The following is a 43,726-nucleotide window of genomic DNA, read 5'->3' as shown; positions in this document are numbered from 1 at the left end:
AAGCGACTATTGAGACGCTTCTGCGTCCTGATACCGGTGCCAGTGATGCCTATGTCGCTCTTGGCATTGGTCAGAAGAGCGAACTCATCGGTCGCACGACCAATGAGGCTCCGTATCACTTCGGTGACGCGGCAGGCTCCGGGCCGGACACTGTGTATGCCCGCTATCTGGCGGTTTACAAAGTGGCCGATGACGGAACGGCCTTGGACAAGGCGATCTTCATCGGTGTGCTTGCCATGCACGACGATGGCCTCGCCAATGGCAGCGATCACGTTGCTGAGTTCTTCGAGGCGAACCGACTTTAATCTAACTGGCATCGCCTGACGATGCTTTGGCGGCACCCTGCCTGAAGGCGGGGCGCCGCCATCCAACCTGAACCATCTCACTATAGGAAAAAACTGGCGAGGCCGGAGGTGACAGAACCCGGAGCCCTTTAAAAACACAATCACACACATACGACAATGAAGATATCCAACATCCTCGCGACACGCCATGCGCGTCGTCTCAATCAGAAAGGCCTCACGCTCATCGAGCTGCTGGTCGTTCTCGTCATCCTCATCGCCCTCGCCGGCATTCTCATCCCGCAGTTGCCGAACATGCTCGTGCGAGCTCATACAACGCAGTCGGCGACCAACATCCCCGAAGCCAACAAGCGCATCCAGGAGTTCGAGCAGATCTACTTCAAACAGCCAGCCAACTTTGACAATCTCGTCAATGGCACGGCGCTGGTTAACTACCTGCCCGGCACGACTGGCCTCACCGCCACAGCGCTGACGGCGGACACTCGTGCTGCTCTGTTCAATGCGGGCATCACCTCGTTGGCGGGTCTCTATGATACTTCAGCCAACCTCACGGCGGCGGACGGCACCCCCACCTTCAATCCGTATGATGCCACGGCTGACCTCAACCTCTCTGCGGGCACTCCCTCCGTTGCTTTCGCGGCGGAAGCGACTATTGAGACGCTTCTGCGTCCTGATACCGGTGCCAGTGATGCCTATGTCGCTCTTGGCATTGGTCAGAAGAGCGAACTCATCGGTCGCACGACCAATGAGGCTCCGTATCACTTCGGTGATGTCCCAAGCCTGGGGCCAGACGTTGTTTACACTCGCTTTGTAGCCATCTACAAAGTGGCCGATGACGGCACGGCCCTGGACAAGGCGATCTTCCTCGGCGTGCTTGCCTTGCACGAAGACGGCCTCGAGAACGCAAGCGGTCATGTTGGCGAGTTCTTCGAGACGAACCGACTCTAATCTGACACGCATCGTCTGACGATGCATTCGCGGCACCTCGCTGGAAGGCGGGGTGCCGCCATCTTCACCGCCCGGAAACGGGCGGAACTTTGTTTGAGAACCTTGATTCCATGTTTGTCACCTCCCTCCATTCCTGTCGTCGTGCATGCCTGAGACGCGGGCTCACGTTGATCGAACTGCTCGTCGTGCTGATGGTGCTCGTCGCCGTGGCGGGCATCGTGATCCCGAATGTGACGGACCTGCGCTTCGGCTTCGACGGGGACCGCAAGACGGCCTCGGAAATCGCCACGGAGAAGACCCTGATGGAGGTGCGCTCCGCCATCCTGGGTGCCGATGGCAAAAAAGGCCTGTGGCGCGACCTCGGCGAGCGGGACACACTTTTCCCGCGGACGATTGCCGAACTGTTTGTTTTACCAACGGACTTACCCGGCCCTCCGCTGAGTCCGCAGAGAATGATCTTACCAGATAGTTTGAAGATCTTTGACCCGAACACAGGCCTCGGCTGGCGCGGACCGTATGTCATGGATAGCGGCGCACGCCACGGCGTGACCAACATCTATGGCAACGTCAACGATCCGGCCATTCTCGACGGCTGGGGCCGCCCCATCGTCATCCAGGTGCCTGATGCGGAACGCATCCGTCTCGTCTCCGCCGGAGCGGACGGCATTCTCAGCACCCCGCCCGCCACCGCCATGCCCACGCTCGCCGCATGCGGGGATGACATCGTGCTTTTCCTCCGCACCGCCGACACGCGCCCATGAAAACGACTCTTCATCGCCCGGTCATCCACGCCAGCGGCCTCACGCTGCTGGAGCTGCTCGTCGTGCTCTCGATCCTCGCCGTGCTGTCCACGGTGGCGCTGACGTCCAGCAGCGGCATCGCTGATCAGGCCCGCTACGAGGCCACGCAGCGCACGCTGGAAAACATCCGCGAAGCCGTCCTCGGCCCCTCCAACCTCCGCGACACCGACGGCACGCTGCTTTACACCGGCTTTGTGGCGGACATGGGGCGGTTGCCAAGGGTGGAAGCAGATTTAACACTTGAGGAACTTTGGATTAATGATGGGCCTGCTGATGATGGGCTCGCCACGCTGGCACCTCACGCTGTTCGACAAGCCATCGCTGCCAATGTTGACGTTGCTGCTGAGTTGGACCCAGATGTCTATCTGGCGACAGGCTGGCGCGGCCCCTACTTGCGCCTTTCGCCTGGCAACACCAATGTCCGCGATGGCTGGGGGGCTCAGTTTATCTTGAGGACACAAGTGCCAGCCGCTGTCGCGGCGGCAGGCGATCCCATCGGCCAAGTTCATTCGTTTGGAGCGAATGGAGCCGAGGATGCCTTGGATGATGGCTATGACTTGGATGTCTCCAGCGTGTTTACGACCGCTGAAACGGCGGCGAGCACAACCATCACGGTTGAACTCCAAAAAGCGGATGGTTCACCGCCTGACATGCCGGTTCCAGCCGATGAAATCATCGTGAGGCTATTCGCTCCCGATCCTGACACGGGTTTGATTGCAGTGACCCGCCTGGATGATCCCTTCAGTGCAAACTCGCTCATGTTTGATTTCACTACGACTCCAGGGGCGCGTGTTGTGCGTGCCTACTACGACACGTCCAACGACGGCTCCATCCAAAGCAGTTCAGCCGTCACGCATCTAAATCTCCGCCACGGCGGCAACACGCGGACCATCATTCTAACTGTCCCATGACCCGCACCCTGCTGCTCATCACTCCGGGTTTCGTGGCACGCGGCGATTTTGACGCGCGGGGGCGCTTGGTGGCGTTCGGGCGGGCGGCGGCTCCTCCGGGGGCGGCGGATGCGGGGTCTTTGACGCTGGCGGCGTTGGGATTGGTGAAATCGAAGGCGCGGAAGGTTTGGGTGCTGTCCACGGCGGCGGTCACAGCCATGGTCGAGGTCTCGGCGAACCGCCTGCAAGGCCTCAGCGAGCAGGAGCGCTTCACCGCGCTGGCCTTTGAGGCCGAGGCGCTGACGGGCGTGCCTGCGGGCAGCAGTTTGACGGTGGCCCGCCGACTGGGTGGCGACGGCGTGGCGGAGACCTGGTGGGTCACGCAGGTGAGTGAAAGGCTGCGCCAGGAGGTGGATGCGGAGTTGCTGCGCCACGGGGCGCAACTTGCGGGCCTGGCGCATCCTGGTGGGATGGTTTTGACGGGGGAAAACGCGGCGGGTAGGGATGTGCTGGAGGTTTGGGAGGATCTGCTGTTCCTGCGGCAGCGCCATCGCGGGGCGGCCATGCTGGACATCCTGCCGGCGGAGCTTTCCGGCGGCCTGGACACGCTGCTGGCGCGTTTTCCATCGCCAGAAGCCGAGGCTGGCAAACTTCCGCGCGAGGTGTGGACGACACGCGGCGGTTTAAACGCCAGCGCGGCCACGGTGCGCAGCCTGCAAGACGCGGAAACGCTGCAAGGCTGGTTCAGCGGTTGGTTGAGCGCCTTGGATCAGTCCCCGGAGCCGCTGCCGGTGCTGCATCCACCGGCACGGCCGATGAGCACCGCCCGCCGCGTGCTGCTGTGTGCTTTCGCGACTGGTCTGGCGCTGCTTTTGTGCGCCGGGAACTGGTGGTGGACGGAACTCCAGCTCAACGCCGCGCAAAGCGACGCGAAGAAACTCTCCGAAGCCGGAAACCTCAGAAGCGAGGTGCAAAAAGTGTCCCAAGAGCTGCAAAAAGCCCGCACGGACCACGAGGCGGACATGACGAGGCACAGCCAGACCTTGCGCGGCTTCGGCGCGATGCTGGAGGCGCTGGCGCTGGAAAAGCCGGGTGGCGTGCTCGTGCGGGCGATGAGCGCTCCGGCCAATGTCACCCAGCCCGCGCCGGGCAAGCCGCCGGTGATGGAGACGACGCTCACCGGCTGGTGCGCGGAGGAAAATCTCGCTGCGCAGTTCTCCCAAAAAGTCGGCGCACGTCTGCAACCGCTCGGCTGGACCGTGCAGCCCGCCCGCACCCAGGCGCAGCTCGCCGGGAGCACGCCGGTGTGGAGCTTTGAAATCCACCTGCGCATGGAAGCCACGCCCCCCGCCGCCAAACCATGAAGCCGCCCAAACGCCCTCCTCTCAGCGCCCGTGATCGTCTGCTACTGCTGGTTCTCCCCGGTGCGCTGGTGCTCATGATTTACGCCGTGTTCATCAATCCCGGCCACAACTCCGCCTTGTCCAAGGCGAGAACACAGCTCGAGCAGGCGCGGAAACAAGCCGGCAGCGGTGTGGCCAGCACGGCGGCGCTTTCTGCCGATCTCACCCGACTGAAACAGGATCTGGAAAAGGTGAAGCGCGAGTCCGAAGCGCTGAAGCAGGGCGGAGATACTCTGCAACGCGCCAAATCCGTCACTCAGGTGGGTGATCTGCTGCGCAAACACGGCCTCGTCGTGGTGGAGGAGGGGCCGGCCGGGGCGGCAGGTGCCATTGCGCCCGCCAATCGTCGCGGAGCCGCGCCCAATGCCACCAGTAGCCCGGTGTGGGCCATTCGTTTTCTTGGCACTTGGCCGGGCGTGCAGGCCACCCTGCAAGCCATGCCTGAGGTGGCAGATCTCACCTGCTTTCCGCTTGGCCTGACCATGCAGGAGTCCGCGCAGGGAAACTCGGTTCACGAATGGACGCTCCACCTCCGCCTTTGAATCCGATGAACCCTGCGCCCGCCCAGATCCTGCCCTTGGAGACACTGCTTTCGCGTTGTCTCGATCTCGGTGCGTCGGATCTGCACATCGCCAGCGGGGAGCCGCCGTATTTTCGCGTGCAGGGGGTGCTGGCGGCGGATGCGGAGTTTCTGCCCATCACGCATGAGCAGGTGACGGCCTGGGTGCGCGAGATCACAGGCGTGGCGGCGGACGCGCCGCTCGTGCGCGCCTGCGGCTCCTACGACGGTGCCCTGACCAGCGCCCGTGGCGTGCGCTTCCGTTTGAACGTGTATCAGCGCCAGGGGCTGCTGAACATCGCGCTGCGACGGCTGGATGATCAATTCCGCCCGCTGAAGGAACTCGGCCTGCCGGAATCCCTGCACCAACTCTGCCGCCAGCAGCATGGGCTGGTGGTCATCGCCGGGCCCACCGGTTCCGGCAAGACGACGACGCTGGCCACGCTGCTGGATCAAATCAATCGCCACCGCCGCTGCCACATCATCACCATCGAAGATCCGGTGGAGTATGTGCATGTGTCCAAGCTGGCGCTCGTGAACCAGCGGCAGCTCGGCATCGACACGCCGAGCTTCAATGACGCGCTGGTTTCCGCCATGCGGCAGGACCCGGATGTGATCCTCGTGGGAGAAATCCGTGATCTGAACACCATCCGCACCGCCATCACCGCCGCCGAGACGGGGCACCTCGTCTTCACCACCGTGCATGCGGGCGATTGTGTGGGTGCGGTCGAGCGCATGGTGGCCGTGTTTCCCGCCGGTGAGCAGGATGGCATCCGGCGGCAGCTCGCGCTCGTGCTCCGAGCCGTGGTGGCGCAGCACCTCCTCGTGGCGGACGGCCCGGCGGCACGCCAGCAGGCGGACGGCATCAACACACGCGGACGACGCGTGCTGGCGGCGGAGGTGCTGACGGTCACAGGTGCGGTGGCGAATCTCGTCGCCAGCGGGAAGAGCAATCTCATTTACTCCGCCATGGAATCCGGCGGCCAGCAGGGCATGCAGACGATGGAGCAGAGCCTCGCGGAGCTGTTTGTGCGCGGAGAAATCAGCGAGCAGAGCGTGAACGCCCTCTCACGCCATCCCGGCCAGGTCTTTGAACGTGCCGCACGTTTCCGCCAGCGTGCCGCCAACCCGGTGAAATCATGATCGCCGCGCCCGCCAGACCTGCCGCTGCTCCAGCCGCCACGCTGCTGGATCTCGATGCCGTGCGCATTGATGCCGTGCAGGCGCTGCGGCTGCCGTCGTCCATCGCGCTGCGGCGTCGGCTGCTGCCCTTCGCGGTGCATGAGGGCTGCGTGTGGCTGGCCTGCCAGATCGCGGAGGATGAGGCTTCGCTGCGCACCTTGCAGCGCTACTTTGATCATCCGATTCGGGCGGTGCAGGCCGAGCCAGCCTCGCTGGGGCGTGCGCTGGACCGCCAGTATCGTGAATCTTCGCAGGGCGGTGCCGGAGCGCTGGCCCGCTACACAGAACGCGGTCAAACCATCGCCGCGACCAGCGGTGACGAGGTGGAGGCCGATGCACGCCAGCTCGCCAATGACATCCTTCGTGCCGCGATGCTGCGCCAGGCCTCGGACATTCATTTTGATCCAAGTGAAAAGGAGCTGCGCGTGCGCCTGCGCGTAGATGGCGCTTTGGAAGATGCCTTCCGCCTTCCGATGAGCCTCCATGCAGCGCTGCTGAACCGCTTCAAGATCATCGCGGGCCTCAACATCGCCGAAAAGCGCTCGCCGCAGGATGGCTCCTTCCGTCACAGCGACGGCGGCGCACGCGGCCAGGTGGTGGACGTGCGCGTGGCCACGCTGCCTGCCCGTCATGGCGAGCGCATGACGCTGCGCCTCATGGCTGTGGACAGCAGCCGCTTCTCTCTCGGAGCGCTCGGCATGAGCGAGGCGCATCATGCCATGTTCAGCTCCGCCATCAGCAAGCCGCACGGCCTCATCCTGCTCACCGGCCCGACCGGTTCCGGCAAAACGACCACGCTTTACGCCGCCATTCGCGAGCTGATCGCCGCCGAGGCGCTCAATGTCATCACCGTCGAAGATCCGGTGGAAAATGAGATTCCAGGCATCGTGCAAGTCGAAGTTGACAGCGCGGACAAGGTCAGCTTTTCCAGCGCTCTGCGTAGCTTGTTGCGGCATGACCCCGATGTCGTGATGATCGGCGAAATCCGCGACCGCGAGACGGCGGACATCGCTATCAAAGCCGCTTTGACGGGGCATCTGGTCTTTTCCACGCTGCACACCAATTCCGCCGCCGGTGCCGTCGTGCGTCTGGCTGAAATGGGCGTGGAGCGCTTCCTCATCGCCTCCACGTTGCGGCTTGCCGTGGCGCAGCGGTTGGTGCGGAAATGTTGTTCCCGCTGCATCACGCCGGAGCCGTTGCGGCCTGAGGACATCGCCTTTCTCGCGGCACCACAGCTCGCTGGAACCTCGCATTTTAGGCCCCAAGGCTGCCTGTACTGTGCTGGACGTGGTTATGCGGGCCGCGTGGGTTTGTTTGAGATGCTGCCGATTGATGAGGAGTGGTCCCAGCTCATCACCGAAGGCGCTGGTGAGGCGCAAATGACCGAGCGCATGCGTCTGCGCGGCCTGCCGCTGCTGGTGCAGGACGCGGCGGAGAAGCTCAGCGCAGGAGTGGTCACACTGGAGGACGTGCGTGGCGCGGTGACGGTCTGGTAACTCGCTTTTTCTGAATCATGCCCGCCTTCACCTACACCGTCCGCGATGCCTCCGGCGCCCGCCTTCAGGGCGAGCTGGAGTCCTCGTCCAGCTCCGCCGCCGCGGCGGAACTGCGCACGCGCGGCTGGCTGGTGCTCGGTATTGAGGAAAACACCAGCCGGAGCGGCAGCACGGCCTTCTCGCTGAGTCCCTCGTCATGGTTGTGGATTCGCTCGCTCGACATTGAGGTGAGCCTTTACCAGCTCTCCACGCTGCTGCGCAGTGGTTTGACGCTGCTGAGCGCCCTGCGCCTGATCGCCGAGCAGGCCGAGCGCGGCCGCCTGCGCCGCGTGTGGGAGCAGGTCATCATCGATATCGAAAACGGCGCTTCGCTGGCCGATGCCATCGCACGTCATGCCTGCTTCAGCCGCATCGTCGTGCAACTCGTGAGCGTGGGCGAGCAGACCGGCCACCTCGCACCCGTGCTGGAGCGTGCCGCAGCAGCATTGGAGAAAAAGCGCACGCTGCGTTCTGGGCTGATCACGACGCTGATGTATCCCGCCATCGTGTTCCTCGTGGCCATGGGGCTGGCGGTTTTCATGATCATCAGCGTGCTGCCGAAGATGCAGGTCTTTCTGCGTGCGCTGGGCAAAAAACTGCCGCCGATGACGCAGCGGCTCGTCGATCTCGGCGAGTGGACGCAGATGCACGGCCTCACGGCGGTGATTGGCGTCGTCACTCTGCTGTTTGCGCTGGTCCTGGTGTTTTTCTGGCCGCCGGGGCGTGCGCTGATCGACCGCGCCGCGCTGCGCCTGCCGCTGCTGGGCAAAGCGCTGCGCACGGGAGGCACAGCCTTGTTTGCTAGCAGCTTTTCCGTGCTGCTGACCAGCGGCGTCACCATCCTCGAAGGGCTGCGCGTGTGTGAAAACCTCATCGGCAACCGCCGGCTCTCCGCCATCATCGGCGCGGCGCGTGAGCGCGTCCTGCAAGGCGAGCCGCTGGGCCGCCATCTGGAGCAGGCTCACGGCTTCATGCCCATGCTGCCACGCATGATCACCGTGGGCGAGTCCTCCGGCACGCTGGACAATGTGCTCGACGAGGTGGCGCGTTTTCATGAGGCGCAGCTTGAGCGCATCATCCGCCGTCTCACCGCGCTGATCGAGCCTGCGGTCATCATCATCGTCGGCAGCGTTGTCGGGTATGTGTACCTCTCGTTTTTCATGGCCCTCTTCGCCGCCTCCGGCCCCGGCAACAACATCCGCTGAACCTTTCCCATGCCTATGAAACACCTCCTCACTCTCATGCTGCTGCTGGCGCTGAACGCCGCCGCGCAGTCACCGCCGGAGCCGCCCAAGCCGCCGGTCGATCCCACCGTGCCGGATGCGGCCTTGCAGCAGCTCCTCATGGCGGGCGCGGGCGGCCAGCAGAACAGCAAAGCCCTGCCCACCATCCTCATGCGCGGCAAGATCATCAATCAAACCGGCCAGGGACTCGTCATCATCGAGGTGAACAAGCAAATCCTCGCGCTCAAGCAGGGCGGTGCGCTCAGTCTTTCCGGCGAATTCAGCCACCTCAGCCTCCAACTCACCGAGTTGAACAAAGAAAGCGCCACCATCGAGGTGCTGCCGCTCAAACAAACCCTCCGCCTGCAATGAAACGCCTTCTTTTTCTCCTGCTCTCCCTCCTTGCCATCAACGTGCAGGCACAGACCGCACGCATGGAGGTCATCGACCTGCGCCAGGTGCCGCTTTCCGATGCCGCACGCATCCTTTCCGAGGCTGGCGGGCTGAACGTCGTCAGTTCGGTCGAGGCCGGGAAAACCATCGTGAGCCTCTATCTCACGCAAGTGCAGGCCCGCGATGCCGTGGAGGCGCTGTGCCGCTCCCACAACCTGTGGTTCCGCGAGGATGACAAAAGCGGCATCATCCGCATCCACACGCCTGAGGAGTTCAAACGTGATCTCGGCAGCTTCCAGGAAGAGTTGACGGAGGTCTTCGACCTGCGTTTCCCGAACGCGAACGATGTGGGCCGTGCCATCCAGGACCTCTATGGCTCTCGGGTGCGCATGAACCAGAGCAACTTCATGCAGGACTTCCAGGCCACCATGGAACTGCAGCAGCGCTTCCAGCGCTTCGACATCGTCGATGGCCGCAGTCAGAATCTGGGAGTCACGGGGCAGGGGAACAACGCCGCAGGCGGGCAAGGCGGCGGTTTTGGAGGGGGCTTTGGCGGCGGGCGTGGTGGACTCGGAATGGGTGGACTTGGAATGGGTGGACTTGGAATGGGTGGACTTGGAATGGGAGGCGGTTTGGGAGGTTTCCAAAACTTCGGCAACAACAATGCGAACAACAACCAGCCCATCCAACCGCAGCGCGTGGAAAACCTCACGGCGGAGGAGATTCAAACCCTCGAAGACCGTGCCGACACCGCCGAGAAGCTGCTCGACGACCGCGTGAACATATTCGTCACCGTCATTCAGCGGCTGAACAAGGTCATCGTCCGCACCGGCGACAGCCGCGCGATGGCGCAGATTAAAGAACTCATCACCAGCGTGGATGTGCCGACGCAGACCGTGCTGCTCGAAGTGAAAATCCTCCGTGTCCGCATGGATCAGGGCTACCGCAGCGCTGTCGATTACCTTTTCGACAACGGGCGCTTCCAAGCCGGTTTTGGTGCCAATCCAGCGCAGGCAGGCGATTTGAGCTTCCGCTTTGCCAGCAACAACTTTAGCGCCCGCATCCAGGTGCTGGAGCAGAAGGGGCAGGTGCGTGTCGTCTCCACCCCCACGCTCCTCATTGCCAACAACGAAGTCAGCCGTCTCTTCATCGGGGAAGAGCGCCCTCTGAACCGCAGCTTCAATGGCGGCGCGGTCATTCCAGGGGCCATCAACAACGTCGTCACCCAGGGCAGCACCGACATCGAGTTCCGTCCCGTCGGCACCACACTGCTCATCACGCCAAACATCAACTCGGACAAGACCGTCACCCTCCGTCTGCTCCAGGAAAACTCCAACATCACCACCAATGGCGCCACGGTGCTCGTCCCCAACAACAATGGCTTCCAGCGTCAGGCCGTGGACACCGTGCAATCACGCACCGTCAGTGGCACGGTGGTGGCCAGGCACCAGGTGCCAGTTGTCATCGGCGGCCTGATCGACACCAATTTCACCGACACCCGGTCCCAAGTGCCCCTCCTTGGCAACATCCCGCTCCTCGGAGCTCTTTTTCGCCGCGTGGACGACACCAAATCTCGCGAGGAACTCGTTCTCATGATCAATCCCCAACTCGTCGATCCCAGAGAAGGCGGCGCTGCGGCCTCGAAGCAACTGCTGGACGACAATGACGTGAAAGGCATCGAAACCCTGGCCACCGAGCAGCACATCCACGACCGGCTGCGCGATCATCTGCCCGCGCCACAAGCGCCCAAGGCGCTTCCGGTGGAAGGTGCCGCCCCGGCAAAGCCTGCCAAACGCAGCCTGATCGACTGGTTCCGCCGTAACAAGCCGGCTCCCTGATTGCTAAATCAAATGGTTTGAAGTTGTAAAGCGGTTGCATTAAGCCGGCAACCCGATGAAAAAACATGCCCGGTCTCCATTCGCACGACTTTGTCTCCTGACGGTCGCCTTTGGCTTTTCAGCCGTCTCTGCATCCGCACAGCAGCGCCATGATCCGGCGCACAATCACGAGCATGAGGTGATCACACTGGATGAGATCGTGATCTCCGCCCCGCTGGACCGCCCGCTGCATCAGCAGGCCCAGGCGGCTTCGATCATGACGGCGGAGCAGCTCAATCTGGCGCTCGAACCTTCGCTGGGACAGACATTGGCGCGCATGCCAGGGGTGAGCAGTTCGTTCTTCGGCCCGGCGGCGAGCCGTCCGGTGATCCGCGGCCTTGAGGGTGATCGCGTGCGCATTCTGCAAAACGGGCTGAACACCACGGACGTTTCTGCGGCGAGCTTTGACCACGCGTTGAGCTTTGATCCGTCGAATTTGAAGTCGGTGGAGGTGATTCGCGGCCCGGCGACGCTTCTCTACGGATCAGGAGCCATCGGCGGCATCGTGAATGCGATCGACGGCCGTATCGTGGACGAAAAACTCGATGGCACGATCCGAGGCTCGATGGGCGGGAGGTTTTCCAGTGTGGACCAGGGCTACCAGACGAACATGATGCTGGAAGGCGGCTGGAAGGGACTGGCCTTTCATGTGGAGGCGTTCACGCGGGCGGCGGAGGACTTCCGCATCCCCGGAAACACCCGCACGGTGGGCGAGCAGGAGCGCAATCCGCCCGCTTTCGATCAAAGCGGCATCGCACTGAACTCACGGCTGCGCAACGAGGGCTTCTCCGCCGGACTGAGCTATGTTTGGGACGAAGGCTTCGTGGGTTTTTCGTGGACGGAGTTTCACAACATCTACGGATCACCGGCGGAGGAGACGGTGTTCATCGACCTCTACCAGACGCGGCTGGATGTGCGCGGCGCTTTTTACAAGCCGCTGCCCTTGATCAAGGAAATCGACTGGCGTTTCGCATGGTCGGACTACGAGCACACGGAGTATGAAGACGGGGCGGACAACACAGCCTTCAAAAACGAGGGCTACGATTTCCGCCTGGAGGTGAAGCATGAAAAAATCGCCGGGATGGAGGGCGTGGTGGGATTCCAATCGGAGCGCAGCGACTTCTTCGTGGCCGGCGCGGAGGCCTACCTCCCGCCTTCGGTGACGGAATCGAACTCGCTGTTCTTTTTTGAGGACATCACGAAAGGCCGGCTGAGTTTTCAATTCGGCGGCCGCTACGATCACATCGAGACACGCTCGCGAAACAACGGCGTCTTCGGCCCGCCCCGCCAGCGCAGCTTTGACAACATGAGCGGCTCCGCGGGCGTGGTCTTCAATATGAACGAGGAATACTCCAGCGCCTTCACCATCACCTATTCCGAACGCGCCCCGACGGCGCAGGAGTTGTTCTCGAACGGAAATCATGCGGCGACCAACACGTTTGAAGTAGGGGATTTCGGCCTGGGCGTGGAAAAATCGGTGAGCTTCGATTTAAACCTGCGCAAGCGCACCGGCTGGGTCACCGGCAGCGTCGGCGGTTACTACAGCCGCTACGACGGCTTTATCGGCCTGTTTCCCGCCGGATTCATGGTAGATACGGATGCTGATCTGATCCCTGACACGCCGCAGTTCAATTACCGTTCCGTGGGAGCGGAGTTCATCGGCGGAGAACTCGAAACCACATTGCACCTGCTGCATCCAGTGAAAGGAGATAACGACAATCCCTCCACGAACCTCCATCTGGAGTTCAAGGCGGACGTCGTCCGTGCCCGCGATGCCAGCACAGGCCTGTCCCTGCCGCGCATCCCGCCTTTTCATCTGACGAGCGCTCTCATTCTGGAGCACGGGCGCTTCGGGGCGCGGCTTGAAGGCATTTATGCCGCGCCACAGCACCGGCTCGCCGCGAATGAGTTCGGCACACCGAGTTATTTCCTGGTGAACCTCTCCCTCACATACCGCCTGCTCCAGGGCGCAAACACCCTCGACCTGTATGTGAAAGGCATGAACCTCACAGACGAGGTGGCACGAGAGCACACCTCGTTCCTCAAAGAAAGACTGCCTCTCCCCGGACGCGGCCTCGTGGCCGGCCTCAAATGGAGCTTTTGAGGGCAGCAGTGGACAAAGCAGGTCATGTGGCGTCAGATTCCCGTCCTTTTCTCAAATTTGAGCCTCTGAAGCGATCTTTTGGCCAAATTTAAGATAATTGTCATAACAAAGTCTTGATCGGGTGAGATAATAACTGTAATTTCAGTCAATTATCCGAACCAATCAAAATGAGTGCTTCAAACGCCAACCTTCTCAACAACGGGCCTGTTTTCCAGCCTCTGGAAGCCAGGCGCGCTTGGCGGGAGAAAGAACAGGTTTCGCCTCACTTTTGGGTTTTGGTCAGCGTTTTGGGGGATCTGATCATGGCGGTGCTGGCCGCCTACACGGCCTACTGGCTGCGCTTTCACACAGCCTTGCGTGACATTGGGAATTTCGACGAGATGACGTTCCGCCAGTACAGCGGGCACATGGCGCTGGGCAGCCTCACGCTGGTGCTCGTCATGGGCTGGCAGGGCATTTATCATCAAAATGTGCTGCTGCGGAGCCGCTGGGTGTCCTCCAAGATCGCGAAGGGCATCCTGATCTGGACGGCTGGATTTCTTGCCATCACGCTGGCCTTAAAGCTGCAGCCCCCGATCTCCCGCGTGTATGTGCTGCTGAACGGCGCCACCGCCCTGCTGCTCGTCCTCGGATGGCGTTCCGTCTTTTTGAGCTGCCTGCGCGCCCCGGGCCGCATCGAGTCCTTGCAGCAGCGTGCCTTGTTTGTGGGCTGGAATACGGAGGCAAGGAGCCTCTGGAAGACTTTGAAGCGCGACCAGGCATGCGCCTATGACATCCTCGGCTGGGTGAACACCGGGGGAGATGAAGACAGTCATCCTCACGATGAAAATCTGCCCTGCCTGGGCGATCTGCATGAGGTCGAGCGCCTCGTCTCGACTCACGCGGTGGACATGGTCATGGTGGCCGATCTGCACGGTCCCCGCGAGCAGATGATCTCCCTCGCGAACCTCTGCGAGCGCGAGATGATCCAGTTCAAGGTCATCCCGTCCTGCTTCCGCATCTTCGTCTCCGGTCTGACGCTCGAGACCATCGCCGGCACGCCGGTGCTCGGCGTCACACGGCTGCCACTGGATGACACGCTCAATGTGCTTGCCAAGCGCGCCCTCGATCTCACCGGAGCCGTGGTCGGCCTCATCCTGAGCGCCCCGATCATCGCCCTCTTCAGCGCCATCGTGTGGCTGGAGTCGCGCGGACCGGTCTTTTACCGCCAGCGCCGCTGGGGCGTGAACGGCGTGCCCTTCGACATCATCAAAATCCGCTCCATGCGCCTCGACGCCGAAAAGGCCACCGGCGCGCAGTGGTGCGTGAAGGACGACCCGCGCCGCCTGCGCGTCGGCGCCTTCATGCGCAGGTGGAACATCGACGAGTTGCCCCAGTTCTGGAACGTGCTGAAGGGCGAGATGAGCCTCGTCGGCCCGCGCCCCGAGCGCCCCGAGCTCATCGCCGGCTTCAAGCACCAGATCCCGCACTACAACGCACGCCATCATGCGAAACCCGGCATGACCGGCTGGGCGCAGATCAACGGCCTGCGCGGCGACACCGACCTCGGGGAGCGCATCCAGTGCGACCTCTGGTATCTGGAGAACTGGAGCCTCTGGCTCGACCTCCAGATCATGCTGCTGACCTTCTTCAAGCGCGACAACGCCTACTGACACGGCTCCCCGCATGCCCCTCTTCACCGTCTATACCCCCACCTACAACCGCGCTCACACGCTGCACCGCGTGTTTGAGAGCCTGCAGGCGCAGACCTTTCGCGACTTCGAGTGGCTCGTCATCGACGACGGCTCCACCGACGGCACGGCGGAGCTGATGGCGCGTTATCAAGCCGAGGCAGGTTTCTCCGTGCGTTATTTGCAGGAGCCGCACCGCGGCGCGCACCATGCGCACAATCTTTCCCTGCGCGAATCACGCGGCACGTTCTGGATCAAGCTCGACTCCGACGACAGTTGCGTCCCGGAAACCCTGGAACGCTTCCATCATCACTGGCAAAGCATCCCGGAGGAGCGGCGCGAGCACTTCTCCGGCGTCACCGGACTCTGCCAGGATCAAAACGGCACGCTCGTCGGATCGCGCTTCCCCGCCGATCCGCTCGACTGCACCGCCGCCGAGCTGGAATACCGCCACAAGGTTTATGGCGAGCACTGGGGCTTTCTGCGCCTCGACGTCCTGCGCCAGTTCCCCTACCCCGTGGACGTTCCCGGTCACTTCATACCCGAGTCCTTCATCTGGTGCCAGGTCTCGCAGCGCTACCAGACCCGCCACATCAACGAGGTGCTGCGTGTTTACTGGACGGACGCCCCGTCCCTCGTCCATGGCCGCTCCGACCCGCGCACGAACGCCGCCGGCCACCGCCTCATGTTCAAAATGGTGCTCGACCTCGAAAGCGGATGGTTTTTCACCGCGCCGCTGCGCCTGTTCCGCGCCGCCGTCCAGTACAGCCGTTTCGCCTGGCTCAGCGGCACCGGCGCGATGAAGCAGTTCAAAGAATTGCACTCCGCGGGCGGACGCCTGCTCTGGCTGCTCGCCCTTCCCGGCGGCTGGAGCCTCTGGCTGCGCGACTGCGCCCAGTTTCCCCTGCCCTGAGCCCGGAGGGCAAACTTGCCTGGCTTCGCCATCCCTTCGGGCAGCCTGCGGCTGGCTATCTTCGCTTCGCTCCGGTTCCGCGTTTGCCCACGTGGGCAGGACCGAAGGGAGCGCGGACGCCCTCGTCCGCTTCTGGGGATGCCAAACCTCCGCGTTTGCCGACCAGCCCCTCAGGAGTGGCGACGATTCATCGCCCCCATCCAAAGCAAAGCCGACGACTCGTCGGCTCTCCTCTTCTCCAAGTCTCCCTTTCTGATTGTCTCATCGTCTTCCCGCTCACCTCCGCAGCGCGTTGAGCAGCTCATCCAGCTTGCTGGCGATCGCCTGTAACCTTCCGCTCCGGATGCGGAAGAATGCCCTTGGACCCGCTTTGCGTGGTCTGATTCCCACCCGCCATGAAGACGTTCCCCCTCCTGCCTTGTTTTCCGCACATGCCTGCCACGTCTGCGTTGCTGCGAGGTGCTGCGGCAGTGTCTGGCGTTGATTGCCGGCCTCAGCCTGTCCCAGTGCGCTCACTCCGAAAGGAAGCCCGTCGCCGAAAAGGCGGCGCCACGGGACGAATGGTACATCGCCTCCAAAGACCCGCTTACCTACTGCCCCAAGGGCCGCGTGCTGCCTGCCGACAAATCCTCGGAATTGTCCACCTTTGTGTATCTCGCTGACCGTCGCACACGCTTCTACATCCCACCGCAGTCCGGTGCGCATCTGCGCCAAGCATTGCAATTGCGGCAGGAATCTCTGTCGGCGTCGCAGCGGGTTTTCGCCAGTTCCGAAAATACCGTGGAGTGGGTGGGCAGGCGCATCCTGCAGGTTTCCACCACCGCCGTGTTGGGGGCCTTTTGCGGAGCTGGGCAAGGCACCGGGGGTGGCCTCAATGAGCTCTTTGATGACATGTGGTCTTATTGAAACGCCGCCGCCATGAACACGCCCTTCCTCTCGTTGCTCGTCACGGCTTTGTTGCGCCTGTTCGCGGCCGTTCTTGCCTGCCTCAGCCTCTCCCATTGCGCCCATTCCGACCAGAAGCCCGTGACGGACAAAGCAGCACTCCGCACCGAATGATACCTCGCCTCCAAAGAGCCGCTCACCTACTGCCCCAAGGGCCGCGCACTGCCTGCCGGCCCTCAACTCCTGCGGGCCCGGAGATCCCGGCGGCCACGGCGCGGGGAGCGGGCTCGCTGCGGAGCCTAAGGCTGAATATTCCCCCCACACCCTCCCGGCAGGCGTATCCATGGCACGGCATTGTTTCCTGCCTGCCGCCCGCGCGCCCCCGTCTTGAAAACCGCCCTCACCCTGGTCTCCGCCCTCTCCTTCATCGGGTATGGAACGGCGTGCCTGGTATCCAGCCTTATGAGGCAGGAGTTTGTGCGCTATGGGCTGGGAGCGCAACGGGTGGGGGTGGGCCTGCTGCAGTGGGCGGCGGGGATGGGGCTGCTGGCGGGATTGTGGGTGCCATGGATGGGGCGGGCGGCAGCCTGCGGCCTGGCCCTGATGATGCTGGCGGCCGTGGGGGTGCGCGTCAAAATCAGGGACAGCGCCTGGCAAACCACGCCGGCGCTTTTCTACCTGGTGCTGAACGCGTATCTTTTCCTCGCGGACCCCTGAGGCCCGCCGACGCCTACAGAAACGCGATGGCGAGGCAAAGGGCGAGCACCGCGAGGGAGGGCAGTGCCTTGCTGAAAGGATCACGCACATTCAGGTGCATGACGAAGGCCCCTAGCATGAGCGTTCCCATGCCCAGCGCCGCCAGCCGGGCGAGGCCTGAAACCCAGATGGAGGCGAGCAAGGCCAGGGCGAGGCCCGCTTTGAGAAAGCCGACAAGGCAGAACACCGGGAAAGGCAGGCCGTAAACGGCGAACTCCTCGCGCATCGTTTTGGCGCTCCCGCCGCGATACGACGTCGCCTTGCCGGAGCGCAGGAGCCACACATTCAGAATGCCAAGCGCCACGATGAGTTTCAGAGCAAGGAGGAGGTAGTCCATGGGGAAAGGCGGAGGAGGAAAGACGTGCGCGTCGAGATTGCTCCACATCCTTCGAGACTGCAACCGAATCCCCGGTCGGCACCGCCGCCTTCTGAGCACGGCCCTGTTTTCCGCAGGTGTATTCCTGGATCCTTGCCGCCTGCAACGGCCTGAGCAGACCCGCCCGCGCTGCGGCGCATGCCAAGGGCGGGCACAGCCTATGAGGTGGTCTTATGTGCTGCGATTGAACCTGTCGTCGAACACACCTGCCTGCGCCAATCCCCCCCCTGGCGAACATCATCCTGGGCGGATCTCTGCGGAAGCACGGGAAAGGCCTGGGTAAAAGTCATGCATAAGGGTTAACTCAATTCATTCGCTAAAAGAACAACGTCCCTGCCGTAAACCCGAGGCCCGGTCTTACCTCACCCGCATTTGATCACTTGGTTAACCTCCCGCCCTTGCAAGAATCCGCTTCCAACCATCCCCGCCCTAAGCGCCTGAACTCCGTGGTGCGCCAGTTGATCGAGAGCCTGCAACGCAGCACGGACCCTGAGGTGCGCACAGCGGCTGACGAGATGTTGGCCCGCGTCGATACGCCCGTCATCCCCGCCGCCCATGCGGAGCAAGAGGCTGCATCTGCAACTGATTGAGACCTCCGCACGCCTGCGGACGGCCCTGCGGCGCATGCCACGGGCGGACAAAACCTTTCAAGCGATCGCAATTGAGCCTGACCAAATACCCCACTTTGAGTTGCACGATGGAGATCCGCGACGAATCCACCCTTTCTGAGATCCTAGCGCAACTGGACCGGTCGAAAATCGACCGCCCGGAAGAGGTGATCACCCGCGTGGTCGAGGCCCCTGACTTTGAGCTCAAGGACCATCGGATCCGCCTTGAGGCGAAGCGGCGCGAGGGCGGCGGCCGGGGGAGGATTCTGGCGAAAATGCCTTGGGGCGCGGCGCACGTGTATCAACTGATCACCGAGGACAGAGAGCTGGGCATCCACTTTGAAAACGCGTTTGGCAGGGGCATTGCCAGCTGCGCCCACCACCTCTTCCGGCTGAAAGGCGAAGGACGGCAGACGGGAACGATCCACTATTTTCCCAACACCTCTTTCATCTTCACGAACAAGGAGCCGTGCACCGGGCTCTTCCTGATCGAGTTCGAGGGGGAGCTGCTCGTTTTTTACCGTGCGAGCACCCTTGGCTTTCTAAGGCCGAAACACTATGCCGTGGTCACCACCGCGTCGGGAGAGCTGGTGGCGGTGATCGTCGAGGTGAACGGCTGGATCTGGGCCAACCGCTATCTGAAGCTCCACCGGCCCTGCCACGATGTATTCGTGGCCTTGCTGATGGCGACCTTTCACGGACTGGTTTTCCGGACCAGCAGCAGCCCATGAAATCCGAGTGGCTCGCGGTGGAAGCCCGGCGGCACGCGGCCTCAACGCCTCACCAGCGCGGGCTCGGGATACTCGAAGGTTTTACCCTCGTAGTTGCGGATGAGCACACGCTGCTCGTCCCGCAGCAGGACGTAGTCCGGGTTCACCGGCACCTTCCCGCCGCCGCCGGGGGCGTCGATGACGAACTGCGGCACCGCGTAGCCGGTGGTGTGGCCGCGGAGCTGCTCGATGATCTCGATGCCATCCGCCACGCTGGTGCGCAGATGCGAGGAACCCTGGATGAGGTCGCACTGGTAAAGGTAATACGGCCGCACGCGGCACATGAGCAGCTTGTGGACGAGCGACTTCATCACCTCCGCGCTGTCATTCACGCCGCGCAGCAGCACGCTTTGATTGCCGAGCGGAACGCCGTGGTTCGCCAGTAGCGCAAGGCCCTCCCGCACCTCGGCGGTCAGCTCGCGGGGATGGTTCGTGTGGATGCTGAGCCAGAGCGGATGATGCTTCTGGAGCATGCGGCAGAGCTCCGGGGTGATGCGCTGCGGCAGGAAAATCGGCACGCGGCTGCCGATGCGCACAAACTCGATGTGCTTGATGGCGCGCAGGCGCGTGAGGATGCCGTCGAGCTTCGCGTCGGAGAAGAGCAGCGGGTCCCCGCCGGAGAGCAGCACGTCCCGGATCTCCGTGTGGCGCTCCAGGTAACGGTACGCGGCCTCAAACTCCGTGTGCAGCTCCTGCTCCCCGGCGCCGGACACCACGCGGCTGCGGGTGCAGTAGCGGCAGTAGCTGGCGCAGCGGTCCGTGACGAGAAAGAGCACGCGGTCCGGGTAGCGATGCACGAGGCCGGGCACGGGCATGTGGCTGTCCTCGCCGCAGGGATCGCTCATTTCATCCGGGTCTTCCCAGGTCTCCTCGATGCGCGGGATGACCTGGCGGCGGATCGGGCATTCCGCGTCCTCGGCGTCCATGAGGTTGAAATAATGCGGCGTCACGGCCATCGCCAGCTTGTTCCCGGAGAGCAGCACCCCGGCGCGCTCCTCCTCCGTGAGCGTCAGATGCTCCTCCAGTTGCCGCAGCGTGGTGATCCGGTTTTTGAGCTGCCAGGCGGCGCTCTTCCAGTCCTCGGGGGAGATGTTCTTGTCAGACCAATAGCCGGGAGCATGGGAGCGGAACTCCTTCTCAGGCAGCGGGAGGGTGTCTTGCATGTGCTGCGGGGTCAATGGGGCGGCGCGCAGGTTAGGCGCGGAGAGATTGGGATGTCAAACGTCCCCTGCGCCCGATTGGGCGCAAACTTCCGGCGTCTCAAAGCAAACCCGGGAAACGTCAGCGCCAGCAAGCGCGGGCGGGAGCGGCGGCCGCGCAGGTTTTCCAAAGCCTGCCCTTCAGAGAACGGCTTTTTTGCGCGGACTTCACGCCTTGAGGCGGGGCGGAGATTGCACGCGGCTGATGTCACGCTAGCCTGCCTTTCATGCTCAATTTGCTTCGAGAAGTGCTGCACTCGCCGGCGCTGGAGATCATCCAGCGCCTGAAGTGCTCCACCGGCATGCCGGTGCGGCAGCTCTGCACGGCGATGAAAATGAGCTACATGGGCGTGAAGCAGCACTGTGTGGAGCTGGAGAAGGCGGGCTTTCTGGACACCTGGCGGAAAGCGAAGGGCGCGGGACGCCCCGAGAAGTGGTACCGACTCACGCCGAAGGCGGACGGGCTCTTCGCCAGCCCTGACCTGGTCCTGACCTTGGACCTGCTGACGACCGCGGAGCGCGTTTATGGGGAAAGCGCGCCGCCCAAGCTGCTTTACTCTTATTTCCAGGCGAAAACCGAGCTGCTGGCGCCCAAGATCGCCAAGGCGGCCACGCTGGAGGAGCGGGCGCGGCTGCTGGCGAAATTCCGCACGGCGGACGGCTGCCTGAGCGCTTGCGAGACTGACGCGCAGGGACGGCTGGCGCTGGTGGAGCACCACCGCCCGCTGCGCGTGCTGGCGGCGCGGTATGACATCGTGGACGAGCTGGAGTGCGAGATGATCGAGCGCCTGATAGGCTGCGAGGTGCGGCGTTCGCTGGAAGAAGTGTCCGGGCTGGTGCGTGTTACTTTTCAAATCAAGACAACCGCGCACAAAGAATGACATCAGGGGACGCAGGCAGGCCCAATGGATGGGTGAGGACGGCAAGCATGGCGGCATGCGCGGGCATGCTGACGGCATGCGCGGCCAGTTTCGGCCCGCTCAAGCCGGCCTGGCAGCAGGATCCCAATCTTTACCATCACGGGGTGCCTGCGCGCCCGTCCCAGACCTCGCAAACGCCGCATCTGGTGGCCCGCGTGGTGTATGCCACTCCTGAGCACCTCGCCCGTCTCATTGAACGGCAGGGCGATGTGCCTGACACGCAGCGCGGATTCGCCCGCATGGGCGACGGCACCGTGGAGCTGGGCGTGCAGGACGCGGCGACGGGCCGCTGGGTCGAATCCCACCTCTGCGGCGGCATTTTGTTTGTGTCCGGCCTCCCGAACCAGGCCTACCGCCTCGTCTTGAAGAACCGCAGTCCGATGCCGCTGGAGCTTGGAGTAGGCGTTGACGGTCAAAACCTGCAAAACGGCGCGGTGGCGTCTTTGAAACGCGGCGGACTGCGCCTGGAGCCGCGCGGCACGCTCACGCTGGATCATGACGCGCATGGACCGCTGCTTTTCAAGGCAGTGCGCGGCGACGGGGCGTTGTTTGACACCAGCCCGCAAGGATGCACCGGGCTGATCCAGATCGCGGTCTTCCTGGCGGCGGACGCGCCGAGCACAGGACCGGAAAAGCTGCGCGGCAGCCAGGTGGCGCCGCTCGGACTCCTGCCCGTGGGCGCGCCGGAGCAGTATCGCTGACACGACGCGGCCCGGCAGGCTTGCCGCTTGTGAGATTCGCTGGCGCGGGCTATTTTTGCCGCGTTCATGCTCCGCTTTCTGCGACGTCTTCTGCTGTTCACCGTCACCAGTTCCATGCTGGCTGCGGGCATTTATGTGAACACAGAGACTTTTCGCGCGCAGTGGCACGGCTTTGTCACCGGGGAGCTTGCGCTGCACGGGGTGCAGTTGGATTTCGAGCACCTCACGATCAACCCTTTCGGCGGGCTGGTGGCGCGTGGCGTGAGGGTGTTCAACGACGCGGAAAAGAAGCACCTCATCGTCGCGGTGGACCGGCTGAACCTGGAGGTGGACTTTGGACAACTGATCGAGGGCCGCGTTGAGATCGAGGCTCTGGAGCTTCTGCACGCCAGCCTGGCCCTGCCGGTGGATCCCGAACGGCCCGATCTCACCGTGGTCGAGCTGAAGGATCTCAGCGCACGCGCTTTTCTCGAAGGACGTAAGCTCGACATCCGTCACGCCGAGGGCCTGCTTTCCGGCGGTCTGCACATCTCCATCAGCGGTGAGCTCGAGCTGCCGGAGCCCAGGCAGCAACAGCAGCCCAGTCCCAGCGCCCGCGAACGTCTCAGCATGATGCGCGAGCACCGCGCGCAAATTCAGCACGGCCTGGACTGGCTGGCGCGCTTCCAGGCACCGCGCACGCCCAGCCTGCGGGTGAAGGTCTCCGGCGCGCTGGACCGGCCGCAGGAGCTCAAGGCGGAGCTGGTCTTCCTGGCGGATGGCTTGAAGTTCGAGGACTATCACTGGAAGGAACTCGTCGCCGAGGCGGAGTACGACGGCGGTTTCATCGACCTGCGCCGCCTGCACCTGCGGGATCATCTCGGCACGCTCGACGCCACCGCTACCTGGCGCATGGGCGCGGACAAAATGCGCTTCCGGCTCACCTCCAGCGCGGATCTGCCCGCACTGGCGCGGGCGTTCTTCAGCAACGACCAGTTGCGTGAGGTCGTGTTCTACGAAGCTCCGCATCTCTCGCTCGAAGGCAGCCTTTACCTCGGCGCGAACAAAACCGAGGGACTCGTGCCCGCCGAGGTCACCGGCAGGCTCGACTGCGGACGCTTTGGCAGCCGTGGCGAGATTTTCAACGCGCTCAGCCTCAATCTCGGCGCCACGCCGGAGGGGCTCTTCGTGCGCGACATGCAGTTGCGGCACAAGACCGGATCGCTCGCCCTCAACGTCATGCATCATCGCGATCAGGGCTTCAAATACGACCTCCTGCTGCGCATGGACCCGAACGTGTTCCTGCCCTTCATCCCGCTGCCCAAGACACGCGAGGTCATCCAGCGCTTCGGCTTCGATGAAAACTCCCACATCGACGTGCGCATGTCCTGCGCCGGGGCGAAGCCCAACCTGCGCGAGTGCCCCAGCTCCGGCCACGGCATCCTGCGCAACTTCCGCTACAAAGGCGTGCACTTCGAGTCCGTGGAGATGGATCTCGCGCTGCTGGGAGACATCCAGAACTACTCCAACATCCAGGCGCGCCGCCCGGACGGCCCGCTCAGGGCGGACTTCGTCTTCGTCAATGACGCCGACGACGCCAAATGGCTGCGCCTCGTCAATGTCCAGGTGGAGGCCGACGCGGCAGGCGTCATGAGCGCCTTCGCGCCCAAGGCGGCGGACCAGATCGCCCGCTACCGTTTCTCCGCAGGCACCGAGGTCACGGTGAACGGCACCGTCGGCTACAAGGCCAATCCGCAGTTCAATGACTACAAGGTCGCCTTCACCAATCCCGTCGGCGGCGCGCATTACGTCTTGTGGGACGAGGACTATCCGATCAACGCGCCCTATGGCGAGGTTCACATCCTCAGCGACATTTTGAACTTCAACATCAAAGGCAGGCTCTTCGGCGACACCCTGAGCGTCAATGGCTCCGTGAACATCGCGCCCGACGTGAAAAATTACGACGTGGTCGTGCGCGCAGGCCGCTTCCCCTACGGCATCTTCGGCAAAAAGCTGCCCTTTGGGGATGTGAAGGCCGACGTTCGCAACCGGGACGGCGCCGTCCGCTTCGACATCGCCGCGGACGTCCTCGGCGGCTCCATGACCCTGAAGGGAAACTTGAATGAAAACCGCGAGCCCAATCCCTACGACGGAGAGCTCGACATGAAGGCCATCAGCTACAAGCGCTTCGCCCAGGTCTATTCGCCCGGCAACGAAAGCGAGGGCGACATCAGCGGCCATTTCAAATTCACCGGCCGCATGAACGACTGGCGCGCCCTCAAAGGCGGCGGAGCCCTGCTCATCGTCAACGGCAACCTGCTCGCCCTGCCCGTGCTCGGTCCGCTCACGCCCGTCATCGGCGCCCTGCTGCCCTCGCCGATCAAGGGCTACAACGTCGCCAAGAAAGCGGACTGCACCTTCGAAGTCTCGGATGGCTTCATCGTCTCCAAAAACATCGAGGTCGAGTCCAGCGCCTACCGCGTCTTCTGCCGCGGCAACATCGACTTCATCCGCGACGACATCGACTTCACCGCCGAGGCGCGCATGCGCGGCCTCGGCATCCTGCTCTTCCCCGTGACCCAGTTGCTCGCCTACAAAGGCTCCGGCACCGTCGGCGACGCGAAATGGTCCCCGCGCATCTTCGGCGGCGGCAACAAGGACGAGCGCAAGCCTCCCACCGAGATGGAATTGCGCGAGGCACAAAAAATCGGCGGCAACCCCGCCAGGGCCGCCGAGGAAAAACCCGCCGCGCCGAAGCGGAAGTCGCTGTTCGGCAATTAGGACATTACGCCCACATCTTCCGGTCCAGCGTGCGGTAGCCGACGGCCTCCAGCACATCATCGGCGGAGATTTTTTCGCGTCCGCCGAGATCGGCGAGTGTGCGGGCGACTTTGAGGATGCGGTCGTGAGCGCGGGCGCTGAAGTTCATCTCGCCCATCGCATGCTCGAGGCAGCCGGCGGCCTCGGAGTCGAGCTCGCAGTGCTTTTTGATGAGGCGCGGCGTCATGGCGCTGTTGGTGTGGACGCCGGCGTGGGCGGCGAAACGCTCCTGCTGGATGTGGCGGGCGGTTTCGACACGCTGTCTCACATTTTGCGAGGATTCGCCGCCGTCATGTGAGGCCAGCGCCTTGTAATCGACCAGCGGCACCTCGACATGCAGGTCGATGCGATCGAGAAGCGGACCGCTGATGCGCTGCCGATATCTCTGAATGACCGGCGGGCCGCAGCGGCACTCGCGTTTGAGATCACCGTAATAACCGCAGGGGCAGGGATTCATGGCGGCGACGAGCATGAACTGCGCGGGAAAGGTCACGCTGCCGGCGGCGCGGGAAATGGTGACTTTGCCGTCCTCCAGCGGCTGGCGCAGCACTTCGAGCGTGCTGCGGCGGAATTCGGGCAGTTCATCGAGAAAGAGAACGCCGTTGTGGGCCAGCGAGACTTCTCCCGGCCCTGGATTGGTGCCGCCGCCGAGCAGCCCGGCATCGCTGATGGTGTGATGCGGGGCGCGGAACGGCCGTGTGGCGACGAAGGCGCAGCTTTCCGAGAGCAGGCCGCCCGCGCTGTGAATTTTCGTCGTTTCGACCGCCTCCTCCTCGCTCATGCCGGGCATGATGGTGGCGATGCGCTTGGCGATCATCGACTTGCCCGTGCCCGGCGGCCCGATCATCAAAATGTTGTGATTTCCGGCCACGGCGACCTCGATGGCGCGTTTCGCATCCCCCTGCCCTTTCACATCGCAGAAGTCGATGTCGTAGTGCGAGGCGGAGGCGAAGAACTCAGTGGCCCTGCATGGTTCCGGGACGATTTCGAGGTCGCTTTTCAGGAAATCGACGGCCTCGCGCAGGTTGGCGACGCCGATGATGTCGATGCCGGCGACGACGCTGGCCTCCAGGGCGGCGCGTTTCGGCACGAGCAGGCGTTTGCGGCCCCTGGCGCGCGCTTCGAGAGCGACGGCGAGCAGTCCGCGCACCGGACGCAGTTCTCCATTGAGCGCGAGTTCGCCGATCATCGCCGTCTCAGCGAGCATCGGGATGGGAATGCGGGCGCGATGCGCGATCAGGGAGATGGCGATGGGCAGATCGAAACCGGGGCCTTCTTTCTTGAGGTCGGCAGGAGCGAGGTTCACCGTGGTGACGCCATCGTTCATGAGGAAGCCGCTGCTTTGGATGGCGGCGGTGACGCGCTCGCGGCTTTCCTTCACCGAGGCGTCCGGCAGACCGACGATGAGCATCTTCGGATTGCCGCCACCGTCGTGGGACTCGACCTCGATTTCGACGGCATTGACGCCGACGAGCGTGGCTGAGTAGGTGCGGGCGATCATGACGCGACCTTGTTTGGGGTGCCGGGCTTATCTGCGCTTCTTCTTCCTTCCGGTCATGATGCCGCGGGCTTTGTCCTCCTCGTCGAGGACGGTGGTGTACTTGTAGTTGAAGCCTTCGAGCTTCTTGCGCGGGATCTTCTGGCTGATGAGGCGCTCGATGGAGGCCACGTTCATGATTTCATCCGCGGCGAAGAGGGTGAAGGCGTCGCCCTCCTTCTGCGCACGGCCGGTGCGGCCGATGCGGTGGACGTAGTCCTCGCTGTGCTCCGGGACCATGTAATTGATGACGTGGGTGACGCCGCTGACATCCAGGCCGCGGGCAGCGAGGTCGGTGGCGACGATGATCTCAAACTCGCCGCTGCGGAAGCCTTGGAGAGCCTTTTCGCGATCCTTTTGACCGATGTCGCTGTGCATGACGGCAACTTTGTATTCACCCGTCTGCTGGATGGCGGCGAAGAGCTTGTCCGCCTGCACCTTGGTGCGGGTGAAGATCATCATGCTGTCAAAATGCGTCTGCTTGAGGATGGCGAGCAGCAACTCCTCACGCTGATCACTCGCCACGGGATACATGTAGTGGCTGACGGTCTCCGCAGCGGAGAAGCGGATGCCGACTTCCACGCTTTCGGGGTCTTTGAGGGCGAAATCGGCGAGGCTCTTGATCTGCGGCGGCATGGTGGCCGAGAAGAACAACGTCTGGCGCGATGACGGCGTTTTTTCGACGATGCGGCGCACATCGGGGAGGAATCCCATGTCGAGCATGCGGTCCACCTCGTCGAGGATGAGTACTTCGACATCGCGCAGGTCGGCGATGCCTTCCTGCATGAAATCAAGCAGACGCCCCGGTGTGGCGACGACGACGTCCACGCCCTGCTGCAATCCTTTGCGCTGCTTTTCATAGCCCACACCGCCGTGGACGAGCAGAACGCGCAGGCCGGTGTGCTTGCCGTATTTTTCAAACTGCTCGACGACCTGCGCCGCAAGCTCACGCACGGGCTCAAGGACGAGGACGCGGAATTTTCCGGGCGCGCCGAGACGGGTGATGGTGGGCAGGGCGAAGGCGGCGGTCTTGCCGGTGCCGGTTTGCGAGGCACCGACAACGTCTTTGCCGGTCAGGATGATGGGGATGGACTTCTGCTGGATCTCCGTGGGCTTTTCGTAGCCCGTCTCACGCACTGCGGCGAGCACAGCGGGGGAAAGGCCCAGCACCTCCCAGTTCGGCGGATACGGGCCTTCAGGAACAGGCGGCGGAGGCGGCGGGGGAACGGCGGCGTGATTTTCGCGGACAGGCTTCGGCTTGTCCTCGCGCGGTCCGCGGTCACGGCGGTCGCCGCGATCACGTCCGCCGCGCGGTGGGCGGTCTCCACGCTCCGGGCGTTCGCGCCGGGGGCGGTCATCGCGTTTTTCGGGGCGTTCGCCACGCGGCTTGTGGTCGGCACGCGGCTCATGAGGGCGTTTGTGAGCGTGAATCGTGGCCGGGTGCTCGTGAGCGTCCTTGGCGTGCGGCCTGGCCTCGCTTTTTTTGCCTTTGCCGAGGCGCAGGACCTTTTTCAGGCCGGACTTCAGGCGGCTGAGGATGGAAGGTTTTTTCGGGGCGTGGTCGGTGCGGCGGGGCGTGGTCACAAGCGTGTCGGGAAGAGTAAGGCCGGGTTTATCGGCCAGTTTGCCAGACAATGCAAACCCGCAGACGGAGGCGGGGGCCTCACAGTCTCATGGCGTAATGCACCTGGCGGCCGACCTCCTCGAAGCCGCAGCTCGGGTAAAGATGCTGGCCGATGGCGTTCGAGGCCATGGTCTCGATCTGCGCCAGCTTCAGCCCCTCATCCCGCATGAAATCCAGCGCGTGCTGGATGAGCCGGCGTCCGAGACCCAGCCCGCGGGCGCTTTCCACCACGGCCATGTTCGGGATGCGCCCGCGCAGGTTCGTGCGGTCGATGCGCATCGTGATGTAGCCAAGGATTTCATCGCCGCGCTCGGCCACGAAGCAGCCCTCCGGGCACGCGGCCACGTCGTCGTCGATGTGATCGGCCTTGCGCGCCTTCCAGTCACGCCCGCCCCAGATTCCGAATTTATGCTCCAGGATCTGCTCCAGGGCCACGCTGCCGAAGGATTCCACGGTGATGCGCCGGAGATGCGGGAGGTCTGTGTCCCGGTAGGCGCGGATGATGAGGGGGGATTCGTCCATGGAGAGATTGAAGGCAGGCGGCTTATGAATGGAGGGCGGGCAGCCGGGGCTGGCAAGACATCAAATCGTCAGGCTGGCACAGGTCTTGCGAAAAAGGCGTGAGTTGGCGGCGTTGAATGACCGTCATAATTCATCGTTGCGAATATCTTAGTTTGTATCACTCTTGTAACGCATGCTGCTAATTGACCGGACTCCCGAACTTTTCCGATCAACGGCGCGCCTCACCCGGGCGGCTGTTTGCCTGCTGTTGGCCGGATTTCTCAGCCAGTGCACCACAAAACTGCCCAAAGGCGACGTGGTGGTCAGCGTGAAGGATCAGAAGCTGGGCATCTACAGCCCGGATGGCAAGCTCGCGAAGCAGTTCGTCATCTCCACCTCGAAATTCGGCCTTGGCGACCAGCGCGGCAGCAACCGCACGCCCCTCGGCAAACACGAGATCGTGGCCAAGATCGGCAAAGGTCTTCCTCCCGGCGCTGTGCTGAAGAGCCGCCGCTGGAATGGTGAAGTCCTCAAGCCGAACGCGCCGGGCCGCGATCCCATCGTCTCGCGCATTCTCTGGCTGAAAGGCATGGAGCGCACCAACAAGAACGCCTTCAACCGCTTCATCTACATCCACGGCACGCCTGAGGAAAACCGGCTCGGCACGCCTGCCAGCTACGGCTGCGTGCGCATGGGCATGAAGGATGTCGTCGATCTCTTCAACAGTGTGGACATTGGCGCCAAGGTGGTGATCACCAAGGACCACCTGCCTTCAGGAGCATCGGAAAAACCGGCTGAATCCGCCGCGGATGACGGCTCGCCCTCCCTGGACGCCCCGGCCAGCGCCCAGCCCATAGAGATCGCGAAAATCGTGCCGACTGATGGTGAACGGAAACGTGCCGCGGAAAACGAGGCGAAGGCACGCTCGAAAGCCGGACCTGCGACGATTCTTTACAAGGCTCCGACGGCTGACACCAAGTCCGACTCCAAAGTCGTCGGACAGTCTCCGGTCAAAACAAAGTCCAAGGCCTGAGAATCCTGCGGATCTCTCACTCCCGCACGACCTCAAACGCCGGCAATGCTGCCAGCAACGAAGGATTGGTCTCCTGCTTCATGCGCCGCATGACTTCAAACGTGCGCGGATCAATCACCACCCGCTGCGTTTGCGTGCCACTGGAGATCACCTCCCCCTCCACCCAGCGCGGCTCGTCGCGAAATGCCGCCTGCGAGGGAAAATAAACCGCCGTGCGCCCTACATTCTCGTCGATCAGTCCTGACTCGGCCGTCCCCGTGAGATGACTCACACCGACGACCACGCCCAACTCCACCGCACGCGCCGAGGCACAGCGATCCACGCGCTCGACACCGAGCATCGTCTCTGTTGCGCTCGGCACCAGCACCACGTCCACGCCCGCGCCACGCAGCCGGGCGCTGATCTCCGGAATCTCGATGTCCAGACAGATCACCACCGCAAAACGCAGGCCGGCAAACTCCCACAGCCGCAGCTCGCTTCCCGGCGCGAAATCACTCTCCCAAGGCGTTAGATGCAGCTTGTCCTGATGCAGCACACGATCTCCGAGAAGGATCGGCGCGCGATTCAGCAGCACGCCGCGCTCCGCGTCCCAAAACGGCACTGTGCCCAGCACCACGGCTTTCCCCGGTCGATTGAGCAAGGATTTGAGCGTCAGGAACAACTCATTCCAGAACACCTCGGCCACCCGGCGCGGTGATCGCGGCTCCACCAGCGGCTCCAAGCCCATCCACGTGAACTCCGGCAGCAAAACGACATCCGCTCCCTCGTCCCACGACGCCTCCACGCACTCCGCCACCGCCGCCGCGTAGGCGAAAGGTGATTTGGCGGCGATGCCGGGGTCAAAGGTGCGCAGATCGATCGAGAGCATGACAACAAGCCATTCTCCGCCTCACTTCCCGCATCCGCAACCACCGCCGCAGCCGGGCTTCTTCCGGCGTTTCGCAGCACGTACGGTGAACAGCACGAGGGTGATCAAAACAACCGCGATGGCGGCGATGGACTGCCAGTTTTCGTTCATGAGGTTGAGAGGAAGGTTCTAAACCGCTGATATGACGCTAATGAAACGCTGATGGCTCATGATTAGCGTCGAATAAGCGTCTCATCAGCGGTTAAGTTCATTTCAATACCCCATCGCGGTGCCGATTTGGAAGACGAGCAGGCTCAGAATATACGCAGTGCCGGTCATGTAGCCGAGCTGGAGGAGCGCCCACTTCCAGGAGCCGGTCTCGCGTTTCACGATGGCGATGGTGCTGACGCACTGCATGGCGAAGACGTAGAAGATGAGCAGGCTGATGCAGACGAGCGGGGAATAGACGGGCTTTCCATCGGGGCGGCGCTCGGAGATGAGCTTGTCGCGCAACGGGTCGAGGTTTTCGTCGTCGTCGCTTTCGACGGCATAGACGACGCTCATGGTGGAATTGAAGACCTCGCGGGCGGCGAAGCTGCCGATAAGGCCGATGCCGATTTTCCAATCGTAGCCGAGCGGTTTGATGGCGGGCTCGATGAGATGTCCGGCCTGACCGGCGAAGCTATTGGCCAGCTGGAGGGATTTGTCCTCGGTGTCGGTCTTCGGGTAAGTCGAAGCGGCCCAGATGAGGATGGAGATGCCGAGGATGATGGTGCCGGCACGCACAAGGAAGGCCTTGGCCCGCTGGCCGACGAGCAGGAGGATGGATTTGAGCGCGGGCCGCTTATACGGAGGCATTTCGAGGATCATGGGGCTGGCCTCGCCCTTCATGACGGTCTTGCTGAAGATCCACGCGAACACAAACGCGCCGCCGGTGCCGAGCGCATAAAGCGAGAGCATGATGAGCGACTGCGTCCACGCGCCGACTTCCTTCGTGGGGAAGAGCACGGCGATGAGCAGTGAATAAACGGGCAATCGTGCCGAGCACGACGCGAGCGGGGCGATGAGGATGGTGACGAGGCGGTCCTTCGGGTTGTCGATGGTGCGGGCGGCCATGACGCCGGGCACGGCGCAGGCGTAGGAGCTCAGGAAGGGCAGGAACGATTTCCCATTGAGCCCCACCTTGCTCATCAACCAGTCCATGATGAAGGCGAGCCGCGACATGTAACCGGTGTCCTCGAGGATGCCGATGAAGAAGAAAAGGATCAAAATCTGCGGCAGGAAGATGACGACACCACTCACACCGGGCACGACGCCATTGACAATGAGATCGCGAAGGTCGCCAGGGCCCATGAGCGTCTCCACCCAGGTGCCGAGATCGCCAAAGATGCCCTCGATCCAGCCCATCGGCCCTTCGGCGACGCGGAAGATGAGGTAGAAGAGGATGCCGAGCACGAGCAGCAGGTTCGCAAAGCCGAGCACGGGATGCAGGAAGATGCGGTCGAGCTTGTCGGTGATCGTTTCCTTCTCCTGATCGGGGCGTTTCAGCACCTCGGCGCAGAGTTTTTCGATGCTGCGGTAGCGTTCGGCTACGAGGTCGTCCTCCCAGCCGGGGAAGGCGGCATCAATGCTCTGCCGCAGCTCATGAATGCGGGCCATCTGCGCATCGGCGAGGCCGTAGTGCGTGGGATCATGGCCGGAGAGAAGGTAGAGCGGCTCCAGCAGCGAGGCCTTGGCATGAATGGCCCCTGTTTCGCCCAGCGGCCCGCGACTGCTTTCCAAGGCCGCACGCACGCCAGCAGGAATGACCGCGCTTTGCCACGTCGTGGCGGGCACGTCATCGCGACTGAGCGCGAGTTTCAGCTCGATAAGCCCTTTGCCAGTGAGGGCCTGCGTTTGCACGACGGGGATGCCGAGGAGGCTGCTGAGCTTGGCGGCGTCGATACGCCATTCGCGCTGCTCGGCCACGTCGGCCATGTTCAGCACCAAAATCGTCGACAGGCCGAGTTCGAGCACCTGGGAGACGAGGTAGAGGTTTCGCTCGATGTTGGCGGAATCGACCACGCAGACCACGCGGTCCGGCCGCGGCGTCTCGGGGCGTCGGCCGAGCAAAACGTCCCGCAAAACGGCCTCGTCGGGCGAGCGGGCATTCAGGCTGTAAGCGCCCGGCAGGTCGATCAGGCGCAGTTTTTTGCCATGCTGGCTGTAGCACTCGCCGATCTTCTTTTCGACGGTGACGCCGGGGTAGTTCGCGACCTTCTGCTTGAGGCCGGTGAGCAGGTTGAAGAGCGTGGTTTTGCCCGAGTTCGGGTTCCCCACGATGGCGATGAGCGGCGTCTCGACGGCGGCGGTGCTCATGCGGGGGAGATGGCGATGAAGGCCGCCTCGTGGTTGCGCATGGAAAGCTGGGAGCCGCGCACGCTGATCTCGATCGGCTCGCCCAGCGGGGCACGGCGCGTCACACGGATGCGGGTGCCGGGAACGATGCCCATTTCCCGCAAACGGGTGAGGCAGGAGCGCCCGGTGGGCATGGCCTGCACGATGGCATCGGTGCCGATGGGGAGTTCAGCGAGGGTGGAAGGCATGGAAGTAAAAACGCGGCTGCAATTGAGACTCTGTCGCAAACTTTGACCTGAGGTTAACGAAAAGCCCCCATCTGGCAAATGCGGACTTGCAGCGGTTTTTGCGCTGCCCCCAAGCCTGCCCTGGCCTGCCGCAGTGGTTGCGCCCGTCCCGAAAGCCGCTAGTCTCCGCGCCCCTTCGAATTTTTATGTGGAAAGGCCGATTTGCCCAGGAAACCAGCGCGCTTGTGCAGCGCTACGGAGAATCCGTGTCGTTTGACTGGCGGCTCTACGCCCATGACATCGCTGGTTCGATCGCTCATTCCAAAGGACTGCTCAAAGCGGGCATTTTGACGACCGAGGAGCAGCAGCAGATCGAAAAAGGGCTGCTGGAAATCCGCCACGAGATCGAGAAAGGCCAGTTTGAGTTCAAGGAGTCGCTGGAGGACGTCCACATGAACATCGAGGCCGAGCTGACGAAGCGCATCGGCCCGGCGGGCGCGAAACTGCATACGGCGCGCAGCCGGAACGACCAGGTGGCCACGGATGTGCGGCTCTACTGCCGGGCGGAGATCAACCGCATCCTCGACCTCATCGCCCCCTTGCAGGCCGCGCTCGTCGAGTGCGCCGAACGCGGCGTGGATGCGGTGATGCCGGGCTACACGCATCTGCAACGCGGCCAGCCCGTCCTCTTCGCGCACCACCTCCTGGCTTACGTGGAGATGCTGATGCGCGATTTCGACCGGCTGGTTGATTGCCGCGAACGGCTCAACTTCATGCCGCTGGGCTCGGGAGCGCTGGCGGGCAGCACGATCATCATCGACCGCGAATTCGTGGCGGAGCAGCTTGGCTTCACCGGCGTGACGCAGAACTCGATGGACGCGGTCAGCGATCGCGACTTCATCGCCGAACTGCTGTTCGCGATCTCGCTCATCGGCGTGCATCTCTCGCGTTTGAGCGAGGATGTCATCCTGTGGGCCAGCGCGGAGTTTGGCTTCGTGACGCTGAGCGACGCGCACACGACGGGCTCGTCGTTGATGCCGCAGAAAAAGAATCCTGACGTGGCCGAGCTCACCCGCGGCAAGTCGGCGCGACTGATCGGCAACCTGATGAGCATCCTCACGCTGCTCAAGGGCCTGCCGATGACCTACAACCGCGATTTGCAGGAGGACAAGGAGCCGCTGTTCGACTCCATCGACACGATCTCGATCGCGCTGGAAGTTTTCACCGAGATGATCAGCGGCATGGACGTGAACCGAGCCAAAACCACCGCGGCCGCGAGCGATCCGATGCTGCTGGCGACCGACCTGGCCGATTACCTCGTCAATCACGGCGTGCCGTTCCGTCAGGCGCATGAAGTCATCGGCAAACTGGTGGCTTACTCGATCCAGGAGAGAAAAGCCTTCGGTGAGATGACCTTGGCCGAGTTTCAGAAGTTCTCCCCGGCTTTCGAGGCGGATGTGACGGCCTGTTTGAACCTCGAAACGGCCCTGCAGGCGCGGAAAGGCATCGGCGCGCCCTCCCCGGCGAATGTCAAAGAGCGGCTCGCTCACTGGCGCGAAATGCTGACCCCCGAGTAACTGGCATGCAGATCCCGGATTTCGAACTCTACAGTCCCGGAGCCGAGCCTGGCTGGCGGAAAGCACGCGGTGAAATAGCGTTTGAGAATCCGCACGTGAGCGTGGAACGCGCGTGGTTTGACACCCCAGGCGGCCGCAAGGAAGTGCCATGGATGGTGGTGCAACGAAAGGCCGCCGTGGCGGTGGCTCCGATGCTGGAGGACGGCCGCTTCGTGATGGTGCATCAAGAACGCCTGCCGGTGATGCAGACGATGTGGGAGTTCCCCGCCGGGCAGATCGACACCGAAGTGACGCGAGAATCGATCATCCACACCGCGCTGAACGAGCTGCGCGAGGAGTGCGGCTGCGCCTTGAACAACGACCACGGCGTGCTGGAGCCGCTGGGCTGGTATTTTCCCTCGCAAGGTTTCACCGACGAGATCGTTTACCTGTTCACGGCGAAGCCCGTGTGCGTCGTCAGCCGTCCTGAACCGGATGGAAGCGAGCACATCAGCGACGTGCGGTTTGTCAGCGCGGGAGAACTGCGTGGGATGATTGCTGCCAATGCGATCACCAACGCCCTGACGCTGGCTCTCTACGCGCGGATCGCGGCCCAAGGACTGCCGTAGTCCTTCGCACCCGCAACTCACTCACCTTCCCTCCCCCATGTGGTCCGGCATCCTTCAAAAAGTCTTCAAAGTCCGCGAAAAAGTCGCGCTGAACCTCAGCGGCAACACGGACGAGGAAAAACCCTTCCTCGAGCATCTTGAGGATCTGCGCACGATGATCGTGCGCATCGTGGTCACGCTGCTCATCTCGACCATCGGAACCTTTGTTTTTTACAAGGAGCTTTTCCGCGCGATCCAACTGCCGTTGATCTTTGCCGGGCTGGCGAAAGATGAGGCCGGAGCCACCCAGTTGCTGCAAAACATCGACGTCGCCGGCCCGTTCATGATGGCGATCAATGTCTCGCTCATCACGGCGGTGATCATCGCCTTCCCGTTGCTTCTCGTCTTCCTGCTGCAGTTCATCCTGCCGGGATTGAAGCCGAATGAGAAAAAACTGCTCTTCCCCGCCATCGGCATCGGCACGGGCTTGTTCCTCGCCGGCGCCAGTTTCGCCTACGCGGTGGTGCTGCCGAAGGCGCTGGCCTTCTTTGACGAGTTCGCGAAAACCGTCGGCTCGCGGCAGGACTGGACACTCTCCAATTATGTCACCTTCTCCACGCGCTTCATTCTCGTCTTCGGCATCTCCTTCGAGCTGCCGGTGATCGTGATGGCGATGGTGAAGCTCGATTTCCTGAACTTTAAAATCATGAAGTCCACCTGGCGTCATGCACTGGTGGGCATCACGCTCTTCGCGGCCATCATCACGCCAACGCCGGATGTTTTGACCCTGCTGCTCATGTCCGGACCGCTCTATGTGCTCTACGCCATCTGCGTGTGGCTGGCCTACTTCATGGAGAAGAAGGACCGCGCCGCCTATCCTGAGTACTACGCACAGCTCGAAAAAGACGAGAAGGAGCTAGAGCAGGCGAACAACGACGACTGGGACAATGAAAACTACAATCCATGGTCCTCCGCCGATGACGACGAGGACAAGGATGAGTATCAGGCCCCGGCCGCCACGCCTTCCGCGCCGCCTCCGGAAGTCGAAAAGCCTGAGGAGGAAAATCTGGGCGAGGACCAGGGATCGCGCATGCCGGACGATGACGAATCCGCCAGCCAGCAGTCTACGCAGGAGAAAACGCTCGAAGAACTCGCCCGCGAGGATGAGAAACGCTCGAATGACCCGCCTGCGTGATGGGGGGGCGAGTTATGAGTTATGGGTTAGGAGTTATGGGGCATGAGGTGCCTGGACTCTTAACTCTTAACTCTTAACTCTTAACTCCTAACTCCTCACACCGTCTCATTTCGCCTCCCCACCCTCAGCAGCACCCTCGCAACTGAGGACGACGGCGCAGGGCGCATCCGCCTGGATGTCGAGCTTGCGCACGAGCAGGCGGGACAAGTAGGCTTTTCCCCAATCCGACTCTCGATCAATAAAGCGGCCCAGGGGCGAGTCACGCTCAACACAGGCAACGAAGTGCGGTTCGCTTCCGGCGGCCACCTGAACGTCGAAGGTGAGGTATTTCGACCTCAGCTCCGCTGGAATGTCGAGGCCGTGACTTGGACGCAAACCCACATGAAACCACGCCGCCTCCTCTGAGGCGCTTTTTTGCAAAAACTGCTGCAACCGGGCCTCGTGGGTTTCAAAAAACAGAGGCCAGTGAATTCGACGCTTACCGTCCGCCCCGGTTTCGAGGCGGATCAGCGCCCCGGTGGCACACTTAGATGTGACGAGCTTGAACAACGGCACTGGTTGCGCTCCGGGCAACGTCAACGGAAAACCTGGAATGCGTGCCAGCAGCCGCAGCTCGATTTTTTCAACCGCCTTCGCACCAAGAAGCCCTTCGATCTCAGCCGCATGCCTCGCCGCGTCATGCACGCATGCGGCGCGGCGCTCCGGCGTGTCAGCCGCGAAGAGTTCCGTCACCAGCGTCTTCACATCGGCGGCGATGGCCGCCGTGTCCGGCGGCGGCGCCTTGACGGTGATGGACTTGGCTACCGGCGGGATAATCGCCGCGGGTTGAGGAGCGACAACCGGCGACTCCGGCGCGGATTTTGTTGTGAAGGCAGGCGTGTTGGCGTGATCCCACCAAATCCAGAGCGAGACGCCGCAGACCGAGACAAAAACCATTATAAAAAAGGCCTGCTTCCACGGGGAGGTGCGCAGGTGCGGCGGTGTGCTGAATTCCTGCGCAGGGGCCGGAGGTGGAGCTCCGGTGGGCATCAGCGCTTGCGAAGGCTGCAAGGTGGCACGGGCGATGGATGCCACCGGGGCCGTGTCTAGGGTGGGTTGAAAGCCCGTCATGCCCCGCGACTGCTGAGCGGGGAATTCCGGCGGCGCCGTCGCCACGACGTGCGAAGATGGCGGGCTCTGCGCGACCTGCCTTCGACCCGGCGCGACTCCGGCGACCTGCGCCTGCGTGCCGAAGTGCGCTCGCGGCCCGCTGTGCGCGCAGTGCGGGCACTGGGCCACGCCCGCCATGCTCTGCTGCATGGAGAGAAAAGCCTGCCCGCAGGCCGGACAGAGCAAACTCGCAGTGGTGGTGATCATGAAGGGTAAAGTTAACGCAGTTGTCACAAACAGCGAACTGGTTGTGCAAAGATAGCCGTGCGGTAGATTCCGCGCTCCGCATGAGCCGCCACAACGATGATTTGAAGCCCGTCCCCCGCCATATCGCCATGATCATGGACGGCAACGGGCGGTGGGCGAAGGCACGCGGCCTGCCGCGCACCGAGGGGCACCGCATGGGCGCGGAAACCGTGCGCCGTGTCGTGGAGTGCTGCGGGGAGATCGGCGTCGAGTTCCTGACGCTCTACGCCTTTTCATCCGAGAACTGGAAACGCCCGAAGCGCGAGGTCGAGGCGCTGATGAAATTGCTCGAACTCTTTCTGCGTGGCGAGCTCCCGCTCATGATGAAACAGAATGTGCGCCTCCAGGCCATCGGCCGCCTGAATGACTTGCCGCAAAGCTGCCAGAACGAACTGCACCGCTGCATCGAGTCCACCGCGCAGAACACCGGGCTCACACTCATCCTGGCCCTCAGCTACGGGGGGCGTGAGGAGATCATCGACGGCGTCAAAAGCCTTCTGCAAAGCGTGAAACGCGGTCATCTCGACGAGGCGATGATCGACTCCGAGGTCTTCTCCAAGCACCTATACACCCGCTATTACCCCGATCCCGACCTCATGATCCGCACCAGCGGCGAGATGAGGCTTTCCAATTTCCTGCTTTGGCAGCTCAGCTACACGGAGTTTTACATCACCGAAAAATTCTGGCCTGATTTCTCCAAAGACGACCTCAAAGACGCCATCCGCGCTTTCCACCAGCGCCACCGCCGCTTCGGCGCCGTATGAAGGTGGTGTTGACCTCGGCTCGAAACTCTGTCATAAGCCAAATCTTGACCCAACCGCTCATGCCTGACACCACGGAAACCCACCTTATTGTCGTGGATCCCGATGCTGATTTCCTCGAATGGGCAGCGGCGCATTTGAAGGCGCAGGGGGTCACGATTAGCACCTTTGAACGCGCCGAGGAGGCGTTGGCGGCATATCAGAAAAAACGCGCCGACCTGGTGCTATCCGAAGTTCGCCTGAACAACACCACCGGCATCGAGCTGCTCAAACGCCTGCGTCAGACCGACCCTCAGGCCATGGTCATCCTTTCCAGCAGCACGGCCACCACCAGTCATGTCATCGAGGCCATGCGCCTGGGTGCCTACGACGTGCTGGGAAAAGAGCGGCTGCCCTACGAGTTGCGCAGCGTGGTCGAGAGTGCCCTCAACAGCATCGAAGCCCGGGCCGCCACACGCGCGCAGGCCGCCGAAGTGCCCCCCGAAAGCATCCAGGAAACCATCATCGGCCGCTCCCCGGCGATGCAGGAGGTCTTCAAACTCATCGGCCGCGTTTCTCGATCTGACGCGCCTGTCATGATCACCGGAGAGAGCGGCTGCGGCAAGGAACTCGTCGCCGGTGCCATCCACAAGTTCAGCCCGCGTGCGCAAAAGGAGTTTGCCGCCATCAACATCACCGCCATCCCGGACAATCTGATCGAAAGCGAAATTTTCGGCCATGAGAAGGGTTCCTTCACCGGCGCGGTGAACCAGCGTGTCGGTCGCTTTGAGCAGTGCGACGGCGGCACTCTCTTCCTAGATGAAATCGGCGACATGCCGCTCGCCGTGCAGAGCAAGCTGCTCCGAGTGCTTCAGGAAGGCCAGTATTCCCGAGTCGGCAGCAATCAAACGCTGAAAACTGACGTGCGCGTGCTGGCCGCCACCAATAAAAACCTCGAAGAAGAAGTCTCCAAGGGCACCTTCCGCGAGGATTTGTTCTACCGCCTCAATGTCGTGCGCATCCACATCCCGCCGCTCCGTGAGCGCCGCGAGGACGTACGCCTGCTCGCCGAGTTTTTCCTCCATCGTCTCTCCACCCGCCGCCGCGGCCCGCAGATGCGCTTTACCGACGACGCACTCGACATGCTCGACGCTTACGACTGGCCCGGCAATGTGCGCGAGCTGGAAAACACCATTCAGCGCGCCTGCGCCCTGTGCAATTCCGACGTTCTTCTGCCCTCCGACATTCCGCTCGGCAGCAAAGGCTCGCGCCACCACTCCCCCACCAGCACCGTCACGCGCATGCGTGACGCGCTTAGTATGCTCATCAGCATCGCCGAAACATCTCCTGACATCGAACTGCTGCCTTGGGTCGAGCGCGAGCTTTCCCGCCTGGCCTACCGTCATTTTGCGGAGGACCCAGAGCGCACGACCAGATTCCTCGGCGTGGACAATGCACTCCTGCAAAGCCACCTGAGCGCTCCTGCGGTCAAAAAAGCCCCGCTTGAATCCCCGGCAGCACCTGCGGTGAAGAAAACCCGCAAGGCGAGTTGAGAAGCCTCCGCGGCCTACTCACGTCCGCTAGATTGCATTTCCCTCCCACGTTAAACCGTTTCCTCTATGTTCAAACAACTCACACTCACCGCTCTCGCGGCTCTCTCCATCGCCGCATTCGCAGCCGAAAATGACGGCTGGACCTCCATGTTCAACGGCAAAGACCTCTCGGGCTGGAAATCCAACGAGGAAACTCCGGGCAGCTTCAGTGTCGAGGACGGCGTCATCAAGGTCAGCAACGGTCGCGCCCACCTGTTTTACACCGGCCCGAATGGTGACGCGAAGTTCCAGAGCTTCGAGTTCAAGGCCAAGGTCAAGCACATGGAAGGCTCCAACTCCGGCCTCTACATCCACACTGCCTGGCAGGACACCGGCTGGCCTGAAAAGGGCTACGAGTGCCAAGTAAACAGCACCGCGCACAAAGACCCCAAGAAGACCGGCGGACTCTACGCGGTGAAAGACGTGCTCGACAAAGCCCCCGTGGGCGATGGCGAGTGGTTCGACTACCACATCAAGGTCGAAGGCAAGCACATCACCATTTCCATCAATGGACAGGTCACCACCGACTGGACCGAACCCGAAGGCTGGGACCCTGCCACCGCACTGAAAAACATGCCCGGTCGTAAGCTCACCGAAGGCACCATCGCCATTCAGGGCCACGACCCGAAAAGTGTCGTCTATTACAAGGATTTGTTCATCAAGACGATCCCTTGACCTGCCTCTGACCTCGACTTCTGGCGTTCGCAGCGGTGTTCAGGAGTCAAAGCCACACGCTGCGGTTCCAAGAGTGCGTGCTCATCGGCACCGTGCCGGCCATCTAAGGCGCGGACTCCCAGGCCAAGCCTCTTTCCGCGCCTCGCCCCCCCTCAAATCCGAGGCTGCCAACCATCGCCCCCTGCCCCCCACTTCTGGTGCGCTAGCATTCGCCATGGTCGGGACGCAGCCGGGCGCTGACGCTGCCTTTTGGACGCATGCGTCCTTCACGGGCCTGTCGTTCATCGCGCCTGAGCGCTTACCTTGCCTGGTGCATCGGTCCTTTTGGCATGTTTAGAGTTGGGTGACCACGAAAGGGCAGTTCGCCGCCAAAGGCGCTTGTCACGGCGTGTTTGGACTCTTCAGCATGGGCCTGCCAACCCTCCTCCCCCTGCTCCGGCGCACCACGATTTCCGGTTTCTGCAACTATGTCGAGTGCCCGCACTGCCACGGCTGGTTTTCTGCTCCGGCGCACCACGATTTCCGGTTTCTGCAACCCCATCGGCCGGATCGACGCTCCAAGCGGCACGGTCTTCGTCGGAAATCTTTGTGCAGGCCGCTGAAGCGGTCGATGATTTCCGCACCGCGCTGCGTGTGACCGGCGGCCTGTTCATTCCCCCTGCCTCTGATGCCAACATGCTGCCTTCGAAGCCCGAGCAGACCCATGGCACAGTGAATACGGTGGATTGATGCGACTCAAGCATAGCTTTTTGCCCGACTCATTCTGCCTTGGCAGGACGAACTTGAACATGGGTTAGCCCTTTATTTCTATTCATTTTACACAGCCTGCTGTGTTAAGGGGCTCGTCATGGCGAAAGCCATTCACAGTACCGGGCGTGCTCCCGTCGGCCGGTTCTGAGCTAAAAAAACTCAGAATAACCAGCAAAAAGTCAACTCTACCCACCCAGACCAGCCCTCATGTCCACGAAGTCAACCTCCAACAGCCCGCGATTTTTCGGGGCCCAATTCCTCCGATCATTGTCCTTACCACGCAGTCTGCTGACGACCGCCATGACCGGGATGACGATGATCAGCCTGTGCGTCCCCGCCAGTGCTATCATCACCTCCCCCTTCAGCGCAGACTCCACCAATGCCTCGATCGGCACCATGTCCCTGGTAGGGACTAGTCTTAATCCCGGCAATGTCGCCAATCTGGCAGCTGGCGTCAATGTTTTCAATACCCTGGCCCTGCGTGCCGATTTCACGGTGATTGGTAACTATACCTTTGAGTAGCTATCGGGTATTGACCCGCTTGACACTGTGGGGATCCTATACAGCACCTTTGACTCGGCCAATCCGCAGTCCGGTTATATTACTGGGAATGACGATGCTGGCACCTTTGATCCAAGCGGACTTAAACCTATGTTCGACTTCACTATCGATGCGCCTGGCACGCGCGACATCGTGATATCGACTTTTGGAGCAGGTACAACCTTGGGGCTGCCGCAGGGTTTCGAATTTAGAGGCCCGGGTTTGGTGAATATCTCTGCCATTACCCCATACTCCGGCCCGCCGCCAGAAGAGCTCTCCGCCGTGCAAACCGGCCTGCCGATGGCCAACGTGATGGGCCAGATGCTCATCAGCGGCAACCAGACCGCCACCAGCGACGTGAACAACCACATCTTCGGCCTCATGGCAGGTGATGGTGAAGAAGCCGCCAACAGCAGCCTCTCCGCCTCCCTGGATGATGGTGTCGTCATCGGCCAGGGAGATGGTCCCGAAGACCCCATCGCCCGCAAGGTGCTGCGCTCCCGCCAGTGGGAAGTTTACACCACCGTGAACTACGGCTACGTCGATCTCAACGCTCTCAGCGGCCAGGCCGGTGTGAAGGTTGAGTCCTGGGCTCCAGGCATCGGCATCGAGCGTCATCTTTCCCGCGGCCTCGCCGTCGGCTTCGCCGTGTCCTTCCTGCAAAGCTGGCAGGACTACTCCGGCGGCCTCGGCAGCCTCGATCTCGAAGGCCCTGCCCTTTCCACCTACCTGACCTTCGTGCGTAAGAACTACTGGAGCAGCCTGCTTTACAGCTTCGGCAGCTACGAGCTAGACTCCACCCGCAATCCCGGCTTCGGCTTCCCACAGGCCTTCGGCAGCACCCACAGCTACACCAACTCCGTGCAATACAACACGGGCTGGAACTTCCGCTTCCAGAACAACACGCTGCTCACCGGTCCCTTCGCCGGCATCGACTACCTGCACGGCACGGTGGACGCCTACAGCGAGACCGGTGGTGGTGCCGCCGCGCTGCGCTACGCCGAGCAGAGCTACGAATCTCTCGTCACCCGCGTCGGCTGGTCGGCCTCCAAGAAGATCAAGACCGACTTCGCCTCCATCACCCCGCAGGTGCGCTTGAGCTATGAGCGTCAAAACCTGGAGAACAACGGCACCAGCGTGGGTCTCATCAATGCGCCGTTCACCGCCGCCGGTGGCAATCAATCCCCCGGTCAGGACTACCTGGCGGCCGGAGCAGGCGTGAACTTCGCCTTCAACGACCAGCTCAGCGTGCTGCTGAGCTACCAGGGCCAGTTCTTCCGCAGCGACATGAGCGCCCACCTCGGCGCCCTGCGACTGAGCTACAAGTTCTAAATATTTTGGGGTTAGGTTAGTGTGTGGTTAATCAACGGAAGCGGCATATCAGGTTGCCGCTTCTTTTTTTGCCCGCAAGGCATCCAGTTCAGGTGCTCTCACGCCACCGGCGCATGGAATTTGTGCTGCACCGAGAAGCCTTCCACGGCGCATTCACCGGTGAGTTCAACTTTTGGTTCCGCCCCCAAAAAATCGATGGGGTCTGTGAAGCTGTGGCAACCACCAGGCACCGTGTAGGCTATGCCTTGGTCATGAAAAGAAAGCAGAAGGAGTGCCCCGCAAAAACACCATTTAAAATTCTAGGGCGTGTTTTAAAATTGTACAGATAGAGCAACTGGTGTAGCGAGAAGAATGGAATTACATCCAAGCTATCAGTTGGCGGTGCCCAAGCTGGCCCGTGTTATAAGAGCCATAGATTCCTAAA

The 43,726-nt window shown here is 62.4% G+C and carries 42 protein-coding genes; 32 read left to right on the top strand and 10 right to left on the bottom strand.

Features of this window, described 5'->3' with window-relative positions; translation table 11 throughout:
• The 17 genes from ACILSE_RS21355 to ACILSE_RS21275 all read left to right on the top strand — a co-directional run.
• On the top strand, nt 1–305 hold a 305-nt coding region (locus tag ACILSE_RS21355; protein WP_395719471.1), incomplete at its 5' end, for a hypothetical protein.
• Nucleotides 306–461: 156 nt separating this feature from the next.
• The gene (locus ACILSE_RS21350) at nt 462–1,250 is read left to right on the top strand and encodes a type II secretion system protein (RefSeq protein WP_395719470.1); all 789 of its coding nucleotides are present in this window, start codon (nt 462–464) and stop codon (nt 1,248–1,250) included.
• A 110-nt stretch (nt 1,251–1,360) separates the two neighbouring features.
• On the top strand, nt 1,361–2,011 hold the full coding sequence (locus tag ACILSE_RS21345; protein ID WP_395719469.1) for a prepilin-type N-terminal cleavage/methylation domain-containing protein: 651 nt from the start codon (nt 1,361–1,363) through the stop codon (nt 2,009–2,011).
• Complete coding sequence (locus ACILSE_RS21340; RefSeq protein ID WP_395719468.1) at nt 2,008–2,961, top strand: prepilin-type N-terminal cleavage/methylation domain-containing protein; 954 nt, start codon at nt 2,008–2,010, stop codon at nt 2,959–2,961. The genes ACILSE_RS21345 and ACILSE_RS21340 overlap by 4 nt, the downstream gene beginning before the upstream one ends.
• Nucleotides 2,958–4,304, top strand: a complete 1,347-nt coding sequence (locus tag ACILSE_RS21335; protein WP_395719467.1) for a hypothetical protein — start codon at nt 2,958–2,960, stop codon at nt 4,302–4,304. The genes ACILSE_RS21340 and ACILSE_RS21335 overlap by 4 nt, the downstream gene beginning before the upstream one ends.
• Nucleotides 4,301–4,885: a hypothetical protein gene (locus ACILSE_RS21330; RefSeq protein WP_395719466.1), complete on the top strand. Its 585-nt coding sequence runs from the start codon at nt 4,301–4,303 to the stop codon at nt 4,883–4,885. The genes ACILSE_RS21335 and ACILSE_RS21330 overlap by 4 nt, the downstream gene beginning before the upstream one ends.
• A gap of 5 nt (nt 4,886–4,890) precedes the next feature.
• Nucleotides 4,891–6,045 carry a type IV pilus twitching motility protein PilT gene (locus tag ACILSE_RS21325; protein ID WP_395719465.1) on the top strand — a complete coding sequence of 385 codons (1,155 nt, stop codon included), beginning with the start codon at nt 4,891–4,893 and terminating at the stop codon, nt 6,043–6,045.
• The gene (locus tag ACILSE_RS21320; RefSeq protein ID WP_395719464.1) at nt 6,042–7,580 is read left to right on the top strand and encodes a GspE/PulE family protein; all 1,539 of its coding nucleotides are present in this window, start codon (nt 6,042–6,044) and stop codon (nt 7,578–7,580) included. Before ACILSE_RS21325 ends, ACILSE_RS21320 begins: the two co-directional genes overlap by 4 nt.
• Nucleotides 7,581–7,597: 17 nt before the next feature.
• On the top strand, nt 7,598–8,824 hold the full coding sequence (locus ACILSE_RS21315) for a type II secretion system F family protein (protein WP_395719463.1): 1,227 nt from the start codon (nt 7,598–7,600) through the stop codon (nt 8,822–8,824).
• A 15-nt stretch (nt 8,825–8,839) separates the two neighbouring features.
• Complete coding sequence (locus tag ACILSE_RS21310) at nt 8,840–9,214, top strand: hypothetical protein (RefSeq protein ID WP_395719462.1); 375 nt, start codon at nt 8,840–8,842, stop codon at nt 9,212–9,214.
• Nucleotides 9,211–11,073 carry a type II secretion system protein GspD gene (locus tag ACILSE_RS21305; RefSeq protein ID WP_395719461.1) on the top strand — a complete coding sequence of 621 codons (1,863 nt, stop codon included), beginning with the start codon at nt 9,211–9,213 and terminating at the stop codon, nt 11,071–11,073. The genes ACILSE_RS21310 and ACILSE_RS21305 overlap by 4 nt, the downstream gene beginning before the upstream one ends.
• A 55-nt stretch (nt 11,074–11,128) precedes the next feature.
• Complete coding sequence (locus ACILSE_RS21300; protein ID WP_395719460.1) at nt 11,129–13,216, top strand: TonB-dependent receptor; 2,088 nt, start codon at nt 11,129–11,131, stop codon at nt 13,214–13,216.
• A gap of 302 nt (nt 13,217–13,518) precedes the next feature.
• Nucleotides 13,519–14,868 carry an exopolysaccharide biosynthesis polyprenyl glycosylphosphotransferase gene (locus ACILSE_RS21295; RefSeq protein WP_395719459.1) on the top strand — a complete coding sequence of 450 codons (1,350 nt, stop codon included), beginning with the start codon at nt 13,519–13,521 and terminating at the stop codon, nt 14,866–14,868.
• A gap of 13 nt (nt 14,869–14,881) precedes the next feature.
• Nucleotides 14,882–15,799 (top strand): glycosyltransferase family 2 protein, encoded by a 918-nt coding sequence (locus tag ACILSE_RS21290; RefSeq protein WP_395719458.1) that lies wholly within the window; start codon nt 14,882–14,884, stop codon nt 15,797–15,799.
• A 480-nt stretch (nt 15,800–16,279) separates the two neighbouring features.
• Complete coding sequence (locus tag ACILSE_RS21285) at nt 16,280–16,705, top strand: hypothetical protein (protein WP_395719457.1); 426 nt, start codon at nt 16,280–16,282, stop codon at nt 16,703–16,705.
• Nucleotides 16,706–16,717: 12 nt separating this feature from the next.
• A complete protein-coding gene (locus tag ACILSE_RS21280; RefSeq protein WP_395719456.1) occupies nt 16,718–16,858 on the top strand; it encodes a hypothetical protein in 141 nt (46 codons plus the stop codon).
• A gap of 213 nt (nt 16,859–17,071) precedes the next feature.
• Entirely contained in the window at nt 17,072–17,401 is a 330-nt protein-coding gene (locus tag ACILSE_RS21275) for a DoxX family protein (RefSeq protein ID WP_395719455.1), read from the top strand.
• 13 nt (nt 17,402–17,414) lie between these two features.
• Here the strand turns inward: ACILSE_RS21275 and ACILSE_RS21270 are convergent, their stop codons facing one another.
• Nucleotides 17,415–17,777, bottom strand: coding sequence for a DoxX family protein (locus ACILSE_RS21270; RefSeq protein ID WP_395719454.1), 363 nt, complete (start codon nt 17,775–17,777; stop codon nt 17,415–17,417).
• 437 nt (nt 17,778–18,214) lie between these two features.
• On the opposite strand from ACILSE_RS21270, the gene ACILSE_RS21265 reads away from it, so the two are divergent.
• Nucleotides 18,215–18,406 (top strand): hypothetical protein, encoded by a 192-nt coding sequence (locus ACILSE_RS21265; RefSeq protein WP_395719453.1) that lies wholly within the window; start codon nt 18,215–18,217, stop codon nt 18,404–18,406.
• Nucleotides 18,407–18,513: 107 nt separating this feature from the next.
• Complete coding sequence (locus ACILSE_RS21260) at nt 18,514–19,155, top strand: hypothetical protein (RefSeq protein WP_395719452.1); 642 nt, start codon at nt 18,514–18,516, stop codon at nt 19,153–19,155.
• A gap of 41 nt (nt 19,156–19,196) precedes the next feature.
• Here ACILSE_RS21260 and ACILSE_RS21255 read toward each other — a convergent pair whose 3' ends face one another.
• Complete coding sequence (locus tag ACILSE_RS21255; protein ID WP_395719451.1) at nt 19,197–20,357, bottom strand: KamA family radical SAM protein; 1,161 nt, start codon at nt 20,355–20,357, stop codon at nt 19,197–19,199.
• A gap of 263 nt (nt 20,358–20,620) precedes the next feature.
• On the opposite strand from ACILSE_RS21255, the gene ACILSE_RS21250 reads away from it, so the two are divergent.
• The 3 genes from ACILSE_RS21250 (at nt 20,621) to ACILSE_RS21240 (ending at nt 24,774) form a co-directional block, all read left to right on the top strand.
• Nucleotides 20,621–21,274, top strand: coding sequence for a helix-turn-helix transcriptional regulator (locus tag ACILSE_RS21250; RefSeq protein ID WP_395719450.1), 654 nt, complete (start codon nt 20,621–20,623; stop codon nt 21,272–21,274).
• A gap of 65 nt (nt 21,275–21,339) precedes the next feature.
• A complete protein-coding gene (locus ACILSE_RS21245) occupies nt 21,340–22,014 on the top strand; it encodes a hypothetical protein (protein WP_395719449.1) in 675 nt (224 codons plus the stop codon).
• 66 nt (nt 22,015–22,080) lie between these two features.
• Nucleotides 22,081–24,774 carry a hypothetical protein gene (locus ACILSE_RS21240; protein ID WP_395719448.1) on the top strand — a complete coding sequence of 898 codons (2,694 nt, stop codon included), beginning with the start codon at nt 22,081–22,083 and terminating at the stop codon, nt 24,772–24,774.
• Between the two features lie 4 nt (nt 24,775–24,778).
• Here ACILSE_RS21240 and ACILSE_RS21235 read toward each other — a convergent pair whose 3' ends face one another.
• The 3 genes from ACILSE_RS21235 to ACILSE_RS21225 all read right to left on the bottom strand — a co-directional run bounded on the left by ACILSE_RS21235 (nt 24,779) and on the right by ACILSE_RS21225 (nt 28,496).
• Entirely contained in the window at nt 24,779–26,314 is a 1,536-nt protein-coding gene (locus ACILSE_RS21235) for a YifB family Mg chelatase-like AAA ATPase (protein ID WP_395719447.1), read from the bottom strand.
• Nucleotides 26,315–26,341: 27 nt separating this feature from the next.
• Complete coding sequence (locus ACILSE_RS21230) at nt 26,342–27,934, bottom strand: DEAD/DEAH box helicase (protein WP_395719446.1); 1,593 nt, start codon at nt 27,932–27,934, stop codon at nt 26,342–26,344.
• Nucleotides 27,935–28,013: 79 nt separating this feature from the next.
• Nucleotides 28,014–28,496, bottom strand: coding sequence for a GNAT family N-acetyltransferase (locus tag ACILSE_RS21225; protein WP_395719445.1), 483 nt, complete (start codon nt 28,494–28,496; stop codon nt 28,014–28,016).
• 172 nt (nt 28,497–28,668) lie between these two features.
• Between ACILSE_RS21225 and ACILSE_RS21220 the strand changes: the two genes are divergently transcribed.
• Nucleotides 28,669–29,508, top strand: coding sequence for a L,D-transpeptidase family protein (locus tag ACILSE_RS21220; protein WP_395719444.1), 840 nt, complete (start codon nt 28,669–28,671; stop codon nt 29,506–29,508).
• 16 nt (nt 29,509–29,524) lie between these two features.
• Here the strand turns inward: ACILSE_RS21220 and ACILSE_RS21215 are convergent, their stop codons facing one another.
• The 4 genes from ACILSE_RS21215 to ACILSE_RS21200 form a co-directional block, all read right to left on the bottom strand.
• Entirely contained in the window at nt 29,525–30,376 is an 852-nt protein-coding gene (locus ACILSE_RS21215) for a nitrilase-related carbon-nitrogen hydrolase (RefSeq protein ID WP_395719443.1), read from the bottom strand.
• 21 nt (nt 30,377–30,397) lie between these two features.
• Nucleotides 30,398–30,526, bottom strand: a complete 129-nt coding sequence (locus tag ACILSE_RS21210; RefSeq protein ID WP_395719442.1) for a FeoB-associated Cys-rich membrane protein — start codon at nt 30,524–30,526, stop codon at nt 30,398–30,400.
• Nucleotides 30,527–30,628: 102 nt separating this feature from the next.
• Nucleotides 30,629–32,713 carry a ferrous iron transport protein B gene (gene feoB, locus ACILSE_RS21205; RefSeq protein ID WP_395719441.1) on the bottom strand — a complete coding sequence of 695 codons (2,085 nt, stop codon included), beginning with the start codon at nt 32,711–32,713 and terminating at the stop codon, nt 30,629–30,631.
• Complete coding sequence (locus ACILSE_RS21200; RefSeq protein WP_395719440.1) at nt 32,710–32,940, bottom strand: ferrous iron transport protein A; 231 nt, start codon at nt 32,938–32,940, stop codon at nt 32,710–32,712. The genes feoB and ACILSE_RS21200 overlap by 4 nt, the downstream gene beginning before the upstream one ends.
• A gap of 185 nt (nt 32,941–33,125) precedes the next feature.
• Here ACILSE_RS21200 and argH point away from each other — a divergent pair, with 185 nt between their 5' ends.
• From argH to tatC, 3 genes are read left to right on the top strand one after another with little or no spacing between them, the layout of a single operon-like run.
• Nucleotides 33,126–34,496, top strand: coding sequence for an argininosuccinate lyase (gene argH / locus ACILSE_RS21195; protein WP_395719439.1), 1,371 nt, complete (start codon nt 33,126–33,128; stop codon nt 34,494–34,496).
• 5 nt (nt 34,497–34,501) lie between these two features.
• Nucleotides 34,502–35,104, top strand: coding sequence for an NUDIX hydrolase (locus tag ACILSE_RS21190; RefSeq protein WP_395719438.1), 603 nt, complete (start codon nt 34,502–34,504; stop codon nt 35,102–35,104).
• 37 nt (nt 35,105–35,141) lie between these two features.
• On the top strand, nt 35,142–36,278 hold the full coding sequence (tatC, locus tag ACILSE_RS21185; RefSeq protein WP_395719437.1) for a twin-arginine translocase subunit TatC: 1,137 nt from the start codon (nt 35,142–35,144) through the stop codon (nt 36,276–36,278).
• A 105-nt stretch (nt 36,279–36,383) separates the two neighbouring features.
• On the opposite strand, the gene ACILSE_RS21180 is transcribed toward tatC, so the two are convergent.
• Nucleotides 36,384–37,634, bottom strand: coding sequence for a hypothetical protein (locus ACILSE_RS21180; protein WP_395719436.1), 1,251 nt, complete (start codon nt 37,632–37,634; stop codon nt 36,384–36,386).
• A gap of 80 nt (nt 37,635–37,714) precedes the next feature.
• On the opposite strand from ACILSE_RS21180, the gene ACILSE_RS21175 reads away from it, so the two are divergent.
• The 6 genes from ACILSE_RS21175 (at nt 37,715) to ACILSE_RS21150 (ending at nt 43,302) form a co-directional block, all read left to right on the top strand.
• Nucleotides 37,715–38,437, top strand: a complete 723-nt coding sequence (locus tag ACILSE_RS21175) for an isoprenyl transferase (protein WP_395719435.1) — start codon at nt 37,715–37,717, stop codon at nt 38,435–38,437.
• 59 nt (nt 38,438–38,496) lie between these two features.
• The gene (locus tag ACILSE_RS21170) at nt 38,497–39,966 is read left to right on the top strand and encodes a sigma-54-dependent transcriptional regulator (RefSeq protein WP_395719434.1); all 1,470 of its coding nucleotides are present in this window, start codon (nt 38,497–38,499) and stop codon (nt 39,964–39,966) included.
• A 66-nt stretch (nt 39,967–40,032) separates the two neighbouring features.
• On the top strand, nt 40,033–40,680 hold the full coding sequence (locus ACILSE_RS21165) for a DUF1080 domain-containing protein (protein WP_395719433.1): 648 nt from the start codon (nt 40,033–40,035) through the stop codon (nt 40,678–40,680).
• A gap of 474 nt (nt 40,681–41,154) precedes the next feature.
• On the top strand, nt 41,155–41,409 hold the full coding sequence (locus ACILSE_RS21160) for a hypothetical protein (RefSeq protein WP_395719432.1): 255 nt from the start codon (nt 41,155–41,157) through the stop codon (nt 41,407–41,409).
• Nucleotides 41,410–41,637: 228 nt separating this feature from the next.
• Nucleotides 41,638–41,952: a hypothetical protein gene (locus ACILSE_RS21155; RefSeq protein WP_395719431.1), complete on the top strand. Its 315-nt coding sequence runs from the start codon at nt 41,638–41,640 to the stop codon at nt 41,950–41,952.
• Between the two features lie 300 nt (nt 41,953–42,252).
• Nucleotides 42,253–43,302, top strand: a complete 1,050-nt coding sequence (locus ACILSE_RS21150) for an autotransporter outer membrane beta-barrel domain-containing protein (protein WP_395719430.1) — start codon at nt 42,253–42,255, stop codon at nt 43,300–43,302.
• Nucleotides 43,303–43,726: the final 424 nt, after the last annotated feature.

The organism is Prosthecobacter sp., from assembly GCF_044236155.1.
Lineage (GTDB): Bacteria > Verrucomicrobiota > Verrucomicrobiia > Verrucomicrobiales > Verrucomicrobiaceae > Prosthecobacter.
The sequence above is the reverse complement of the archived record's forward strand: the minus strand, read 5'-3'. Positions and strand labels throughout refer to the sequence as shown.

Bases quoted from the DNA above. Each gene is read 5' to 3' on its own strand.
- ACILSE_RS21350 (WP_395719470.1), top strand. From the start codon at position 462: ATGAAGATATCCAACATCCTCGCGACACGCCATGCGCGTCGTCTCAAT.
- ACILSE_RS21345 (WP_395719469.1), top strand. From the start codon at position 1,361: ATGTTTGTCACCTCCCTCCATTCCTGTCGTCGTGCATGCCTGAGACGC.
- ACILSE_RS21340 (WP_395719468.1), top strand. From the start codon at position 2,008: ATGAAAACGACTCTTCATCGCCCGGTCATCCACGCCAGCGGCCTCACG.
- ACILSE_RS21335 (WP_395719467.1), top strand. From the start codon at position 2,958: ATGACCCGCACCCTGCTGCTCATCACTCCGGGTTTCGTGGCACGCGGC.
- ACILSE_RS21330 (WP_395719466.1), top strand. From the start codon at position 4,301: ATGAAGCCGCCCAAACGCCCTCCTCTCAGCGCCCGTGATCGTCTGCTA.
- ACILSE_RS21325 (WP_395719465.1), top strand. From the start codon at position 4,891: ATGAACCCTGCGCCCGCCCAGATCCTGCCCTTGGAGACACTGCTTTCG.
- ACILSE_RS21320 (WP_395719464.1), top strand. From the start codon at position 6,042: ATGATCGCCGCGCCCGCCAGACCTGCCGCTGCTCCAGCCGCCACGCTG.
- ACILSE_RS21315 (WP_395719463.1), top strand. From the start codon at position 7,598: ATGCCCGCCTTCACCTACACCGTCCGCGATGCCTCCGGCGCCCGCCTT.
- ACILSE_RS21310 (WP_395719462.1), top strand. From the start codon at position 8,840: ATGAAACACCTCCTCACTCTCATGCTGCTGCTGGCGCTGAACGCCGCC.
- ACILSE_RS21305 (WP_395719461.1), top strand. From the start codon at position 9,211: ATGAAACGCCTTCTTTTTCTCCTGCTCTCCCTCCTTGCCATCAACGTG.
- ACILSE_RS21300 (WP_395719460.1), top strand. From the start codon at position 11,129: ATGAAAAAACATGCCCGGTCTCCATTCGCACGACTTTGTCTCCTGACG.
- ACILSE_RS21295 (WP_395719459.1), top strand. From the start codon at position 13,519: ATGGCGGTGCTGGCCGCCTACACGGCCTACTGGCTGCGCTTTCACACA.
- ACILSE_RS21290 (WP_395719458.1), top strand. From the start codon at position 14,882: ATGCCCCTCTTCACCGTCTATACCCCCACCTACAACCGCGCTCACACG.
- ACILSE_RS21280 (WP_395719456.1), top strand. From the start codon at position 16,718: ATGAACACGCCCTTCCTCTCGTTGCTCGTCACGGCTTTGTTGCGCCTG.
- ACILSE_RS21270 (WP_395719454.1), bottom strand. From the start codon at position 17,777: ATGGACTACCTCCTCCTTGCTCTGAAACTCATCGTGGCGCTTGGCATT.
- ACILSE_RS21260 (WP_395719452.1), top strand. From the start codon at position 18,514: ATGGAGATCCGCGACGAATCCACCCTTTCTGAGATCCTAGCGCAACTG.
- ACILSE_RS21255 (WP_395719451.1), bottom strand. From the start codon at position 20,357: ATGCAAGACACCCTCCCGCTGCCTGAGAAGGAGTTCCGCTCCCATGCT.
- ACILSE_RS21250 (WP_395719450.1), top strand. From the start codon at position 20,621: ATGCTCAATTTGCTTCGAGAAGTGCTGCACTCGCCGGCGCTGGAGATC.
- ACILSE_RS21245 (WP_395719449.1), top strand. From the start codon at position 21,340: ATGCTGACGGCATGCGCGGCCAGTTTCGGCCCGCTCAAGCCGGCCTGG.
- ACILSE_RS21240 (WP_395719448.1), top strand. From the start codon at position 22,081: ATGCTCCGCTTTCTGCGACGTCTTCTGCTGTTCACCGTCACCAGTTCC.
- ACILSE_RS21235 (WP_395719447.1), bottom strand. From the start codon at position 26,314: ATGATCGCCCGCACCTACTCAGCCACGCTCGTCGGCGTCAATGCCGTC.
- ACILSE_RS21225 (WP_395719445.1), bottom strand. From the start codon at position 28,496: ATGGACGAATCCCCCCTCATCATCCGCGCCTACCGGGACACAGACCTC.
- ACILSE_RS21220 (WP_395719444.1), top strand. From the start codon at position 28,669: ATGCTGCTAATTGACCGGACTCCCGAACTTTTCCGATCAACGGCGCGC.
- ACILSE_RS21215 (WP_395719443.1), bottom strand. From the start codon at position 30,376: ATGCTCTCGATCGATCTGCGCACCTTTGACCCCGGCATCGCCGCCAAA.
- ACILSE_RS21210 (WP_395719442.1), bottom strand. From the start codon at position 30,526: ATGAACGAAAACTGGCAGTCCATCGCCGCCATCGCGGTTGTTTTGATC.
- feoB (WP_395719441.1), bottom strand. From the start codon at position 32,713: ATGAGCACCGCCGCCGTCGAGACGCCGCTCATCGCCATCGTGGGGAAC.
- ACILSE_RS21200 (WP_395719440.1), bottom strand. From the start codon at position 32,940: ATGCCTTCCACCCTCGCTGAACTCCCCATCGGCACCGATGCCATCGTG.
- argH (WP_395719439.1), top strand. From the start codon at position 33,126: ATGTGGAAAGGCCGATTTGCCCAGGAAACCAGCGCGCTTGTGCAGCGC.
- ACILSE_RS21190 (WP_395719438.1), top strand. From the start codon at position 34,502: ATGCAGATCCCGGATTTCGAACTCTACAGTCCCGGAGCCGAGCCTGGC.
- tatC (WP_395719437.1), top strand. From the start codon at position 35,142: ATGTGGTCCGGCATCCTTCAAAAAGTCTTCAAAGTCCGCGAAAAAGTC.
- ACILSE_RS21180 (WP_395719436.1), bottom strand. From the start codon at position 37,634: ATGATCACCACCACTGCGAGTTTGCTCTGTCCGGCCTGCGGGCAGGCT.
- ACILSE_RS21175 (WP_395719435.1), top strand. From the start codon at position 37,715: ATGAGCCGCCACAACGATGATTTGAAGCCCGTCCCCCGCCATATCGCC.
- ACILSE_RS21170 (WP_395719434.1), top strand. From the start codon at position 38,497: ATGCCTGACACCACGGAAACCCACCTTATTGTCGTGGATCCCGATGCT.
- ACILSE_RS21165 (WP_395719433.1), top strand. From the start codon at position 40,033: ATGTTCAAACAACTCACACTCACCGCTCTCGCGGCTCTCTCCATCGCC.
- ACILSE_RS21155 (WP_395719431.1), top strand. From the start codon at position 41,638: ATGTCCACGAAGTCAACCTCCAACAGCCCGCGATTTTTCGGGGCCCAA.